We start from the raw sequence: 57,671 nt of genomic DNA, 5'->3' as shown, positions 1-57,671 counted from the left end.
CTTCCAAACGGTACTGTCGAACCTCGCGCAGGTCATGGCCAAATCGGATCTGGGGATCGCTGCTCGTTACTCCGAACTCGTCCCGGATACGGAACTGCGCACCAGGATCTTCGGAATGATCGAAGCAGAGCATGCGAAGACCATCGAGATGTACCTCTCCATCACCGGACACTCGAGGTTGCTCGAGGACAATCCGGCCCTGGAACGGTCGGTCCACAACCGGTTCCCGTACCTCGAGCCCCTCAATCAGATGCAGGTCGAGATGCTGCGCCGCTACCGCGCCGGTGACGAGGAAGAGCGCGTCAAACGCGGCATCCTGCTGACGATGAACGGTTTGGCGACTGCTCTGCGCAACAGCGGGTAGTCACCTGCGGTTCCGCCGTCGTCGACTCGGGAACCGTCGCCGTGCCGGCTGCGTCTGACTAGGTATGAGGCAGTGCACATCCGATGCCAAATCCTGGCGCGACGGCTCGGCGTACCGTTCTGCGCAGTCGAGGAGGCGGACACCGCCCGTGGAGAAGGACGCCGACGAGACGGCGACCACACGCGACACCGACGCCGACGGCGCCGGTACCCTGTGAGGAATCGGGTACCGGCGCCGCCGGACAGTCGGTCGTGGCTCGAATCTAGTTGCTGTTCTCCAGCTTCGACGCCGCGCCTGCATCGAGGAACCACACGGTCGATTCGGATCCGACGGCGCCCGCCGACGGGACGTCATCGGAGTCGGCGCCGCCCACTGCAGCGGCCACCGCGTCGGCCTTGGCGTCCCCGGACACCAGGAGCCAGACGTGCTTCGCACGTCGGACAGCGGGCAACGTGAGCGTGATTCTCACCGGCGGCGGTTTCGGTGAATCCTCGACGGCCACCACGTACCGGTGCTGTTCGCGAACGGCGTCGGTGTGCGGGAACAGCGAATTGATGTGTCCCTCACCGCCCATGCCGAGGAGATGCACGTCGAATTCCGGTGTGTGCTCACCGTTCGAGCGGGCACCGAGGATCTGCGCGTACGTTGCCGCAGCCACCTCGGGATCACTGCCGTGCGGCCCGTCCGACGCCGCCATGCGAAACACGCGGTCCGGGTGCACACCCACGTGCTCGAGCAGTGCCTCCGATGCCTGCACTTCGTTGCGTTCGGGATCGCCTGCGGGAAGGAACCGTTCGTCGCCGAAGTAGATGTCGACCTGTCCCCAGTCGATGGCCCCGGAATCCGCGCGGAGGGCCTCGAGAAGCGCGACGCCGGTGCCGCCGCCGGTCAGCACGACCGATGCGACGCCGCGTTCGGCCTGAGCGGCCACGACCACGTCGACGAAGCGGGATCGAGCTGCGTCGACCAATGACTGCGCGTCGAGAAACTGCAGGACGGATTTCTTACTCATAGCTCACCTTCGACAGACCTTTCAAGGCCAGTTCGTAGATTTCGTCGGTATCGAGGCGCCTGAGCTCCTCGGCCAAGCACTCGCGGGTTCCACGTCGAGCAAGCGCGACCTCCGCGTCGGGTTGGCCGGTTCTGCGCAGCGTGGCGGTTTTTCCGGTCTGCGGGCGGGTGATGGAGATGCTGGTGGTCTCGCGATCCAGCACGACCTTCAGCTCACCCGTTCGACGATGCACCGGAACCTCCAGCTTGGCCGCGAGCCAACCGGCGAGGATGTCCAGCGCCGGCTCCTCGGCCAGACCGGACACCACCGCGGAGACGACGGATTCGTGCGGTGCCTGATCCAGTGCCGTGGCAAGAAGCCCACGCCAGTAGGTGATTCGGCTCCACGACAGGTCGGTGTCGCCGTCGGTGTAACTGGACAACCTGCTCTTGATCGCAGCCGTCGTGTCCGGTGCGTTGGTCGCATCGGTGATACGGCGAATCGCGAGGCGCCCCAGGGGATCCTGAGCAGGAACGGCAGGTGCTTCGTTGGGCCACCAGGCGACGATCGGTGTGTCCGGCAGCAGGAACGGTATGACGACGCTGTGCTCGTGATCTGCCAGTTCGCCGTTCAGGCGAAGGACGACGACCTCGGACGCTCCTGCGTCACCTCCGACACGAATCTGTGCGTCGAGGCTCGACTCCGCGGACCGGTCACCGTGGATGAGCACGATGACGCGGCACGGATGCTCCCGGGATGCCTCGTTCGCCGCAGCTATCGCGGTCTCCGCTTTCGTGGCGTCCTTGCTGACGACGATCAGCGTCAACACACGCCCGATGGTCACGGCACCGCCGGACTCCCGGAGCGAGACCAGCTGCTTTCCCACCTCGGCTGTCGTCGTCGAGGGAATGTCGACAATCACGGCCTTCTCCATTCGCGTCCGGTACGTTGCATCATCTCGTCGGCGGTCGCCGGACCCCAGGTGCCTGCCTCGTACGGTTCAGCGGTGCCGCCCGACGCCCAGAAGTCGAGAATCGGGTCCAGGATCTTCCAGGACAACTCGACCTCGGCATTGACGGGGAACAGCGACGGTTCCCCGAGCAGAACGTCGAGGATGAGCCGTTCGTACGCCTCCGGCGAAGATTCGGTGAACGCCTGGCCATAGCTGAAGTCCATGCTGACGTCGCGAACCTGCATGCTCGACCCGGGCACCTTCGAACCGAATCGCATGGTCACGCCCTCGTCGGGCTGGACCCTGATCACGAGCGCATTCTGACCGAGCTCCTCGGTCATGGTGGCGTCGAACGGCAGGTGTGGCGCACGTTTGAACACCATGGCGATCTCGGTGACCCTGCGGCCCAGAGCCTTTCCGGTCCGCAGATAGAACGGAACTCCGCCCCAGCGTCTCGTGTCGACCTCGAGTGTGATGGCGGCGTAGGTTTCGGTGCTCGACTCGGGGTCGAATCCCTCTTCCTCCTTGAGTCCCTTGACCTTCTGGCTGCCCTGCCACCCGGCTGCGTACTGACCCCTGGCGGTGGTCTCGGCGAACGGTTCGGCGGGTTTGGTGGCGGAGAGAACCTTGATCTTCTCCGATTGCAGCTCGGACGGGCTGAAGCTGACCGGCTCTTCCATCGCCGTGATCGCCAGCAACTGCAGCAAATGGTTCTGGATGACGTCCCGGGCCGCGCCGATACCGTCGTAATACCCTGCGCGACCGCCCAATCCGATGTCCTCGGCCATCGTGATCTGCACGTGGTCGACGTAGTGGGCGTTCCAGATGGGATCGAACAACTGGTTCGCGAAGCGCAGAGCCAGAATGTTCTGGACGGTTTCCTTGCCCAGGTAGTGATCGATGCGGAAGACGGTGTCCTCGGGGAACACTCGGTTCACGACAGCGTTGAGTTCCTTGGCGCTGTCCAGATCGTGACCGAAAGGCTTCTCGATGACGACTCGGCGCCACTTGCCTTCCTCACGCTGGGCGAGTCCGGAGCGAGAGAGCTGTTCCAGAACGACAGGGAAGGCGCCGGGGGGAATCGACAGGTAGAAGGCGTGATTGCCACCCGTGCCACGAGTTTCGTCGAGTTCGGCGAGCGTGGTCGACAGGGTGTCGAACGCTGCGTCGTCGTCGAACGATCCCTGAACGAAGCGGAATCCCTCGGCGAGGGTGTTCCACACCTCCTCGCTGAACGGCGTACGGGCGTGATCGCGGACCGCGTCGTGCACGATCTGCGCGAAGTCCTCGTTCTCCCAATCACGCCGAGCGAAACCGACGAGGGCGAAACCGGGGGGCAGGAGCCCCCGGTTCGCCAGGTCGTACACCGCAGGCATGAGCTTCTTACGGGCGAGGTCGCCGGTGACACCGAAGATCACGAGGCTGCAGGGACCCGCGATCCGTGGAAGACGCTTGTCACGTGGATCGCGAAGTGGATTGTGCCACTCCGCGGAATCCTTCTGATCGGTTTCTGCGGTGGCCACGTCTCAGCTCTTCTGGCCTGCTTGACGCAGCTGCTCGCCGGTGGCCTCGAGCAGCTCGCTCCAGGACGCCTCGAACTTCTGCACGCCCTCGTTCTCGAGGGTGAGGAACACGTCCGTCACGTCGATTCCGATCGCGGACAGCCGGTCGAAGACTTCCTGCGATTCGGGACCCTTGCCGGAGATGGTGTCTCCCGATACCTCACCGTGGTCGGCGACGGCGTCCAGAGTCTTCTCCGGCATCGTGTTGACGGTGTTGGGGGAGACCAGGTCGGTCACGTACAGCGTGTCGGGGTAGGCGGTGTTCTTGACCCCGGTGGATGCCCACAGTGGCCGCTGCGGACGAGCTCCCGAGCCTGCGAGCTCGTGGAAGCGAGGACCGACCTCGAACGCTTGCTGGTAGGCGACGTACGCCAGGCGAGCATTGGCGAGCGCAGCCTTGCCCTTGAGCGCCTCGGCGTCGGGCGTGCCGATCTTGTCCAGCCGGGCGTCGATCTCCGTGTCGACGCGCGAGACGAAGAACGACGCCACGGAATGGATCTTCGACAGGTCGTGGCCGGCCGCACGTGCAGCTTCCAAGCCCTCCAGGTACGCGCCGATGACGGCCTCGTAGCGTTCGACCGAGAAGATCAGCGTGACGTTCACGCTGATGCCCTCGCCGATGACCTTGGCAATGGCCGGAATGCCTGCCTCGGTCGCGGGGATCTTGATCAGGACGTTGGGTCGGTCGACGATCTTCCACAGCTCGACGGCCTGCGCGATCGTCTTTTCGGTGTCGTGGGCCAGACGCGGATCGACCTCGATCGACACGCGTCCGTCGACGCCTGCCGAGGACTCGTAGATCGGAGCGAAGATGTCGCAGGCGTTGCGCACGTCGTCGGTGGTGACGGTGCGGATCGTCGCGTCGACGTCCGCTCCGCGCTCGGCGAGCTCGGTGACCTGGGCGTCGTAGGCGTCGCCCTTGCTCAGTGCCGCCTGGAAGATCGACGGATTGGTGGTGACGCCGACGACACTCTTGCTGTCGATGAGCTCCTGCAGGTTGCCGGAGGTGATGCGGTCTCGGGACAGATCGTCGAGCCAGACGGATACGCCTGCTGCGGACAGATCTGCGAGGTTCTTGTTCTGGGTCATGGGTTATCCCTTCACGTTGGTGATGGAGCGCTGCGCGGCGGCGACCACTGCGTCGGCCGTGAATCCGTACTCGCGGAAAAGGGTCTTGGCGTCGGCGGATTCTCCGTAGTGCTCGAGCGAGATGATCTCGCCGAAGCCGCCGACGATCGGGTACCACGGCATCGCGATGCCCGCTTCGATGGAGACGCGAGCCTTGACCGTGGGCGGAAGAACCTGGTCGCGGTAGTTCTGGTCCTGGCTGTTGAACCACTCGACACACGGCATTGACACGACCCGTGCGGCGATTCCCTGTGCTTCCAGCGTCTTCTGTGCCTCGACTGCGTACTGGAGCTCGGAACCCGTTCCGATCAGGATCACGTCCGGAGCAGCCTTCGACGACTCGACGAGGACGTAGCCGCCCTTCGAGACCCCCTCGTAGCTGGTGCCCTCGAGGACCGGGATGCCCTGACGGGTCAGTGCCAGGCCGACGGGTCCGCTGCTGCTGGAACGCGCGAGCGTCGACTGCCAGGCGTACGCCGTCTCGTTGGCATCGCCCGGACGGACGACGGACAGGTTGGGGATGGCGCGCAGTGCGGCGAGGTGCTCGACGGGCTGATGCGTCGGGCCGTCCTCGCCGAGGCCGATGGAATCGTGCGTCCAGACGTAGATCGGGTCGATGTCCATCAGCGACGCGAGCCGGACTGCGGGGCGCATGTAGTCACTGAACTGCATGAACGTTCCGCCGTACGCCCGGGTCGGCCCGTGCATGACGATGCCGGACAGGATCGAGCCCATCGCGTGCTCACGGATTCCGAAGTGCAGAGTCCGTCCGTAGGGCTCGGCATCCCAGTCGTCGGTGGAGATGGACGTGGGCCCGAAGGACTTCGCGCCCTTGATGGTGGTGTTGTTGCTGCCGGCGAGGTCGGCGGATCCGCCCCACAGTTCGGGAAGAACGGGTCCGACGGCACTCAGAACTTCGCCGGACGCGGCGCGGGTCGCGATCGCCTTGCTGCCGGGCTCCCACGTCGGCAGGACGTCGGTCCAGCCCTCGGGGAGATCGCCCGCGGTCAGTCGATCCAGCAACTTCTTGCGCTCGGGCTCACGCGCAGCCCACGCGTCGAATTCCGTGTTCCATTCCGCGTGCGCCTTGCGGCCGCGCTCCTGCAGTCCGCGCGTGTGGTCGATGACCTCGTCGGTGACCTCGAACTTCTTTTCCGGGTCGAAGTCGAGTGCCTTCTTGACCTTGGCGATTTCCTCGTCGCCGAGGGCTGCACCGTGAACTGCGCCGGTGTTCATCATCGTCGGCGCCGGGAACCCGATGATGGTCCGCAGCACGATGATCGACGGCTTGTCGGTCACGGCCTTCGCGGCCTCGATGGCTTCCTCGATGGCCGTGACGTTCTCGCCGCCCTCGACGACCTGCACGTGCCAGCCGTATGCCTCGTAGCGTGCGGCGGTGTTCTCCGACAAGGCGATGTCGGTGGCGTGCTCGATCGAGATCTTGTTGTCGTCGTAGAACAGGATGAGGTTGCCGAGCTGCTGCGTGCCGGCGAGCGAGGACGCCTCCGACGTCACACCTTCCTCGATGTCGCCGTCGGATGCGATGACGTAGATGAAGTGGTCGAACGGGCTCGTCCCGAGCGCGGGCTCGGGATCGAACAGACCGCGCTCGCGACGCGACGCCATGGCCATGCCGACCGCGGAGGCCAAGCCCTGGCCGAGAGGTCCGGTGGTGATCTCCACACCGTCGGTGTGGCGGAACTCCGGGTGGCCCGGAGTCTTGGACTTGAACGTGCGCAACGACTCGATGTCGACCAGTTCGAGACCGAAGCCACCCAAGTACAGCTGCAGGTACAGCGTCAGGCTCGAGTGCCCGCAGGAGAGAACGAATCGGTCGCGCCCGATCCAGTGCGTGTCGTTCGGGTCGTGACGCATGGTCCGCTGGAAGAGGGTGTAGGCCAGGGGCGCGAGACTCATCGCGGTGCCGGGGTGGCCGTTGCCGACCTTCTGCACTGCGTCGGCAGCGAGGACTCTGACAGTGTCGACCGCCCTGGTGTCCAGGTCCGTCCAGTCGCTGGGGTGGTGCGCTGTGGTGAGGACGTCAATATCGTCTGTGATCGACACGAGCAGAGATCTCCTGACATTGGTACGAGTGAGGCAGAACGCGCTCGATCTGGCGCAGATCGAACACGTCGACCACCAGCCTAGTTCCGTCCGGGTCGGCTGTCGTGTCTTCCCCCCGGTCGAGCCCGGGCTGTGTCGTCACAGGGCTCCGTCTCTTCACTTTGGGTGCCCTGAGAATTGGAGTGCAGGTGGTTCACGTCTACCATCGCTTGTAGTAGTGCGCTCGCCTCAGGTTTCTGTGCCGGTGTGCGTGCTGCTCGTTCATGAGTGTCGAGCCCGTGCAAGGAGACGTAGTGCGAATTGGGCAGCAGCCGGGCGGCCACGGATTCGCAGGCGGCCCCAGCCATCCCGAGCACGACGGATCCGCTGGTGGACCCGAGGACGGGCATCGGGCCGGTGCAGCCGAACCGCCGAAGTCGGCTCCTCGACGAGCGCTTGCGCTCGTCATGGCATACGTCGCGCTCACCAAGCCGCGTGTGATCGAACTTCTGCTCGTCACGACGATCCCGGCGATGCTTCTCGCAGATCGAGGCCAGGTGCAGCCCGGTCTGATCCTGACCACGTTGTTCGGTGGAATGCTCGCCGCCGCGTCGGCCAACTGCCTGAACATGGTCGCCGACGCCGATATCGACAAAGTGATGGCCCGCACGGCCAAACGCCCGCTCGCACGCGGCGCGATGCCGGTGTCGCACGCGTTCGTGTTCGGTGTCACCCTGGGAGTCGTCTCGTTCTTCTGGTTGTGGTTCACGACCAACCTGCTGAGCGGCATCCTCGCGGTCGTCACCATCTGCTTCTACATCTTCGTCTACACCCTCGTCCTCAAGCGCCGTACGTCACAGAACGTCGTCTGGGGCGGCGCTGCAGGCTGCATGCCCGTGATGATCGGCTGGTCCGCCGTCACCGGGACAATCGGCTGGCAAGCAGTCGTCATGTTCCTGGTCATCTTCCTGTGGACTCCGCCACACACCTGGGCCCTCATGCTCCGGTACAAGGAGGACTATCAGGCGGCCAACGTCCCGATGCTTCCTGCCGTGGCATCGGAAACCAAGGTGACCAAGCACATCGTCCTGTACGCGTGGGCCACAGTCGGCGCGACGTTCGCTCTGGCGCCCGGTTCGGGAGTCATCTACGCGGCGGTGGCCCTGGCGTCGGGCATCTGGTTCCTCGTCGTGGCGCACCGGCTGTATGCCGGAGTACGCGCAGGCACTCCGGTCAAGCCGTTGAAGTTGTTCATTCTGTCCAACGAGTACCTGGCGTTGGTGTTCTGCGGCCTGGCCGTGGACTCGGTCGTCGGGTGGGACACCCTGAGCCAGCTCCTGTCCTGATCCGGTCTCAGGGAACGAGTACCACCGAGCCCGTCGTGCGGCGCCCCTCCAGCTCGGTATGAGCCGTGGCTGCCTCCGACAGCGGGTGCACCGCACCCACTCGAATGTTCAGAATTCCGTCGGCGATCGCCTTGAACACCTCGCCCGCACGCCACTCGAGCTCACGTCGATCACGAATGTGATGAGCCAGCGTCGGCCGAGTGAGAAACAATGACCCCGCTCCGTTGAGCCGCTGCGGGTCGAACGGCGGTACCGGACCGCTGGCGGCGCCGAACAGTGCGAGCATCCCGCGGATCCGTAGCGAGGCGAGACTCTGCTCGAACGTCGCGGCGCCCACACCGTCGTACACCGCGTGTGCGCCCTCCCCGTCGGTCAGTTCCCGTACCCGCGCTGGGACGTCGTCGGTGTACTTCAGTACCTCCGAGGCACCCGCTTGCCGGGACAGCTCGGCCTTGGCGTCCGTCGATACGGTCGTGATCACACGAACACCCGCCGCGACGGCGAGTTGGGTGAGGATGAGCCCGACGCCACCCGCACCCGCGTGCACGAGCACGGTGTCGCCCGCAGCGGCCGGGTAGGTCGACTTCAGGAGATAGTGGGCCGTCATCCCCTGCAGAAGTGCGGATGCGGCCTGTTCGGCTGGAACACCGTCGGGTACCGCTACCGCGGCCGACGCCGGAACGATCACTTTCTCGGCGTAGCTACCCGGCGCGGTCGCCCAGGCAACGCGCTGACCGACGACGAACTCGCCGACCCCGTCGCCGACGGACTCCACCACCCCCGACCCCTCGTCTCCGGGCACGTACGGCAGTTCGCGTTTGTACAGGCCGGTGCGGAAGTAGGTGTCGATGTAGTTGACGCCTGCGGCTTCGAGCCGCACGAGCAACTGGCCGGGGCCGGGAGTCGGCTCGGCGATGTCGACGGGGACGAGGACCTCCGGTCCACCATGTTCACGGATCTCCAGTGCACGCATGGTGTCTTTGTACACCTGCCGATTCCCAGGGGTTCTGGCCACACGAAGTTACCGAGCGGTATCGTCTTCGAGTATGGCGACCGAAACAGAGACAACATCGCGTGAGACCGACGCGGCCGAGCCGAAGGTCGAGGTGCCTGCAGGTGCCCTCTCGGCAGTCAAGGCGTTCGTCGGAGAGCACGGCGGAACCGGCAATGTCGTGATCCAACCGATCGGACGTGCCGGAACGCGCGTCACCCTGGTCGGTGCCGACGGCGTGTTGGGCGATCAGGTCGTGGAGAACAACGACGTCGCACACGCCCTCGTCGCCGCCGTCGACGGTTTGACCGAATCGGAGTGGGATCGCGAACTCGTCAGTGCAGTCACCCCTGCGCCCGGGCATTACCGCAAGATGGCGGGATGGGTTGCTCGCCAGACTAAATTCCCGAAGGCGCGTAACGCGGCTCTGGAGAAATAGTTCGAAAGATTTTCGGTGGAGGTGGAACCGATCGGGGTTCGGGTCCGTCAAATCTAAGTGGGAGAGGTAGTCGGTCGTCTGAGGGGGAGACCGGCTACCTCTCCTCTCGTGTCTCTCCGGTCAGGAGGGGCTGACCTTCTCGGCGTGTTCGGCAGTGTCGTCGGATGCAGGTATCCGCTTTCGGCACGCTGCCCAGACAGCAGCGGTGGCCGCGGTCGTAGCGCCTGCTCCTGCCACGTGAATGGCCACGAGTGCAGCGGGTACGTCGGTCAGATACTGCACGACTCCGACGAGAGACTGCGCCACCACCACGGCGACCAGTACCTTCAACCTCGTCGTGACGTTCTGCGTCGCCTTGACCGCGTACAGGCCGAACCCGAGACCCACCAAGAGCGCGAGGTACGCCACGAGGAGCTGTGCGTGCAGATGCACGAGCGTGACGATCTCCACCTCGAAGCGAGGGACGGGCTCGTCGATGCTCTTGTCGCCGGCATGCGGACCGGCGCCGGTCAACATCGTTCCGGCTACCAACACACCTGCCATGACGACACCGGACAGTGCGGTCAACAGGCGGAGCGGTTCGGGGACCGTCTTGACGACGACGGAGTCCTCGTCGGATTCGGCCACCTTGAAGTACAGGAGAGTTGCGAGCCACACCATGGCCATCGAGGCCAGGAGGTGGATTGCCACTGTCCACCACAACAGTCCGGTCAGCACGGTGATGCCGCCCAGGATCGCCTGAACGACCGTTCCCAACGGCATGAACCACGCGAACAAAATCACGTTGTTGCGCCTGCGGGCGCGGGTGACAGCGAGGACGACGGCAGCTGCGGCGAGCACGACGACGAACGTCAGAAGGCGGTTGCCGAATTCGACGGCCTGGTGCAGGACCGGTACTTCCGAGACTCCGACGGGTGTGAAACTACCGGGAAAGCACTGCGGCCACGTCGGGCAGCCCAGGCCCGACGCGGTGACGCGGACGATGGCACCGGTCACGGCGATGCCGCCCTGAGTCAGAATGACGACGAACGCCAGGATCTTCTGCGCTCGGACCGAAGGCAACGGCAAGCGGTCGACAATGCGCAAATACGCTCGATACAGCACGTAGCGATGGTAGACGGCGATCAACTACACGCTGTCGTTGACCCCGGCGGTGTCGGTCAGGTGAAGCGGAACGAGCGGCTCGCGAGCACGCCGCACAGTCCTGCCCAGCCGAGAAGAACGGCAATTCCGAACCAGTCGACGGAACCGGTGACCGCCTGACCGAGTGCCTCTGCCAGCGCACCCGACGGCACCAGTCGAGCGATCGTGTGCAGGGTGGTCGGCAGATCGTCGGCCAGTACGACGAGAGACCCGATACCCAGCATCACGAACCAGAGGATGTTCGCGAGGGCCAGGACGATCTCGGCCTTGAGGGTGCCGCCGAGCAGCAGACCCATGGTGGCGAACGTCGTCGTACCCAGCGCGATCACGACTGCGCCGAGCAGCAGGCCGGTGACCTCCGGCCGCCAGCCGAGGGCCAGTCCGATTCCGCCGAGAACCACGGACTGCAGAATCACCACGAGCAGAACGGCGATGGACTTCCCGGCGATGATTCCCCACTTGGGCAGTGGGGTCGCGCCCAACCGTTTGAGTGCTCCGTAGCGGCGATCGAATCCGACGGCGATGGCCTGGCCGGTGAACGCCGTGGACATCACCGCGACCATCATCACCGCGGGCACGACCTGATTCACGGGGTCGTCGCCCATGGCGCCCAGTGGCAGCAGCGTGAGGCCGATCAACAGGGTGATCGGAATGAACATCGTCAGCAGCAGTTGTTCGCCGTTGCGCAGCAGCAACTTCAGCTCGAGCATCGACTGGGCGGACAACATCGTGACCGGAGAGCTGGGCTCGGGTTTCGGTGCGAACAGGCCGTCGGCGAACCTGTTGCTCGCGAGCCGCACGTCTTTGCGAGCCGTCATTTCCTGAGCTCCCTGCCGGTCAATTCGAGGAAGACGTCTTCCAGCCTTCGCTGGTCCACCTGCAGTTCCGTCGCCAGTACGTTCTGTTCGGCGCACCACGACGTCACCGTCACCAGTATGGACGGTTCGATCACGCCCTCGATCGCGTACGACCCGGCACTTTCCTCGACCGGGTGATAGCCGGCCGGAAGGGCCGCGTCGAGCAGCGACAACTCGAGTCCGGCGGGCGCACTGAATCGCAGTCGTCCCTCCGCCCCCTGCTTCGTCAGTTCCGATGCCGTCCCGGACGCGACGATCTTGCCGTTGTCGATGATGACGAGTTCGTCGGCGAGCTGCTCCGCCTCGTCCATCAGATGTGTGGTCAACAAGACGCTGACCCCGTCACGGCGTAATGCATCGACGAGCTCCCAGACGAGCAGCCGAGCCTGCGCGTCGAGCCCGGCCGTCGGCTCGTCGAGAAACACCAGTTCCGGCCGGCCGACGATGGCGCACGCCAACGCCAGACGTTGCTGCTGACCGCCGGACAGCCGCCGGTACGGGGTTCTCGTCGCCTGTGAGAGGCCAAGGCAGTCCAGCAGCCAGTCGGGGTCCAGCGGATCGTTGGAGTACGAGGCGACGAGCTTCAACATCTCGCCCGCTTTCGAACCCGGGTAGGCGCCGCCTCCCTGCAGCATCACGCCGATGCGGGGCCGCAGCTGCGCGGACTGGGTGATCGGATCGAGGCCGAGCACACGCACCGAGCCGGACTCGGGGGCGACGAAGCCCTCGCACATCTCCACCGTCGTCGTCTTGCCCGCACCGTTGGGTCCGAGGAGGGCGAGTACCTGGGCGCGCTCGACGGTGAAGCCGAGCCCGTCCACGGCAACGGTGCCGTCGTACGTCTTGGTCACGTCTGTCAGCTGCACTGCGGGCTGCGTCGAGTTCGACACCCCGCTTCTCGTCTGCGCACCGGCGATCACGAGGAACCAGCGTATTCCCCGACCGGCCGACCGGGTTCCGGTGGTCCGGTCTCGCCTCGCCACGGCAATCGTGATCGGGTGAGCAGGAACAGGATGCCGATGGTCAGGATGGTCATCAGCGCAGCCTGAACGATCTGGAACGGAAGGTACTCACTGCCGTTCGGCATCAGAATGACACTGACGATCGACGAGAAGACGATGGCGGGACCGCGGAACGCCCGCGTCGTCGCCCACGCGGCGAGGGGAGTGACCGCCCACAGCAGGTACCAGGGTTGAACGACTGGAAACAGCAGCACGAGCGCGCCGAGCGAGACACCGAGGGCGCCGACCGGATGCAGGCGTCCCTTCAACACGGCAACGAGCATTCGCAGTGCGATGAAGCCGGCGACGAGGGCGGCGATCGGTCTCGTGAGGCTGAGCACCGCGGTGGTGTGATCACCGAGCCCCAGAAGTACGCCGACGAACCCGGTGCCCAGGCCGAGGATGGTGGGAATGGACATCCAACTCCGCACGACCCCCGCGGTGCCGAGGGTGTGCACCCAGCCGAATCCGAGACCACTGACGGCGCTGACACCGACGATGATGACGATGCTCACCGCTCCGAGCAGAGCGGCAGCCGCCGCGACCGCCCGAAAACTGCCTCCCCATCTGCGGGCGAGGGCCATGCCCACGAATCCCAGCGCGATGAGAGAGGGAATCTTCACCGTCGAGGACAGTGCGATCAGAGCGGCGCCGGACAACAACAGGAGCAGAGATGTCTTCTTCAGTGGATCCGCGGATTCGATGGCGCGCAACGCGAGCTCGGTACCCGCCAGCATCAAACCGATCATCAGCGCTTCGTTGTGGATACCGGCCACCAGGTGGAAGAGCAGGAGAGGGTTCGCGGCGCCCAGCCACAGAGCGCTCACCGCAGCCACACCGCATCGTTTCGCGAGCCTGGGCAATGCCCACACGATCAGCGCGACACCGGCGATCGCCAGTAGGCGGTGCAGGAAGATCCCGGCCACGATGTTCTCACCGGTCAACCACGTGATCCCGCGGCCCATCCAGAGGAACAGCGGACCGTACGGCGCAGGCGTCTCGCGCCAGATGTTGGGGACCGTTCTGGTGAGAACGTTGTCCACGCCGAGGGCGCCGGCAGGGCCGATCTCGTAGGGGTCGAGGCCTCGAGCAGTGATCTCGCTCTGCGCGAGATACGAATAGACGTCGCGGCTGAACATCGGCGGAGCGACGCACAACGGAAGAATCCACAGCAGCAGAGTTCTGTCCAACTGCGACCGCGTCAGGCGCCGCGGAGCCGTGCCGCCTCGCAGGCGCCCCACGGCGAATCGGCCGAGCAACAACCACGCCAACACCACCATCACCGTGCCGGTCATCGTCACCGTCAGTGCAGTGGTGGCCATTCGCGACGGCAGGCTGAGAATCCGAACGCCGACAACCGGGTTCTGCAGTACCGGCTGAGCACCCGCGCCGAGAGCACCCACGGCCATCAGAATCGCGCCGGCAGCGCCGAACCTGCGAATACTCCGGAGCTGTCCGGTCTCGGTAGAATTCAGGCCAGGTGACTCGGCCTCGTCCCCGTGAAGGATCGACACACTCGACTCGCGCTGATCGGCGTCCAGTCCGACCAGGCGACGCAGTGGCCGCACGACGCGTCGCTCGACACCGGATACCGGACGCACGACGTCGACGGAAGAGACCGCGGACTTCGGTTCGATGTTCTGCTCGTCAGCGGGCGGTGGCACCAAAAGAGCGTAGCGGTGCCCCGCGGCCGAGATGAACACCACTGGCTCGAGGTCGGCCTCTCGGATGACCGCCCCCAACACGAGCGCCCCTCGCGATATTCCCTGGTGACGCCACCGGGTGAAGAAGGGCACCCTTGCTGGACCAGTGCAATCAATTCCGTCACACTGGTGTTGTGAAAACCACGACTACCGCGGCGCGCGCAGGCGAAAGCGCCGGTAACGGCACACTCGCCCCTGCTCAAACGCCCGCCGGTGGAGTCGGGGCTTCCGGCGTCGGCCACGACGGTCACACCCGAAGCGCTGTGGTGACCCTACTTCTCGAAGAGGGCCCGATCACCGCGTCGGACATCGGCACCAGGCTCGGTCTGAGCGCGGCCGGTGTTCGTCGTCACCTCGAAGCCCTGATCGACAACGGAGAAGCTCGGGTCGCACCCGCCGCTGCCCTCCGGCAACGAGGCCGAGGCCGCCCCGCCAAGCACTTCCAGTTGACGGCGGCCGGGCGGAACAAGCTGGGCCACACCTACGACGACTTGGCCGGTGCCGCGATGCGGCAACTGCGCAAGATCGGTGGCGACGCTGCGATCGAAACCTTCGCTCGCCAGCGAGTCGACGCGATCGTCGCGGACGTCGAACCGATCAGCGGCGACGAGCCGTCGGACATCGAGGAGGCCGCAGATCGCATCGCCGACGCGTTCACCGCTGCCGGATTCGCCGCATCGACGCGGGTCGTGGGCAACGGCGTGCAGATCTGCCAGCACCACTGCCCGGTGTCGCACGTGGCATCCGAATTTCCCGAGTTGTGCCACGCCGAGCGCGAGGCCTTCGCCGAGCTGCTCGGTACTCACGTGCAGCGTCTGGCCACCATCGCCAACGGTGACTGCGCCTGCACCACGCACGTACCCCTGACCAATCCAGTCGACCTGTCCACCCCCTCCACCCCGTCCGGTGCTCAGCCCAGCACCGGAAATCGCACAAGCCTCCGGAAGGAGCTCGCATGACCGTCACACCAGATCAGGTGACACCAGCAGTGCCGATGACTCAGGACGAGACCATTGCCTCGCTCGGCAACTACGGCTACGGCTGGTCGGACTCGGACGTCGCAGGCGCGAGCGCGCAGCGAGGCCTGTCCGAGGCCGTAGTGCGGGACATCTCCGCGAAGAAGAGCGAGCCGGAGTGGATGCTGGAGGCTCGGTTGAAGGCGCTCAAGACCTTCGACCGCAAGCCCATGCCCAACTGGGGTTCCGACCTCGACGGCATCGACTTCGACAACATCAAGTACTTCGTGCGTTCGTCCGAGAAGCAGGCAGCCACGTGGGACGACCTGCCCGAGGACATCAAGAACACGTACGACAAGCTCGGCATCCCCGAGGCAGAGAAGCAGCGCCTCGTGTCCGGTGTCGCAGCGCAGTACGAGTCCGAGGTCGTGTACCACTCGATTCGTGAAGATCTCGAGGCTCAGGGCGTGCTGTTCCTCGACACCGACACGGCATTGAAGGAGCAGCCCGAGCTGTTCCGTGAGTACTTCGGCACCGTGATTCCTGCCGGTGACAACAAGTTCTCCGCGTTGAACACCGCAGTGTGGTCCGGCGGATCGTTCATCTACGTGCCGCCCGGCGTGCACGTCGACATCCCGCTGCAGGCCTACTTCCGCATCAACACCGAGAACATGGGGCAGTTCGAGCGGACGCTGATCATCGTCGACGAGGGCGCGTACGTGCACTACGTCGAGGGATGCACGGCGCCGATCTACAAGTCGGACTCCCTGCACTCGGCGGTCGTGGAGATCATCGTGAAGAAGGGTGGCCGTTGCCGCTACACGACCATTCAGAACTGGTCCAACAACGTGTACAACCTGGTCACCAAGCGCGCCAAGGCAGAAGCAGGTGCGACGATGGAGTGGATCGACGGCAACATCGGCTCCAAGGTCACCATGAAGTACCCGGCCGTGTGGATGACCGGCGAGTACGCCAAGGGTGAGGTTCTGTCGGTCGCGTTCGCCGGACCGGACCAGCATCAGGACACCGGTTCCAAGATGCTGCACCTCGCGCCGCACACGTCGTCGAACATCGTCAGCAAGTCGGTGGCTCGCGGTGGCGGACGTACCTCCTACCGCGGTCTGATCCAGATCAACAAGGGTGCGCACGGCTCGCGTTCGACGGTGAAGTGCGACGCGCTGCTGGTCGATACGATCTCGCGCTCGGACACCTACCCGTACGTCGACATCCGTGAAGACGACGTGTCGATGGGCCACGAGGCGACGGTGTCGAAAGTCAGTGACGACCAGCTCTTCTACCTGATGAGTCGCGGTCTCACCGAAGACGAGGCCATGGCGATGGTGGTCCGCGGCTTCGTGGAGCCGATCGCCCGCGAACTACCCATGGAATACGCGCTCGAGCTCAACCGGCTCATCGAGCTTCAGATGGAAGGATCGGTCGGTTAAGTGAGCAACCCAGCGGTACCCGCGAACGGTGTGATCGACGCAGTGACGTCGGAGAACCCGGCTCGCGAAGACAAGTCCAAGCTGGTCGCCAACAAGGGCGCCCAGTTCACCTCCTACGACGTGAACGCGTTCGAGGTTCCGTCCGGTCGTGACGAGCTGTGGCGGTTCACGCCGCTGCGACGCCTCCGTGGGCTCCACGACGGCTCGGCGGTGTCCACGGCAGGCGCGAACATCGCGGTGTCCGACGCGGCCGGCGTGACCGTCGAGACCGTAGCCCGCGACGACGCTCGGATCGGTGTGGCCGGTGTGCCCGCCGATCGCATTGCAGCGCAGGCGTACTCGTCGTTCTCCGACGCGACGGTCGTGACCGTCGCCTCGGAGAACGAGGTCGCCGAGCCCATCGAGATCACCGTCACCGGCCCCGGTGCCGACGCGATCGCCTACGGGCATTTGCAGATCCGGCTCGAGAAGTTCGCCGTCGCGACCGTCGTCATCGATCAGGTCGGTAGTGGAACGTACGCCGAGAACATCGAATTCGTGGTCGACGACAGCGCGAAGCTCACGGTCGTGCTGATCCAGGACTGGGAATCCGACGCAGTGCACGTCGCGGCACACCACGCCCGCCTCGGTCGTGACGCAGTGCTGCGGCACTTCAACGTCAGCCTCGGCGGCGATCTCGTCCGAGTCAGCCCGACGGTGCACTACGACGCTCCGGGCGGCGACGCCGAGCTACTGGGTCTGTACTTCGCCGACGCCGGACAGCATCTCGAGCAGCGGCTGCTGGTGGACCACACCGCGCCGAAGTGCAAGTCCAACGTCCTCTACAAGGGCGCCCTGCAAGGTGAAGCAGGACCGGGGAAAGTCGACGCACACACCGTCTGGATCGGCGACGTCCTCATCCGCGCCGAAGCCGAGGACACCTCGACGTTCGAGTTCAACCGCAACCTCGTGCTCACCGACGGTGCACGCGCCGATTCGGTTCCCAACCTCGAAATCGAGACCGGCGAGATTCTCGGTGCCGGGCACGCAAGCGCCACTGGACGTTTCGACGACGAGCAGCTGTTCTACCTACGCGCTCGCGGAATCTCCGAGGATGCCGCACGACGCTTGATCGTGCGCGGGTTCTTCCACGAGATCATCAATCGCATTCCGGTTCCTGCGGTCCGCGAGCGTCTCGACGCCGCGATCGAGACCGAACTCGCCGTCACCGGCGCCTAGTCATTCAACGAACTTCGTAAGGAAATTTCATGTCCACGCTCGAAATCCGCGACCTCCACGTCAGCGTCGCGAACTCCGATGCCACCGCAGAGCCGATCGACATCCTCAATGGTGTCGACCTCACGGTGCGTTCCGGTGAGACGCACGCCATCATGGGTCCCAACGGATCCGGGAAGTCGACGCTGTCCTACGCCATCGCTGGACACCCCAAGTACACCGTCACGTCGGGAACGATCACTCTCGACGGCGAGGACGTTCTCGAGATGAGCGTCGACGAGCGTGCTCGCGCCGGGCTCTTTCTCGCGATGCAGTACCCCGTCGAGGTTCCCGGCGTCTCGATGTCCAACTTCCTGCGCACCGCGGCAACTGCCGTGCGCGGTGATGCACCCAAGCTCCGCCACTGGGTCAAAGAGGTCAAGACCGCGATGGGCGAACTCGAGATCAAAGAAGAGTTCGCCGAGCGCAGTGTCAACGAAGGATTCTCGGGCGGCGAGAAGAAGCGCCACGAGATCCTGCAGCTCGGCTTGCTCAAGCCCAAGATCGCGATCCTCGACGAGACCGACTCCGGTCTCGACGTCGATGCGCTCCGTGTCGTGTCCGAGGGCGTGAACACGTACAAGGAGCGTGAGGACGGTGGCGTGCTGCTGATCACTCACTACACCCGTATCCTGCGCTACATCAAGCCGGACTTCGTGCACGTGTTCGTCGGCGGCAAGATCGTTCAGTCCGGTGGGGCAGAGCTCGCCGACGAGCTCGAGGCCAACGGTTATGCAGGGTTCACTCAGGCTGCACCGACAGGAGCGTGAGAATGGTCGCGCCGGCTGCTCTGAAGGACAGCGCTTTCGACGTCACGTCGATCCGCGCGGATTTTCCGATCCTGGCGAGGACCGTTCGTGACGACAAACCGTTGGTGTACCTGGATTCCGGCGCTACGTCGCAGCGCCCGGTGCAGGTTCTCGACGCGGAGCGGGACTTCCTCGTCACATGCAACGCGGCCGTGCACCGCGGCGCACACCAACTCGCCGAAGAAGCCACCGATGCGTACGAGGGTGCTCGCGCTCTGATCGCATCCTTCGTGGGTTCCGACGTGGACGAGGTCGTGTTCACGAAGAACGCGACCGAGTCGTTGAATCTGGTGACGCACGTGCTCGGTGACGACCGCTTCGACCGCCGAGTCGGTCCTGGCGACGAGATCGTGATCACCGAGCTCGAGCACCACGCCAACCTCGTTCCGTGGCAGGAACTCGCACGACGAACCGGTGCGACACTGCGGTGGTACGGCGTGACCGACGACGGTCGTATCGACCTGGATTCGCTGGAACTGACCGAGCGCGTGAAGGTCGTCGCGTTCACCCACCAGTCCAACGTCACCGGCGCGGTAGCGCCGGTCGAGGAGTTGGTGAGGCGAGCGCGAGCCGTGGGTGCGCTCGTCGTACTCGACGCGTGCCAGTCGGTTCCGCACATGAGCGTCGACTTCCACGCGCTCGACGTGGATTACGCGGCGTTCTCCGGGCACAAGATGCTCGGTCCGTCCGGGGTCGGTGTGTTGTACGGCAAGCGTGAGCTCCTCGATGCCATGCCGCCGTTCATCACCGGCGGCTCGATGATCGAGACCGTGACGATGGAGAAGACGACCTACGCGCCTCCGCCACAGCGGTTCGAGGCGGGCGTGCCGATGACATCGCAGGTCGTCGGACTCGGCGCGGCAGTGCAGTACCTCGAGCGCATCGGAATCGAGGCCATTGCTGCACACGAGAAAGCGCTGGTGGCAGCCACATTGGCCGAGTTCGCCGCGATCGACGGTGTGCGCGTGATCGGGCCGACCGAGAACGTGAACCGGGGCTCTGCAGTGTCGTTCGTCGTCGACGGGATCCACGCCCACGACCTGGGGCAGATCCTCGACGACGAGGGCGTTGCCATCAGAGTCGGTCATCACTGCGCTTGGCCACTGCACCGTAGGTTCGGTGTCGCCGCAACCGCACGAGCATCCTTTGCTCTGTACAACACCGTCGACGAGGTCGCTGTGCTGGCCAACGCAATCCGCCGGGCGCAGACGTTCTTCGGGGTGGGAGCGGAGCCTGCAGGAGTGACTCGAGAGGCTGGGGGTGCTTGATGCGTATGGAGCAGATGTATCAAGAGGTGATCCTCGATCACTACAAGCATCCGCACGGCCGCGGCCTACGTGAACCGTTCGGTGCCGAGGTGCATCACGTCAATCCGACGTGTGGCGACGAGGTGACACTTCGCGTGCACATCTCCGACGACGGCACCGTTGCCGATGTGTCCTACGACGGGCAGGGATGTTCTATCAGTCAGGCGTCGACGTCCGTGCTGACCGATCAGGTCGTCGGGCAGTCGGTGGGTGACGCGCTGAAGATCGTCGAATCGTTCAACGAGATGGTCGGCAGCCGGGGTACCGTCGAAGGTGACGAAGACGTCATCGGTGACGGAATCGCTTTCGCTGGTGTGTCGAGGTATCCCGCGCGTGTGAAGTGCGCGTTGTTGGGATGGATGGCTTTCAAGGACGCGGTTGTTCGAATAGTGGACGAGAGCCCGACAGTGAACGAGAAGACAGCGGGACCTGCTGAACCCGCACGATCGTAGGGACGACAAGAATGACCGAAACTGACACCACCGTGACAGAGACGACGGAGAGCGCCCAGGCGCCTGCGCCGTTGACCCCCGAGGAGATCAAGGTCCTCGAGGATCTCGAAGAAGCGATGCGTGACGTCGTGGACCCCGAACTGGGCATCAACGTCGTCGACCTGGGTCTCGTGTACGACATCAAGATCGACGACGAGGAAATCGTCACGATCGACATGACGCTGACGTCGGCGGCCTGCCCGCTGACCGATGTCATCGAGGATCAGGCGCGGGGTGCGCTCGTTCGCAGCGGCCTGTGCTCGGACCTGAAGATCAACTGGGTCTGGATGCCGCCGTGGGGCCCGGACAAAATCACCGACGACGGTCGTGAGCAGCTCAGGGCACTCGGCTTCACCGTGTAGCGACAGATCTCGCACAGACGGAGCTCCCTAGAACAGAGCTCACGGAGCAGGAAGTACTCAGGCGCCCTTGCGTGCCTGAGTACTTTTGGCGGCAGTCTTCTTGGCTGCCGCCTTTTTTGCGGGTGCCTTCTTGGCTGCGGCTTTCTTGGCCGGCGCTTTCTTTTCGGCCGTCTTCTTCGCGGGTTCCGAGGAACCGCCGGAACTCTTCGCGTTCTTGCCCGCGGCTTCGACACTCCGCTGTAGCGCGGCGACCAGGTCCACCACCTCGGCGTCCTCACCGTCGTCGGACGACGATTCGTCGGTCTGAATCACCTTCTCGCCACCGTTGGCGATCGTGTCGTCGATGAGTTTGCGGAGTTCGATCTGGTAGTCGTCGGTGAACTCGGTCGGATCGAAATCCGACGACATGCTTTCCACCAGCGACGTCGCCATCTTCACTTCCTGTGGGCGCGCGCCGGGGGCGTCTTCGAGCGACGGGAACTCGGCGGCGCGAACCTCGTCGGGCCAGAGCAGGGTCTGAATCACCAGTACGTCGTCGCGTACGCGCAGAGCAGCCAAACGCGTCTTCTGCCGGAGAGTGAAGTGCACGAGCGCTGTTCGCTCGGTTTCCAGCAAAGTCTGGCGCAGCAACACGTAGGCCTTGGGGGACGACGAATCGGGTTCGAGAAAATAACTCTTGTCGAAGAGAATCGGATCGATCTGGTCCGTCGGAACGAACTCGAGCACGGGTATCTCGTGTTTCTCCGCGGCAGGCAATTTGTCGAAGTCCTGGTCGGTGAGAATGACGCGTTCCCCGTCGGGAGAGTCGTAGGCCTTGTCGATGTCCGCGAACTGCACCGAGTTACCGCACTCCGAACACACCCTGTCGTACTTGATGCGGCCGCCGTCCTTCGCGTGCACCTGGTGGAACCTGATGTCGTGTGTCTCGGTCGCCGAGTAGACCTTCACCGGGACGTTGACGAGCCCGAAGGCGATCGATCCCTTCCAAATGGAACGCATGGGGTTCATGATTCACGAGATACGTGCGTCAGTCGACCCCAATGGGCAGAAAACTATCGGCCTGCAACTGTTCGCGCAATGGCAATCCTGGCCGCGGTGGGCAGCGTCGGAAACATGCGGGTCATCGCCAGTGCGGTGCCCTTCGGATCTGCCCGACCGGACAGGTAGGCGCGCTGCAGCGGAACCGGCAGATCGAAGAAGCTCGCGAAGAAGTGTGGAACGAGCTCCGGTTCGAGTCCGAGGGCGGTTCGAAGTCCGAGGTTGCGCAGCTTCTGTACCGCCCAGATCGACAGCGAGCCCATTCGCTCACCTCGCCCGATGAAGTCGACCACCTCGTCTGCGGCGCTGAGCGAAGCCGCGACGCTGTAGCCGGTGGCAGGATGCATCATCGACGACCTGGCTCCGAAACGAACCACTCCACGTTCAGCGCCGTTCCTCGGTGGCGGCTGGACGGGAAATCGGACCCGCTCGACCGGCTCGGCGCCCGAGACGATCACCCCTCTGTTCCGCAGCCGAGTCCTCAGGCGCTCCTCGAGGACAGCGAAGCTCAGTGCCGGCCTTCCCACCAGGCAGGTCTCCTCGAGCAATACGGTCTCGGCGTCGAGTGACACCGCGTAGAGAAAGCTGGGGACATCGGTCGGTGCCGCACCGTTGTCGCGGCGCCAGTCCATGAACCATGCGTCGACGCCGTCGAGCGCGGGCGATGCGACATCTCTCGGCACCATGATGCCGAACGCTGTCTGTTCGGCGAGGCCCACCTCGCCGATCGTTCCACGAGCGTCGACGACCGTTCCGGCGCGTAATACCGTGCCGTCGGCGAGGGTCGCCGCATTCGCGCTGACGGACTCGGCGTGTGCCTGCACCTCCTGCACGCCGTCGGACCGGAGACTGCGCTGCAGCGCAGGCGTGTCGAGTACGCAATACGGCCGCTCGATCGACAGGCGAGCCGTGGTGAACACGGTGGGGCTCGACGTTCTGGTGGCCACGACGTCGGGGGACAGCCACCCTGGAAGCTCGTCCGACCACGCGGAGTAGGTCGGCGTCCACGCCCTCTCGGGATGGGGGTCCACAGCGATCACCGTCATGCCCGCCGCAGATGCTCGCGTACTCAGCGCACGACCGGCCGGCCCGAGTCCGATCACCACGACATCGGCGGAACGAGAGGCGTTCACAGCCCTCCGGTGGCCAGGAGACCTCCGTCGATCCGCACGGTCTCGCCGGTGATCCACGACGATTCGTCCGATACGAGAAACGCGACCAACGACGCCACGTCCTCGGGGACTCCCAAACGCCTCAGCGGGTACGCGGCCGACGCGGTGTCCTCGCCGCCGGCGACCAGTGCTTCGGCGAATTTCGTCTTCACCACGCCGGGGGCGACCGCATTGACGCGAATTGTCGGTCCCAGCTGCCAGGCAAGTTCCTCGGTCAACCTGATCAGTGCGGCCTTCGACGCCCCGTACGCCGCGATGACACCGGTCGACCGGATACCGGCGACACTGGCGAGGTTGACGACGGCGCCGCCGTGCTCCTTCATCCAGGCTCGGTACGCCTCCTGCACGAACCCGAGAGTCGCGACGACGTTGGTGTCGAAGATCTTCTTGACGCCTGCGAGGTCCGCTTCCATCAACGACCCGTACACCGGATTGATGCCGGTGTTGTTGACCAGAATGTCCAAGGACCCGAGTTCGGCGACGGTCCGATCGACTGCGTCTCGACGGGAATCCGCGTCACCTGCGTTACCGGCGATGGTCAGCACCTTCGCGCCATCGGGTGCCGCGGCCTGCAGTTCGCCGGCGGCGTCGGCGAGCGGTTCCGGTTTGCGGGCGGTGATCGCAACGTTCGCACCGCGCCCGAGCAACTCGGCGGCGATTGCCTTGCCGATTCCCCGGCTGGCGCCGGTCACCAGAGCGGTTCTTCCGGTCAGATCCTTGCGTGGTGCAGTGTTCGCGGCTGTCATGGGCGAGACGTTACCGGTGTCACTGTCGCGGGTGGTCGGAGCACGCCGTTCGACGGTCTAAAATGAGTGGTTGCTCTGTCTTCGAGTCCTCGCCGTGCACATGGTGCGGGGGAACAACCGATCGACTTGCATGCCCTGTTGTCTTCCCAGTCCAAGGAGCCCACGCGTGATCACCGCCACCGACCTCGAAGTTCGTGCCGGTGTCCGCACGTTGCTCTCGGCGCCAGGACCAGCCCTTCGCGTGCAGGCCGGCGACAGGATCGGGCTCGTCGGTCGTAACGGTGCAGGCAAGACCACGACCTTGCGCATCCTGGCCGGCGAGGGCGAGCCGTACGCGGGCTCCGTCGTACGTACCGGTGAGCTGGGCTATCTACCGCAGGACCCGAAAGAGGGAGACCTCGACGTTCTCGCGAAGGATCGAGTGCTGTCCGCGCGCGGACTCGACACGCTGCTGCACAAGATGGAGAAGCAGCAGGCGTTGATGGCCGAGACGGCCGACGAGGATCGCCTGGACCGCGCGGTACGCAAGTACGGCGAGCTCGAGGAACGATTCGCGTCGCTCGGCGGCTACGAGGCCGAGAGCGAAGCTGCCCGAATCTCCAACAGCCTGGGGTTGCCGGATCGCATCCTCGGCCAACCGCTCCGCACGCTGTCCGGAGGACAGCGCCGTCGCGTGGAGCTCGCCCGCATTCTGTTCGCCGCGTCGGACGGTAGCGGCGGCCGCTCCACCACCACACTTCTGCTCGACGAGCCCACCAACCACCTCGACGCCGATTCGATCACGTGGCTCCGCGGTTTTCTGCAGAACCACGAGGGCGGGCTGATCGTGATCAGTCACGACGTGGAACTGCTCGGCGACGTGGTCAACCGTGTGTGGTTCCTCGACGCGGTGCGCGGCGAAGCGGACATCTACAACATGAACTGGAAGAAGTACCTCGACGCGAGGGCAACGGACGAACAGCGTCGTCGTCGCGAACGTGCCAATGCGGAGAAGAAGGCGGGTGCCCTACGCGTACAGGCCGCCAAGATGGGCGCGAAAGCCACCAAAGCCGTTGCAGCGCAGAACATGGCGAAGCGCGCTGACAAACTGTTGGCCAATCTGGACGCCGAGCGGGTATCGGACAAGGTTGCGCACATTCGCTTCCCGGAGCCCGCGCCCTGCGGAAAGACTCCGCTGATGGCCAAGAACCTCACGAAGATGTACGGATCCCTCGAAATCTTCGCCGGCGTCGATCTCGCCATCGACCGAGGAAGCCGTGTGGTGGTACTCGGGCTGAACGGCGCAGGCAAGACAACTCTTCTCCGTATCCTCGCCGGCACGGAGAAAGCCGACACGGGCGACATCGAACCGGGCCACGGCATGCGCGTCGGATATTTCGCTCAGGAACACGACACCCTCGACGACAACGCGTCGGTGTGGGAGAACATTCGGCACGCGGCTCCGGACACGGGCGAGCAGGAACTTCGTTCGCTGCTCGGTGCGTTCATGTTCACCGGCCCTCAACTCGAGCAGCCCGCGGGGACTCTGTCCGGCGGTGAGAAGACCCGTCTGGCACTGGCTGGTCTGGTCTCGTCGGCGGCGAACGTACTTCTGTTGGACGAGCCCACCAACAATCTCGATCCGATCTCGCGCGAGCAGGTGCTCGACGCCTTGCGGAGTTACAAGGGTGCCGTCGTGCTCGTCACGCACGATCCGGGTGCTGCCGAAGCGCTGTCACCGGAACGCGTCATTCTTCTTCCCGACGGCACCGAGGATCACTGGTCACAGGAGTACCTGGAGCTGATTCAGCTCGCGTGATCGAGTTCGACGCGTTCGGCCATGCCGCGCGTCCTCTGTCCTCTACCCTGAATCCGCGGGGGAATTTCGGTGAGCGAGCACATTCGTGGCTGACTGGAGGATCCCATGGCCAAGGAACGAGCCCGAAAGTCCACGTACGTGAAAGGTGCTCGTATAACCGGGGATTCGCGTGATCGATTGCAGTCCTCGCTGAAGGAGCAATACGAGGCCGGGGCGAGTATTCGATCTCTGGCCGTGCGAACGGGCAGATCGTACGGGTTCGTGCACAAGGTGCTGGGGGAGTCCGGCACCGTCCTCAGATCACGCGGCGGGCCCAACCGAAAACCCGCAGTGCGTCGTCTCCCGGGGTGAGTCGGGTAGCACTCGATCAGCCGGCGGTGTCGGGCTTGCGAACCGATTCCTCGACGAGGTCGAGCACCGCAGCAAGATTGTGACCGTCCTGACCGGATGCGATTCGCGCGACCAGGCCGTCGAGCACCAGATCGAGGTACTCGACCATGACGTCCGGCGCGACGTCGTCCCGTAGGCGGCCGGCTGTCTTCTGCCGCTCCAAGCGGGCGAGCGTGGCGTCCGTCAGTTCGGCGGACTGTTGAGACCAGCTGTTCCTGAACTCGGGATCGGTGCGCAGGCGTCGGGCGATCTCGAGCCTCGTTCCCAGCCATTCGAACCGATCCGGCTCCTCCAGAATGTCGCGCATGACCTGGACCAGACCTTGGCCGGCGGCGACCTCGGCCATACGGCGAGCGTCTTCCCGCGCGAGAGCCAGGAACAGACCGTCCTTGTCCTTGAAGTGATGGAAGATCGCGCCGCGGGAGAGGCCGGTGGCCTCTTCGAGACGTCGAACGGTGGCACCTTCGTAGCCGAACTCACCGAAGCACCTGCGTGCGCCGTCGAGAATCTCGCTGCGCCGCGCGGCCAACTGGTCTTCACTGACCTTGGGCACGTGCACGCCTCCTTCGTCGGACTGCCGGTGCGCACGGACGGTGCGCACGGGGGACCTGCTGGCAAGCGCAGAACGCGCACGAGCACCGCAGTCGCCGGGCATGAGCCCGACGCGTGGTGGTCGTGCGCGTTCTGCTGTCCTGGTCGGTGATGGAACCTCCAGGGATCGAAATCCAGTGGCGTCTAGCCGCGGATCATGTTGCGCAGCACGTACTGCAGGATGCCACCGTTGCGGTAGTAGTCCGCCTCGCCGGGGGTATCGATGCGCACCACTGCGTCGAACTCGACCTTGGTTCCGTCGGTCTTGGTGGCTGTGACGGCCATGGTCTTCGGCGTCACGCCCTCGTTCAGCTTCTCGACGCCGACGATGTCGAACGTCTCGGTACCGTCGAGCTTCAGCGACTTCGCGCTTTCGCCTGCCGGGAACTGCAGCGGAACGACGCCCATACCGATGAGGTTGGAACGGTGGATTCGCTCGAACGACTCGGTGATCACGGCCTTGACACCGAGAAGCGAGGTGCCCTTGGCAGCCCAGTCACGCGACGAGCCCGAACCGTACTCCTTGCCGCCGAGGACGACGAGAGGAATGCCTGCAGCCTGGTAGTTCTGCGACGCGTCGTAGATGAACGCCTGCGGACCGTCTTCCTGCGTGAAGTCGCGGGTGTATCCGCCCGAGACGTCGTCGAGGAGCTGGTTCTTCAGGCGGATGTTCGCGAAGGTTCCGCGAATCATGACCTCGTGGTTACCGCGGCGCGATCCGAGCGAGTTGTAGTCCTTGCGCTCGACGCCGTGGGAGTCGAGGTACTGGGCTGCAGGTGTACCGGCCTTGATGGGACCTGCCGGGCTGATGTGGTCGGTGGTGACCGAGTCGCCGAGCAGTGCGAGGACGCGGGCGCCCTTGATGTCCTTGACCGGAGCCGGCTCCATCTCCATGCCGTCGAAGTACGGCGCCTTGCGAACGTAGGTGGAGTTCGGGTCCCACTCGAAGGTGTCGCCCTCGGGGGTCGACAGGTTCTGCCAGCGGCTGTCCCCGGCAAAGATCGTTTCGTAGGACTTGCTGAACATGTCCCGGCTGATCGCGGACTGGATGGTCTCCTCGATCTCCTGCGAGGACGGCCAGATGTCCTTCAGGTAGACGGGATTGCCCTCGTGGTCGGTGCCGAGCGAATCGGACTCGAAGTCGAAGTCCATGGTGCCCGCGAGGCCGTAGGCGATGACGAGAGGAGGCGACGCGAGGTAGTTCATCTTCACGTCGGGGGAGATGCGACCCTCGAAGTTGCGGTTGCCCGACAGCACAGCAGTGACCGAGAGGTCGTTGTCGTTGATGGCCTTGGAGATCGGCTCGAGCAGCGGGCCGGTGTTACCGATGCACGTGGTGCATCCGTATCCGCCGAGGTAGTACCCGAGCTTCTCGAGGTAGGGCCACAGCCCTGCCTTCTCGTAGTAGTCGGTGACGACCTGCGAACCGGGTGCCATGTTGGTCTTGACCCACGGCTTCGTGGACAGGCCCTTCTCGACGGCGTTGCGCGCGAGCAGTGCGGCGCCGAGCATGACGGACGGGTTCGAGGTGTTGGTGCAGGACGTGATGCCTGCGACGACGACCGCACCGTGATCGAGCACGAATTCGCCTGCTTCGTCGGTGACGACGCGCACGGGCTTGCTCGGGCGTCCCTCGGAGCCGTACGCGGCCGACTGGACGTCGACTGCTCCGTCGTCGGCGAAGGACAGCGTCGCCGGGTCGGACGCGGGGAACGACTCCTCGATGGCCTCGTCGAGCTGGGTGTGGTCCGTCGGGTAGTTCTCCTCCACGTAGTTGTGGATGTCCTTGCGGAAGGCCACCTTCGAGTCCGACAGGAGGATGCGGTCCTGCGGGCGCTTCGGTCCGGCGATCGACGGAACGACGTCGCTCAGGTTCAGCTCGATGTACTCGGAGTACACCGGCTCCTTGTCCGGATCGTGCCACATGCCCTGTTCCTTGGCGTACGCCTCGACGAGTGCCAACTGCTCGTCGCTGCGGCCGGTGAGGCGCAGGTAGTTGATGGTTTCCTCGTCGATGGGGAAGATCGCCGCGGTGGAACCGAACTCGGGGCTCATGTTGCCCAGGGTCGCGCGGTTCGCCAGCGGAACCTCGGAGACGCCCTTGCCGTAGAACTCGACGAACTTGCCGACCACACCGTGCTTACGGAGCATCTCGGTTGCAGTGAGCACGACGTCGGTAGCGGTCACGCCTGGCTGGATCTCGCCGGAGAGCTTGAAGCCGACGACGCGGGGAATGAGCATGGAGACGGGCTGGCCCAGCATGGCCGCCTCGGCCTCGATGCCGCCGACGCCCCAACCGAGCACGCCGAGGCCGTTGACCATCGTGGTGTGCGAGTCCGTGCCGACACAGGTGTCGGGGTAGGCCTGGCCCTTGCGGGTCATGACGGTGGGGGCGAGGTACTCGATGTTGACCTGGTGGACGATGCCCATGCCGGGGGGGACGACCTTGAAGTCGTCGAACGCGCCCTGGCCCCAGCGAAGGAACTGGTAGCGCTCGCCGTTCCGCTCGTACTCGAGGTCGACGTTGCGCTCGAGCGCGTCGGCGCGACCGAAGACATCGAGGATGACCGAGTGGTCGATGACCATGTCGGCAGGCGAGAGCGGGTTGACCTTGTTCGGGTCGCCGCCGAGAGTGGTCACTGCTTCACGCATGGTTGCGAGGTCGACGACGCAAGGAACGCCGGTGAAGTCCTGCATGATGACGCGGGCGGGGGTGAACTGGATTTCGATGCTCGGGTCGGCCGAGGGGTCCCACGACGCGATCGAACGGATGTGGTCGGCGGTGATGTTGGCACCGTCTTCGGTGCGGAGGAGGTTCTCCGCGAGAACCTTCAGTGCGTAGGGCAACTTCTCGGCGCCAGGGAGGGCTGACAGGCGGAAGATCTCGTAGGAGTTGTCTCCGACTTCGAGGGTGCCCTTTGCACCGAACGAATCATTACTGGCGGTCACTTCAGCTCCACTCGTCTTGAGGCACACCGCCGACGGGGCTGTGTCGACGGTTGAAGCGAGACGCACCTCGCAGGCATGTGCCGCTGGCTTGTTCGTCTCGCGGTCGAGTCTAACAGTACGCTTGTCCTGTTGAAAACGAAGGGCAGCCTACATTGCTGGTCGACGGCCCTCGACAGTCGATCTTCGTCCAGCGAACCTGGCTACGCAATGCAGGGGAACCTCACTCGCAGGCGAGTCTCCCGGTAAGTCGCGAACCCGTCGGCCGGGGCGTCACGTAGTGTTCGTTCGTCGAGCGCGCTCCGATCACCCACAACGTCGGAAACGCTCGTGACCCCGAGTGTGACGGGGCGCTCGACCGTCCCGACGCAGCTAGTGAACTGGAACCTTTCTGATGCCTGTACCCGGTCTTGCCTTCACGCCGATGTCGGCCGACGTACCTCCCGGCGTCGACGTCGACACGATCGTCGCGGAAGTCGCGGCGACCGGCGTCAGTGCACCGGCTTCGATCGAGAGCCGACTCGAGTCCGCGGTGGACCGCGCCGAGGAACACGGCATCGATCTGTCCATCGTCGTGGTGGAGGACAACCCGCGGCACGACTCGCAATTGCGCGATCTCGCCACTGCCGTCGGCGCCGAGGACGGCGGGACAGTCTTGGTGCTGAGTCCGAATCAGGTGGGCTCGTTCAGTGACAGTGTCAGCCGAGTCGTTCTCGAAGCCGGTCAAGACCGCACGTACACCGGTGATCCTGTGGTCGCCGCGGACAACTTCGTCGACACCCTGATCGAGCCGAGTGCACCCTGGACCGCAATCACTGCCGTCATTCTCGTCGTGGTTGCCGGTGCGTCCGCGGCCACCGCCTGGGTCAAGATCAAGCGGCGGCGATCGGCGGCCGACACGCCCTCGTCGACGGCCCCTCGGGCCTGACGGTCACCCTCTCCGAGGGTTGCTCGCGCAGCGCGCGAAAAAGTCGAAAAAAATGTTTCGGGCGAACGCCCGAGTTCAGCGCGTTTTCACAGCTGAAATCACAAATGTGTCATTTGTGACTGGAGTTTCCTTAGTGCTCAAAGTGTCGTACGGTGCCTTTGGCACTGCTGGGGAAGGAGTGTCGCAGAGGGCAGAGGTGTATCCGAGTTGCCTCGGGTGTCCGATGCTTCGGGTGTGACCGGCGTGGTCTGCATCTGACGTGGTGCTGCGTGCTCTCTCCCTGCCCGGCGGAACGACGAGGACATCTGGGGAAGGCTGTCCAGCCGGTCCGTCCGGCGTCGGCTGCTTCCTTGTGAAGCGGTCGCGAGCGCCGGGACCGAGGGAGACTTTTTGTGAGGCGTCGAGCTGATCGCGGCATTCGCCGTCAAGCGTTCTCTGCCACTGCACGACTACTGGTCGGGTCCGGACTGGTGATAGCGCTGCTCGGTGCCGTGTCCGGCACTGCCGCGGCGGTGCCACCACCTCCGCCGAATCCGTCCGACTCGGACATCGCCGCTGCCGGCACACGGGTGGAGCAGCAGCTCGGTGCGGTCGGTGAACTGATCAACCAGGTAGCCGCAGCCAATCAGCAACTTGCTCAGCTCGACGCCGATGTCGCGATCAAACGCGAGGACGTGAACCGGGCGCTCGTCGACCTGCAGAATGCCCGTGATGCTGCCGACGTCGCCGCGCAACTGGTCGGCGTCGCACAGCAGGCACTCGCCGACGCAGGTACACAGATTCAAGCTGCTCAAACCAAGTTCAACGATTTCGCGGTGTCGAGCTACACGCAGGGCACGGGCGTGGCATCGATCTCGTCGTTCCTCGGGTCGACCGGGCCGGACGATGTACTCGACCGAGCGCAGGTTCTCAAGGTGTTGTCGTCAAGCCAGAATGCGGTTCTCGACGGCTTGCAACGTGCGCGCACCGAGCAGGCGAACAAGGATTCCGCCGCCCGTGAGTCCAAGCAGCAGGCCGACGCCGCTGCCAGCGACGCGGAGAACAAGAAGGCCGCGGCGGAAGACGCCATTGCCACCGCGCGTGCAGCCCTCGCCGCCCAGGCCGAGCAGAAGACGGCGATCGAGGCTCAACGCGATTCCGCGCAGTCACAACTGGACTCCGCGCGATCCGAGGTCGCAGGATTGGAGGGCCAGCGCGACGCGTACTCCGCATGGGAGCAGCAGAAGGCGGCCGAGGACGCCGCAATCGCGGCAGCTGCAGCCGCCGCGCGCGACGCAGCCGTACAGGCCGCTGCACGCGTCGCCGCGAACCAGGCGGCTGCGGCAGCAGCGGCGGCCGCAGCCGCCGGCCAACGCTCGCACACCGACATCGACGATTCGGACTCAACCCCGTCGCCGTCCACGTCCACGACACCGAAGAAGCCGCGTAGCGGTGGGCAGAGCAATCCATCTCTGACCGGCAGTGCCGCAGTGGAACTGGTCATCGATCGCGGAATGTCGCAGTTGGGTGTGCCCTACTCGTGGGGAGGTGGAGACGAGAACGGGCCGACCAAGGGAATCCGTGACGGAGGTGTCGCCGACAGTTACGGCGACTACAACAAGGTCGGCTTCGACTGCTCCGGGTTGATGATCTACGCGTTCGCCGGTCTGGGGATCTCACTCCCGCACTACACCGGTTACCAGTACACCGCGGGCAAACAGGTTCCGTCCTCGGACATGAAGCGCGGAGACATGCTGTTCTACGGTCCGAACGCGAGCCAGCACGTCGCGCTGTATCTCGGTGACGGAAAGATGCTCGAGGCCCCTCAGTCCGGCAGCGTCGTGAAGGTCTCGCCGGTCCGGTACGACGGTATGACCCCGTACGCAGTGCGCATGGTGTCCTGAATCGGTGTGCATGGTCTCCTGACCGCAGTACCGATAGGCTCGCCCGTGCGCGCCGGTAGCCTGGGGCGGGACCGTCGGCGCATTCCGTCGTCACCTGCAATAGTTGGTGGCGGACATGGAGGAACGTGCCCGCGAAATGTCGAGTGGAAGCGGTGGATTGTTGGTGGCATCACGTGACGGCGTGTCGAACGGTGACGCATCGAAGGCCGACCTGTCGAAGGGCGACGGATCGAACGGGGGAGTGTCGAACGTAAGTGCTTCGCAAGGTCCGGAGCCGAAGACCACGGACCGGAACGCTTCGGTGGATGCCGTGAACGATCTGCAGCAGGACGTACGCATTCTCGAAAAGGCCGTGTACGAGGTCAAGCGCGTCATCGTCGGCCAGGATCGGCTTGTCGAGCGTATTCTCGTCGGGTTGCTCGCCCGCGGACACGTTCTGCTCGAGGGCGTTCCCGGAGTGGCCAAGACGCTCGCCGTGGAGACGTTCGCCAAGGTGGTCGGCGGTTCGTTCTCTCGTGTGCAGTTCACCCCGGACCTGGTGCCGACGGACTTGATCGGTACCCGCATCTACCGACAGGGACGCGAAGAGTTCGACACCGAACTGGGCCCTGTCGTCGCCAATTTCGTACTGGCGGACGAGATCAACCGTGCCCCGGCCAAGGTCCAGTCCGCGCTTCTCGAGGTGATGGCCGAACGGCACGTCTCCATCGGCGGCAAGACGTTCCCGATGCCTGATCCGTTCTTGGTGATGGCCACACAGAACCCGATCGAGAACGAAGGCGTGTACCCGCTTCCGGAAGCCCAGCGGGACCGATTCCTGTTCAAGATCGTGGTGGATTACCCGTCGGTCGAGGAGGAGCGGGAGATCGTCTACCGGATGGGAACCGCGGTCCCCACGCCGAAGCAGATACTCGACCCGGCTGAGCTCGTCCGCTTGCAGAAAGTCGCGAGCAACGTCTTCGTGCATCACGCTCTCGTCGATTACGTCGTCCGAGTCATCGCGGCAACTCGAACACCGGAGCAGCTCGGTCTCGACGACGTCGCCAGTTGGATCGCTTACGGTGCATCCCCTCGTGCGACGCTCGGCATCATCTCGGCGTCTCGTGCACTTGCACTGCTCCGCGGACGTGACTACGTCGTTCCGCAGGATGTCCTCGAGGTCATTCCCGACGTGCTCCGGCACCGGCTCGTCCTGTCCTACGACGCTCTCGCCGACGAGGTCACGCCGGAGGACGTCATCACTCGCGTCCTGCAGACCGTCGGGCTTCCGCAGGTCGCGCCGCAAGCCGTCGGAGGAGGGCCGCAGCCGACACCGCCGCCGGTTCCGAACCCGCAGCACAGCCCCAACTCTCAGCAGCCACCTTTCGCGCAGCAGCCGTCGTTCGCGCAGGCGCCGCAACCGCACCAGCCGCAACCGCATCCGCACGCAGGTCAGTTCCCGGCGCCGGGCGGGCAGGGACCAGGACCAGGACCAGGTAACGGTGCACCCCAGGGTCAGCAGGTGCATCAGGGCCAGCAGGGGCAACAGCCGGCCGGCAACGAGTCGACCGCGGGTAACCAGAAGCAGTGAGTGGACCGGCCGAAGGTGCGGTACGGCGGCACGAGGCTCGCCCTCCGTCCTTCCGCAGCGGGGAGCTGCGGGACCCGTCGCTCGCCGCGGCGCTCCGGACGCTCGAACTGACGGTTCGGCGTCGGCTCGACGGTGTGCTGCACGGTGATCACCTCGGGCTGATCCCCGGTCCCGGGTCCGAGCCTGGGGATGCTCGCGAGTATCAGCCGGGCGACGACGTCCGTCAGATGGACTGGTCGGTGACGGCACGCACGACGCATCCGCACGTACGCCAGTCGGTGGCGGACCGGGAGCTGGAAACGTGGATGGTTCTCGACCTGTCGGCAAGCCTCGATTTCGGAACCACCGGATGCGAGAAGCGCGACCTCGCCGTTGCTGCCGCCGCTGCGATCACACATCTGACCGGCGGAGGCGGTAACCGGATCGGCGCGGTCGTTGCCACCGGCTCCACACTGACGCGAATTCCCGCGCGCGGTGGGCAGATTCACACACAGTCGATGCTACGGACGATCGCGACCACTCCCAGTGCAGCGGACGGTGTCCGAGGCGATCTGGTGGGCGCGATCGAGTCGCTCCGGCGGCCGCAGCGCAGGCGCGGAATGGCGGTGATCATCAGCGATTTCCTCGGGCCGATCGACTGGGAACGGTCGCTGCGAGCCATCGCGGCGCGGCACGATGTCCTCGCCGTCGAAGTACTGGATCCGCGCGACCTCGAACTTCCCGACATAGGAGATGTGGTGCTGCACGACCCCGAATCAGGGCGCACCCGAGAGTTCAGCACCACCCCGCGATTGCGGGCGGATTTCGCGGAGGCCGCGGCAGCGCACCGGAGCGATGTCGAACGCGTGTTGCGCCGTTGTGGGGCGCCCCGCCTGACATTGCGGACCGACGGTGACTGGATCGCCGACGTGGTTCGCTTCGTGTCCTCGCGAAGGCACACGCTCGGGGCAAGTGCCGCCAACACTGCACGGGCGGGTCGCCGGTGAGCTTGTCCGACTTCACCTCTCCGTGGTGGCTCCTGTTTCTGTTGGTCGTCGGCGCTCTCGTCGCCGGATACGTCGTCGTGCAGCGTCGCCGTCAGAAGAACACGCTGCTGTTCTCCAACATGGAGTTGCTCGAGAAGGTAGCGCCGAACCGGCCCGGATACTGGCGGCACGTTCCGACGGCTCTGGTGCTGGTGGGCCTGCTTCTGCTCACCGTCGCGCTGGCCGGCCCGACGTCGGATCAACGGGTTCCGCGCAATCGCGCAACCGTCATGCTCGTGATCGACGTGTCGCTGTCCATGGAAGCGACCGACGTCGAACCGTCGCGTCTGGCGGCAGCGCAGGAAGCCGGTAAATCGTTCGCCGACGGTTTGACTCCCGGCATCAATCTGGGATTGGTGGCGTTCGCCGGCACTGCTTCGGTTCTGGTGTCGCCCACCGCGAATCGCGAAGCGACCAAAGCGGCGATCGACAAACTGCAGCTCAGCGAGCGCACGGCCACCGGCGAAGCGATCTTCACATCGCTGCAATCGATCGACACTCTGGGCGCGGTACTCGGCGGCGGGGACGCTGCCCCACCTGCCCGCATCGTGCTTCTGTCGGACGGCAAGCAGACGGTGCCGGAAAACCCGGACGATCCGAGAGGCGGTTACACCGCGGCGCGTGCTGCTGCCGAGAAGGACGTACCGATATCGACCATCTCGTTCGGAACGAGTTACGGGACCGTCGACATCGAGAGCGAATCGGGTTCGGAGAGAGTGCCGGTGCCGGTCGACGACCCGTCGCTCAAGGAAATCGCCACTCTGTCCGGCGGCAGTTTCTTCACGGCCTCGTCGTTGGAGGAACTACGGGCCGTCTACGACACTCTCGAAGAGCAGATCGGCTTCGAGATGACTCGGGGCGACGCGAGTAGACCGTGGCTGATTCTCGGCGTCCTGTTCACAGCGGCGGGGCTCGGTACGGCTTTGGTACTTCGACAGCGTTTGCCCTGATTTACCGAATTCGTACCTATTCACTGTTATTACTCATGAGTAACACTGCTTTGTCATTCCAGCACGAACAGATAGGTTGCAGGCATGTCCACACCCGACTTCATCGCTCGTTCCGTACTTGTCACCGGAGGTAACAGAGGCATCGGCCTTGCCATCGCTCAGCGGCTCGCCGCGGACGGCCACAAGGTCGCCGTCACGCACCGCGGCTCGGGCGCGCCGGAAGGTCTGCTCGGCGTCGTGTGCGATGTCACCGATTCTGCATCCGTCGACGCTGCGTTCAAAGAGGTCGAGGAGAAGCAAGGGCCCGTCGAGGTACTGGTGGCCAACGCAGGGATCACCGACGACACACTGTTGATGCGCATGACGGAGGAGCAGTTCGAGAGAGTTCTCGACGCCAACCTCACCGGTGCATTCCGCGTTGCCAAGCGTGCCAACCGCGCAATGTTGCGCGCCCGGTGGGGCCGAATGGTGTTCCTCAGTTCCGTCGTCGCACTGGGTGGTGGACCCGGCCAGATCAACTACGCCGCGTCCAAGGCGGGCGTCATCGGTATGGCGCGGTCCATCACGCGTGAACTCGGGTCGCGGTCCATCACCGCCAACGTCGTCTCGCCCGGTTTCATCGAAACGGACATGACGGCCGAGCTCCCCGACGACCTTCGCAGCAAGGCGAAGGAGTTCATTCCGCTGCAGCGACTCGGTCAACCGGAGGATGTGGCGGCCGTCGTGAGCTTCCTGGCCGGCCCCGACTCCGCATACGTGTCGGGTGCGGTCATCCCGGTCGACGGTGGCATGGGCATGGGTCACTGATTTTCTTCGTTTTCTCTTTTCGATTCGATCTGTAAGGAATACACATGGGCGGACTGCTCGAAGGCAAGACAATTCTCGTGACCGGCATCATCACCGATGCCTCGATCGCGTTCCACGCTGCCGCAATGGCGCAGAACCAGGGCGCGAAGGTCATCATCACCGGATTCGACAGGCTCCGCCTGATCGACCGCATCGCGCAGCGGCTCCCGCAGCCGGTGCCCCCGGCGATCGAACTCGACGCAACCAACGAGGAGCACCTGGCCGCTCTGGCCGACCGCGTTCGTGAACTCGCACCCGAGGGTGTCGACGGCGTACTGCACTCCATCGCTTTCGCGCCGCGCACTCTGATGGGACCGGACGCCAAGCCGTTCCTGGACGGGCCGGGCCCCGACGCCTCGCGTGCGTTCGAGATCTCCGCATGGAGTTACGCCTCGCTGGCCCGCGCTGTGCTCCCCGTCATGAACGAGGGAGGATCGATCGTCGGAATGGACTTCGATCCGCGCACCGCCATGCCGTACTACAACTGGATGGGCGTGGCCAAGGCCGCGCTCGAGTCGGTCAACCGGTACGTCGCTCGCGAGGTCGGTCAGGCCAAGCGTGTTCGCTCCAACCTCGTTGCCGCAGGCCCTATCCGGACTTTGGCCGCCAAGGCCATCGCCGGAACGGCTACGGGTGACGCCGCGAAGATGCAGCAGCTCAACGAGTACTGGGACGGTGCATCGCCCATCGGCTGGAACTACGACGACCCGACGGCAGTTGCCAAGTCGATCGTTGCGCTTCTGTCCGATTGGCTGCCGGGCACCACCGGCTCGATCATCTACGTGGACGGTGGCGCGAGCCACAACACGTACCTGCCGGACAACGTCTGATTTTTCTGTTCGTACGCCCGGGGAGGGGCGTGTTCGGTCACATCCTCCCCGGGCGCACAATGGACCGATGACCGACTCTCGTGGTGTCGATGGTTTCGACGCGCTGCTGTTCCTGTCCTTCGGTGGCCCAGAGGACCCGTCACATGTCCGGCCGTTCCTCGAGAACGTCACCCGTGGGCGCGGGGTACCACCCGAGCGCCTCGACGCGGTGGTCGAGCACTACATGCATTTCGGTGGGGTCTCTCCCATCAATTCACTCAACCGCGACATCATCGCGGCGGTCGAATCCGAATTGGCATCGGCCTCTATCCCCTTACCGGTGTATTTCGGCAACCGGAACTGGCATCCGATGGTCGAGGACACGGTCGGCCGGATGACCGCGGACGGGGTCCGCCGCGCGCTGGTGTTTCCGACGTCCGCATGGGGCGGATATTCCGGGTGCAGGCAGTACCACGAGGACATCGCGCGTGCGCGTCGGTCGGTAGGGGACAGCGCACCCGAGTTGGTCAAGATCCGGCAGTTCTACGATCATCCTCTGATGATCGACTCCTTCGCCGACGCGATCACCGTCGCGCTGGAACAGTTGCCGGCCGACAAACGTGCAGGCGCGAGACTCGTGTTCACCGCACATTCCATTCCCAGCGCCGCCGACGCGAACGCGGGGCCGCCCGAGGACGGCGGGCACCTGTACAGCAGGCAAGTTGCCGACGCCTCCCGACTGGCCGCCGAACGAGCAGGTTTCCAGGACTACGACCTGGTGTGGCAGTCGCGTTCCGGACCACCTCAGGTGCCGTGGCTCGAGCCGGACATCTGCGACCACCTTCAGACTCTGTCGGACAAGGGCGTCGACGCGGTACTCGTGTGCCCGGTCGGCTTCGTCTCCGATCACCTCGAGGTGGTGTGGGATCTCGACACCGAGGCACGCGACAAGGCAGCCGAACTGTCGATGGCTTTCGCGCGCGTGGCCACGCCGGGCACGGATCCGCGGTTCGCGAAGATGGTCGTCGAGTTGGTGGGGGAGTACGTCGGCGATACCTCTCCCCGTGGGATCGGTAACGTCCCCCGTTACGGCTCGACGGCGAACGGTGATCGATGCGCGCTCAACTGCTGCGAGCAACCCGCACGTCGTCCGGTCGGCGCGCCTCGCTGACGCATCTCTTGTTCAGGCGGCCCCGACTCCGCCCCGACTCAGCTCCGTTCAGGCCCGCGGCGCTCCTTCCTCGATGCTGCGCGCCACAGCGCTGAGTCGCGCAGCCCGCACTGCCGACCACAGCGGCCGTATCAGGTTCTCCCGTGCAGCCTCTGCGGCAGCGGTCGGTGCCTCGGTGGGTGAATCGTGCTGAGCGACGGACAGTATCGCGGACACTCGGTCGGCCGATTCCAGAACACGAAGCACTCGTTCAGGAGTGTCGATCGGGTAGCGATGGCGTGCAAGCGATTCCAATTCGGCGGCAATCCGGGTACGGGGGTCACCGTTCGGAGTGCGAGTCGGCAGTGCCGACATCGTTCCGAGAGCCTCGGCTGCGTCCCGCACGGCGTCGCGCATCGCGTATTCAGCTTCGCCCAGCGAGAAGTCGCGTACGAAGTGATCGGGAATCCGGACGGTGTGCACCGTCCAGCGCATCACGTCCGGTCCCTCGACCGCAGGTACCAGGCCGATTCCGTCGGCTCCGGGAGAGCCGACGAGAACAGCCTGACCGGTGACCAGAGCCGCACGGGAGAATGCGGTACCGGGTGTGAGATTCTGCGCCGATCCAGGCGAGGGGAGAAGCAGTTCGATTCCTGGGTTCCCGGGCTGTCCGGCCCCGGCTGCGCCCGGCGTGCGGCCCGACGTCGCGCGCACGAGCGTCAGCAACGCCGCGATGCCGTCGGCACGCGGGCTCGGCCACGCCAGCGACGTGGAGGCCGCGGTTGCCTCGTCCGCAGCCACGATCAGATGCATCGGCGCCCATTCGGCCATGGCGTCGATCACGTCGTCCGGTGCGCTCATGCCGGCCAACCACGAACTCGCCCATACGGCGAGGCTTGCACTGGGAGAACTCACGGCTCACCAGTTTAGGCCGGGAGTGGAGCCTGCAGAAATGACCAGGGAGGAGGCGGGAGTGGAGCCTGCAGAAATGACCAGGGAGGAGCCGGGAGTGGAGCCTGCAGACATGAGCCGTAGGTGAGGGCTTTCGAACGGCGTGGCGTGCGGCTCGAGTGATGTGGGTTGGGCTAGCGTGTTCGGCCGTGGCGGATATGTACGGGTCGGACATTCTTGCGGGGCACAGTCGGATGCGGAAGGTGCCTGCGCCGCAGGTTCCGGCCGAGCGTGGGCTCGTGGTCGAGGACGCGGCGACCGGGTACTGCGGTGCCGTCGTGGGGTTCGAGCGAACGTACGACGGTGATTTCGTGCGTTTGGAGGACGCTGCGCGAACGACACGTCTGTTCGCGTTGCGGGAGGCTGCGTTCCTGATCGACGGCAAGCGGGTGACGTTGGTACGCGCCGCCGCGGCTCCGAAGGCGGGCCCGTCTCGTTCGGCGTCGGGTTCCACCCGTGTCGAGGGGCTGCGTGCTCGTACGGCCCGTGCGAGCCGGATCTGGGTCGAGGGTGTCCACGATGCCGCTCTGGTCGAGCGGGTGTGGGGTCACGATCTGCGCGTCGAAGGTGTTGTGGTCGAGCACCTCGAGGGGCTCGACAACCTCGGTGAGCGTCTCGCGGAGTTCGGGCCAGGGCCTGGGCGCCGTGTCGGTGTGCTCGTCGACCATCTCGTGACGGGTTCCAAGGAGTCGAAGCTGACGACATCCTTGGGGCCGCATGTGCTCGTGACGGGCCATCCGTACATCGACGTGTGGGAAGCGGTGCGCCCGAAGGCAGTCGGTATTGCTGCGTGGCCGCGGATTCCGCGAGGCGAGGATTGGAAGACCGGTATCTGCCGGGAGCTGGGGTGGGGATCTCCGCGCGACGGTTGGCGACGTGTGTACGAATCGGTGTCCAGTTTCCGCGATCTCGAGGCGCCGTTGATCGGCGCGGTCGAGCAGCTCGTCGATTTCGTCACCGAACCCCAGTAACCGAGCCCCGGTCACCGAGTCTCGGTGATCGAGCACCGGTTACCCGGACTCCGGTTACCGCGGTGAGTTGTCGTCTCGTCTCACCGGCAGATGTCCGATTTGTGGTTCACTGGGGGTGTGGCAGCGATTATCTGGCTCATCGCGGGCGTGCTCCTTGCGGCAGCCGAGGCATTGACGGGTGATTTCTTCCTGCTGATGATCGCCGGAGGGGCTCTGGCAACGGCCGGAGTGTCGTCTGTCACGGATTTTCCGGTGTGGGTCGATGCCGTGGTGTTCGCCGTCGTGTCGTTGGCCCTCGTTCTCGGGGTGCGTCCGATTCTGCTGCGCAAGTTCGCGAAACCGCCTGTCCTGCCGACCGGAATCGAGGCGTTGTCGGGCAAGAGCGCGCTGGTTCTCGAACAGGTGTCGGCCACCGAAGGTCAGGTGAAGATCGGCGGAGAGGTGTGGACGGCGCGTCCTCTCGATTCCACCGAGGTGTATGCGCCGGGGACCACAGTGACCGTGATGGAAATAGACGGCGCAACTGCGCTCGTGTGGAGAGGACCGTAGTCGACCATGACAGCACTCATCGTTCTGGGCGTGATCGTCCTTCTTGTCGTCGTTCTGGTGGCCAAATCGGTTGCGCTGGTGCCGCAGGCCGAGGCCGCGGTGATCGAACGGCTCGGTAGGTATTCGAAGACGGTGTCGGGGCAGTTGACGTTCCTCGTTCCGTTCGTCGATCGGGTTCGCGCGAAAGTCGATCTGCGAGAACGGGTTGTGTCCTTCCCGCCGCAGCCGGTAATCACGAAGGACAACTTGACGGTGTCGATCGACACGGTCGTGTACTTCCAGGTCACCAATCCTCAGGCCGCCGTCTACGAGATCAACAACTACATCGTGGGCGTGGAGCAGTTGACGACGACCACGCTGCGCAACGTCGTCGGTGGCATGACCTTGGAGGAGACGCTCACGTCTCGCGACTCCATCAACGGCCAGCTGCGGGGGGTTCTCGACGAGGCGACCGGGCGATGGGGCCTGCGCGTGGCACGTGTGGAACTGAAGAGCATCGATCCGCCGCCGTCGATCCAGGAGTCGATGGAGAAGCAGATGAAGGCCGACCGTGAGAAGCGAGCGACGATTCTGACGGCGGAGGGACACCGCGAGTCCGCGATCAAGACGGCCGAGGGTGACAAGCAGAGTCGGATCCTCGCAGCGGAAGGCGCCAAGCAGGCGTCGATTCTCACGGCCGAGGGTGAGCGTCAGTCCAGAATCCTTCGGGCCCAGGGCGATCGGGCTGCGAAGTACCTTCAGGCGCAGGGTCAGGCCAAAGCGATCGAGAAAGTGTTCGCGGCCATCAAGGCAGGCAAGCCGACGCCCGAGCTCCTTGCGTACCAGTACATGCAGACGTTGCCCCAGATGGCGCAGGGTGACGCCAACAAGGTCTGGATGATCCCCAGCGACTTCGGGGATGCGTTGAAGGGATTCGCCAAGACTCTCGGCGCGCCAGGGGAAGATGGTGTGTTCAGGTTCCAGCCGAGTGACACCTCGGGTGCGGACACCAAACCCGAGGACGACTCGGAAGAAGTTGCGGATTGGTTCGAGACGAAGAGCGATCCAGCTGTCGCGGAAGCCGTGGCGGCTGCGGAAGCCGTCGCGCGCACGCCCGTCGACACCTCCCTTGCTCCCGACCCCAGTCTGACGAAAGGGCTCGACGTAGGCGAGCTGTCGGCGGGGCCGGCGCATCAGCAGTGGACTGCGCCTCAGGCTGAACCAGAGCGGTAAGAAGCGAGGCGGGTCGTCGCAGTTCGCGATGCCGGTCGGACGGTCAGGTGGTCAGGGCGAGGCCGACTCCGCAGACGGCGACGGCCCACATGACGCTCGCGAAGGTGCCGATGATGAACTGCTCGGAGGCCGACGTCGCGGCAGGCGACTGGGCGGACGGCTCGCTGGCACGCAGTTCCGGATAGCGGGCAAGCCCTTTGACGGCCAGGACGATCGCGATGCCCTCGGGCCAACCGGACAGGATGGATGCCGCGACCGCCGTGCGCTCGAGGATTCCGATGGTGCGTCCGCCGTGCAGTGGTCCCGGCGAATCGTCGGGTCCGGGCGTGCCGCTCCGCCGGGCAAGTGCGAAGACCGCCGGAACGATGCCGGAACCGCCTACGGCGGCTACGGCGACCGTGACCACGTACGTGGTGGCCAACATGAATCCGTGCACCGGGTCGGTCAGAGACGCGCAGACGGCAGCGACCGCGAGCAGACCCACGGACGTGGCTGCAGGCACCCACGTCGGCAGCCGGGTGGGCAGTCGGCCTGTCGACGGGGCGATCGACGCCGTGGCCGAGGCGACCAGAAGTACCGGCGTCATGACGGTCGTCAGTGCCGAAACGGACATCAGTTTCCCCCTCGATCGTGCCTGCCGTGCCGAGTCGTCACAGTCGGTCCTCGTGACCGGACAGGTCGCTCAGTAGATGTTCGGCCAATGTTCGCCCGCCCGATTCGATACTCCACCTCGCCACCGACAATCTCTGCGACATCGCTTGCTTGCTGATGCCGAGTATCTCGGCGGCGCTGGTCTGCGTGTGGCCGGCAGTCATGAGGTCCACTGCGGCGTGGCCTTGCTCGGTTCGGTCGGTGACGAGCAGTGCGACCAGTATCAGTGCTGTCTCGGCGTCCGCTGCGGCGGCGGCGGGCGCGTCGCGCGCGCTGGCGACTGCGACGCCACCCGGTGCGTTCTTGGCTCGGGTCACGGCGTCACGTGCTGCTTCGAACGCGTGTCCTCGTCCGGCCCGGGTGGTGGTGGGGAGCGGGAGTTCGACGGCGCCGACTCCGATGCCGATACTCCAGTGCTGCTCGCGGACGAGGCGTAGTGCGACGTCGACGACGGTGCGCGCTCCGGTGGGCGAGTTCTCCACGACGGCCTGAACCTCGTCGCCCGCGGTTCGATCGAACGGACGGAGAAGCGGCACGCCGTGCATGGACTCCAGTAGGTCTTCGACGCGATCGCGTTCGCGTCGGCTTCCACGCTGATCGATCGTCATGACGAACATTCGTCAAGGCTAATGCCTTGAAATATGCAAGTCAACGTTTTTGACTTGACTCCTGAATATCAAGTTCCACGGCTTGACGTGCCCGGGTTCGACCGCGCGTCGTCAGGCGCCAGTCCACGATCAGGCCCAGCACGCCCAGTGCAATGCACGACGCCGACAACGCGAGCATCACCGGATCGGCGTTGCCGCCCAGCGCATCGCCCAGCACCACGATGCCCACTGTTCCGGGCACGACCCCGACGGCAGTGGCCAACGCGAACGGGGCGATGCGAATCGACGACACCCCGCAGCAGTAGTTGACCACCGAGAACGGAACGGGCGCGATCAACCGCAGCGAGCCCACCGCGAGCCAGCCTCGGCGAGCCAGGCTGTCGTCGATGGCCTTGACCGCCGGGTGGGTCATTCTGGTTGCGAACCACTCCCGACCTACGGCCCGGACCATGAGCAGGGCGATCACCGCGCTGACCGTGGACGCGCCGACCGTGACGACGATGCCGGTCAGCGACCCGAACAGGACGCCCGCGGCGAGAGTGAACAGGGTACGAGGAATTGGTGCAACCGTGACCACCGCGTGTACGGCGAAGAACACGAGTGGGAACGCGGGACCGATCGAATGCGACCACTCGCGGATCTGAGCGACGGACGGATGTGGCGTGAACGCTGCGGCGAGAGCGAGGACCAGGAGAAGGAGAACGAGGCCGATGAGCCGGGGGTCTCGAAAGCGCCTCTTCACATTCGCCGACAGTACCGGCACCCGCTCGGCAGCGACGCTCGCCGAACCGATGCCCACGCAGACATGAGGTGATCCTCACGATAGTGTTCCAACAATCGCGGTTAACATCACAGAAGTCGCAATTTGTCGATCTGCGTGCCGATCGAGTCGAGGGAGCAGTCACTGTGTCCGTTGCTTCACCAGAAAGCGCTTCGCAAGAAGACGCTTCCACCAGTGCGTATGCCGCGTGGCAGAAGGCCGTCGCGGGCGTCCTCGCGAAGTCGAGACGAGTGGACGTCGCGGACCTTCCGGTCGACGCGGAGCACCTGCTCGACGCAGTGACCTACGACGGAGTGACGGTCGCGCCGCTCTACGGTGTGCTCGACGAACAACCGGAACATCCGCTGCCGGGAGTTCACCCGTTCGTTCGCGGTCGTGACCGTACTCGCGATGTGAACGCCGGCTGGACCGTCAGTGCGAAGTTCGGTGCAGGGACCTCCGATCCGGAGTCAATCAACGAGTCCATCCTGGACGGGTTGAACAACGGAATCAGCGGAGTGTGGCTCTCGATCGGTGGATCCGGACTTCCGGTGACCGGGGTAGCGCGTGCGCTGGACGGTGTGTTGTTGGATCTTGCGCCGGTGGTCGTCGACGCCGGGTCGGACGTCGCCGCGGCAGCCGATGCGATCTTCGCAGTGGCGGATTCCTCGTCGGTCGAGGACCGTGCCGCTGTCGACATTCGCCTGGGCGCTGCACCGCTGACGGCCCGATTCGCCGGTGTCGGTTCCGTGAACGTGGACGAGACCGTCGCACTCGCCGTTCTCGCCGAGGCTCGGCCCGAGACCGTGCGCGCGATCACGGTGGACGGCACCGTCTTTCACAATGCCGGAGCGAGCGATACCCAGGAGGTCGGCGCATCCGTCGCGGCCGGGTTGGAGTATCTGCGGGTACTGACCGCCGCAGGTCTGACGGCCGAGCAGGCTCTGTCGCAGATCGAGTTCCGTTTCGCCGCCACGGACGACCAGTTCCAGACCATCGCGAAGTTCCGAGCAGCCCGCATGGTCTGGGCACGGGTGGCTCAGGTCGTCGGTGCGCCAGGTGCGGGCGGTGCCCCGCAACACGCCGTCACGTCCGAGGCGATGATGAGTCAGCGTGATCCGTGGGTGAACATGCTGCGTACCACGTTGGCTGCGTTCGGTGCAGGCATCGGCGGGGCAGATGCAGTGACCGTGCTGCCCTTCGACGTTGCGCTCGACGGTGGCGCTGCCGGAGTGTCGAAGACGTTCGCGGCAAGGATCGCTCGCAACACTCAGCTGCTGTTGCTCGAGGAATCGCATCTGGGGAGGGTGCTGGATCCGGGTGCCGGGTCCTGGTACATCGAGAAGCTCACCGACGATCTCGCGGAGAAGGCGTGGGAATTCACCCGAACCATCGAGTCCGACGGAGGCTACTTCGCCGCGCTCGAGTCGGGTTCCACGGCAGCCGCGATCGCGAACACGAAGGCGCAGCGAGATTCCGACGTTGCGCACCGGCGTACCCCGCTGACCGGAGTGAACGAGTTCCCGAACCTGGCCGAGGCGCCAATTCCGCCACAACCCGACGCCACCGTGGCCCGGTACGGCGCTGCGTTCGAGGCGTTGCGTGACCGGTCGGATGCCTACCTGCTCGAGCAGGATGCGCGTCCGCTCGCGCTTCTGGCCCCGATCGGATCGGTGGCCGAGCACAACGTGCGAACGACCTTCGCGGCCAACCTCCTCGCGTCCGGTGGTATTCACACCGAGAACCCGGGGCCGCTGACCACCGAGTCGATCGCGGAGGCGGTGCGCAGTTCCGGGGCCCGGGTGGCTGTGCTGTGCGGCACCGACAAACGGTACGTCGACGACGCGAGGCCGGCGGTACTGGCGTTGCGGCAGGCGGGAATCGAGCGGGTTCTCCTCGCCGGTCCGGAGAAGATCTTCGGCCGCCTCGACGCTGATTCCGGTGTCGACGACGGCAGCCGACCCGACGACTTCCTCACTGCCAAGGTCGACGCAGTTGCGGTCCTGACCGATCTTCTCGATTACCTGGGAGCCTGACGATGACCACTCACGACTCTCGTACGTCGCACGTCATCGGCAGTTTCGCCGATGTGCCGCTGAAGGATCCATCTGCCCCCGCCTCCACCGCGCCGACGGCCGAGGACGCGGCAGCGCACATCGAGGCCGGTGCGGCAGCGAACAACTACACCGCCGAGCAGGTCGTGTGGTCCACACCCGAGGGCATCGACGTCAAACCGGTGTACACCAAGGCCGATCGCGACGAGGTGGAAGCGCAGGGATACCCGCTGGGCAGCTACCCGGGGACCCCGCCGTTCGTGCGCGGGCCGTACCCGACGATGTACGTCAACCAGCCGTGGACCATCCGGCAATACGCCGGTTTCTCGACGGCAGCGGAATCGAATGCGTTCTATCGCCGTAATCTCGCGGCCGGACAGAAGGGCCTGTCCGTCGCGTTCGACCTCGCCACGCACCGCGGATACGACTCGGATCATCCACGCGTGCAGGGCGACGTCGGAATGGCCGGTGTCGCCATCGATTCCATCTACGACATGCGTCAGCTGTTCGACGGCATCGATCTCGGCAGCGTGTCGGTGTCGATGACGATGAACGGCGCGGTCCTGCCGATTCTGGCGTTGTACGTCGCCGCTGCCGAGGAACAGGGTGTGCCGCCGGAGAAGTTGGCCGGCACCATCCAGAACGACATCCTCAAAGAGTTCATGGTCCGCAACACCTACATCTATCCGCCGAAGCCGTCGATGCGAATCATCTCGGACATCTTCGCGTACACGAGCGCGAAGATGCCCAAGTACAACTCCATCTCCATCTCCGGCTACCACATCCAAGAGGCAGGCGCGACAGCAGATCTGGAGCTCGCCTACACCCTGGCCGACGGCGTCGAATACATCCGCGCCGGGCTCGACGCGGGCATGGACATCGACACGTTCGCGCCTCGTCTGTCGTTCTTCTGGGCCATCGGGATGAACTTCTTCATGGAGGTCGCCAAGCTCCGCGCGGGTCGTCTCCTGTGGTCGGAACTGGTGCAGAAGTTCGAACCGAAGAGTGCGAAATCGCGTTCCTTGCGCACACATTCGCAGACCTCGGGGTGGTCGCTCACCGCTCAGGACGTGTTCAACAACGTCGCGCGCACCTGTGTGGAGGCGATGGCGGCGACGCAGGGCCACACACAGTCGTTGCACACCAACGCACTCGACGAGGCGTTGGCGCTGCCCACGGACTTCTCCGCTCGCATCGCCCGCAACACGCAGTTGCTGATTCAGCAGGAATCCAACACCGTGCGTCCCATCGATCCGTGGGGTGGCTCGCACTACGTCGAATGGCTCACTCACCAGCTGGCCGATCGTGCGCGCGCACACATCGCGGAGGTCGAGGCCGCGGGCGGTATGGCTCGAGCCATCGGCGAGGGTATTCCGAAACTCCGCATCGAAGAGGCCGCGGCGCGGACGCAGGCTCGGATCGACTCCGGTCGGCAGCCGCTGGTGGGCGTCAACAAGTACGTCCCGGACGAGCTCGACACCATCGAGGTTCTCAAGGTCGAGAACTCGAAGGTCCGCAAGGAGCAGATCGAGAAGCTGACGCGTCTGCGCGCCGAGCGAGACAACGCGGCCGTCGAAGAGGCGCTGGCCAACCTGACCAGGGCGGCAGCGTCGTCGGAGAGTGGGCTCGAGAACAACCTGCTGCACCTGGCCATCGACGCAGCGCGCAAGATGGCCACCGTCGGGGAGATCTCCGACGCGCTCGAGAAGGTCTACGGGCGCCATCAGGCGGAAATCCGGACAATCAGTGGTGTGTATCGCGACGAAGCCGGCAAAGCGAAGAATTTGACCAAGGCCACCGAGCTGGCCCGGCAGTTCGCCGAGGACGAGGGGCGCCGCCCGCGTGTCCTGGTCTGCAAGATGGGCCAGGACGGTCACGACCGCGGTCAGAAGGTCATCGCGACGGCGTTCGCGGACATCGGATTCGACGTCGACGTCGGCCCGCTGTTCCAGACTCCGGAGGAGGTCGCACGTCAGGCGGCCGACAACGACGTCCACGTCGTCGGAGTGTCCTCGTTGGCTGCAGGCCACCTGACGTTGGTTCCCGCGCTGCGGGAAGCGCTCGCGGCGGTGGACCGCCCCGACATCATGATCGTCGTCGGCGGTGTCATCCCTCCGGGTGACTTCGACGAGCTCTACGCGGCAGGCGCCGCGGCGATCTTCCCGCCGGGGACGGTCATCGCGGACGCCGCGATCGGGCTCGTGGAGAAACTGTCGGTGCAGCTGGGTCACACTCCGCCCGATGCGCCGCGCGAGGCATCTGCCTGAACATGAGTTCTCCCAACAGAGCTGGTCGCACGATCGACATCGATGCGGTCGCGAAGTCGGTACTGTCCGGCGAACGGTCGGGGTTGGCTCGTGCGATCACGCTGGTGGAGTCGACGCGAGACGACCACCGAGACCTGGCGCAGCAGCTGCTCCTGCAGTTGCTGCCCAAGGCCGGTGGCTCGCATCGCGTCGGGATCACCGGCGTTCCCGGGGTGGGCAAATCGACGTTCATCGACGCACTCGGGATGTACCTGATCGACAAGGGGCATCGAGTGGCGGTGTTGGCGGTGGATCCGTCGTCGACGAGGACCGGTGGGTCGATTCTCGGTGACAAGACTCGGATGGCGAACCTGGCGGTTCAGAAGGACGCGTACATCCGGCCGTCCCCGACGTCGGGGACGCTCGGAGGAGTGGCACGGGCGACACGCGAGACGATCGTGCTCCTCGAGGCGGCAGGTTTCGACGTCATCCTCGTCGAGACCGTCGGTGTCGGGCAGTCCGAGGTCACGGTGGCCAACATGGTGGACTGCTTCGCATTCTTGACTCTCGCGCGGACCGGCGATCAGCTGCAGGGGATCAAGAAGGGCGTTCTCGAACTCGCCGACCTCGTGGCGGTCAACAAGGCCGACGGTAAACACGCGATCGAGGCGAAGAGTGCGGCGCGCGAGCTGTCGGGGGCGCTGCGGATGATCTACCCGCACGACGCGATCTGGCATCCGCCGGTCCTGACGATGAGTGCCCTCGAGCAGATCGGCCTCGACGACTTCTGGAACACGGTGCTGAAACACCAGCAGGTGTTGTCGGACGCGGGCCAGTTCGCGGAGAAGCGCCGTACCCAGCAGGTCGACTGGACCTGGACCATGGTCAACGATCAGCTGCTGCGACGACTGGCATCCAATCCGGCAGTCCGGGCGATACGAGGCGATGTCGAACGGCAGGTTCGCGACGGTTCGCTCACGGCCGCCCTGGCGGCGAAGGAGATCGTCGACGCGTTCGACGGCGTCTGACCTGTCGGTCAGCGCGGGTACAGGCGTTCCGCAAGTGCGCCGACACGGTCGATCAACTGATCGAAGAAGGCCTTCGGGTCGGTGGACGTCGCGATCAGCGCATTGTTCGGTCTGCCCCACATCCCGCGTCGATCGGCGACGGTGGTTCCGCGAGTCAGCGTTCCGTCCAGTTCCACGTCCACGACGGCGGGAACGACGTCGACGATCGAGGGTTTCAGTGCCACGGCGGCTGCGAACGGATCGTGCATGTGGGCCAGGAATCCTTGATCGTGCTCTCGGTGGAATTCCATGTAGAAGCGGACGGCATCGGCGAAGTGACGCACGACGGGGTTCGACGCGGCCGATCTCGTGAAGGGCGCGTCCGATTCCGAGATGATCTCCTGCGGTGTGCTTCCGGCGCGTGCTGCGAGTCGCTCGACGTGCGAGGGATACATCTCGATGGTCTCGGTCACGTCGAGCGGGCAGACGATCGGGAGGCGATCTGCGGGTAGACCGGAGAACGCAGCGAACACCTCCGCCGCGGCTTCCGGGTCGACGGCGACGTTCCACTCACTTGTCGGTGTCGTGTTTCCCGGATGCCAGAAGGTCCCGCCCATCACGACCAGACGCTTCAAAAGCCGCGGCAGGTCGGGCTCGACACGAATGGCAGTCGCCAGGTTGGTCAGCGGTCCGGTGACCAGTCCGGTGATCTCACCCGGTCGTTCGCGCACGAGTTCTACCCAGGCCGTCGTGGCGTCTCTGTCGGAGAGAGACCGCGTCGACACGGGAAGCTCGGCGTATCCGATGCCCTGAGGTCCGTGCGTGTCCTCGGTGGTCATCAGCGGTGCGACGAGAGGCGCCTGCGCGCCCAGCGTCACCTCGATGTCCGTCGCGCGGCACAGGTCGAGCCATGCGAGGTTGTTCGCGGCAACCTGATCGACCGGGACGTTCCCTGCTGTGGACGCGATGGACAGAATGTCCGCTTCCGGGCTTGCCAGTAGATAGAGCAGCGCGAGCGAATCGTCGATACCGGTGTCGACGTCGACGATCAGGGGAACGGTCGGGCGGATGTCGGGTAGGGATTCAGGCACGGTGTCATCGTGCCTTCCGCGCGTGCGAACCGGTCGAGCCGGGGTCGTCGACACGAGATCGGGCGATGTCCGATCTGCCCGATAGATCTCAATTGTCCCGGGCGGCAACAAAATTGGCGGAATCGGTCGTTGACCTGGTGATACGTGCGGAAATCGAGCCGAGTGCACGGTTCGCGGTTTGAAGACTGGTTGTTGCTCTGGCTAACGTTGTGTAAATGACAGTCGAGCATCCGCGGTGGGGACACGACCACATCCAACATCTCAGGCGCGGTGTGTTCGCCAAACTTATGCACCGTAAACCGAGACTGACCGAGGACGGGATCACCGTCGTCGACCAGCCGATGCTCAAGCGTGCGGTCTCCGCGGCGGCGCTCGGCAACACGATGGAATGGTTCGACTTCGGTGTCTACGGCTACCTCGCCGCCACGCTGGGCAAGGTGTTCTACCCGGACGCGTCGCCTGGGGTCCAGCTGATCAGCACGTTCGCGACCTTCGCCGCAGCGTTCGTGGTCCGTCCGCTCGGTGGCCTGTTCTTCGGGCCGTTGGGCGACAGGATCGGTCGCCAGAAGGTCCTCGCGGCGACCATGATCATGATGGCGATCGGCACACTCGCCGTCGGACTCATCCCGAGTTACGCGTCCATCGGCATCTGGGCTCCGATCCTGTTGCTCGTTGCTCGACTCGTTCAGGGTTTCTCGACGGGAGGCGAGTACGGGGGAGCGACGACGTTCATCGCCGAGTACTCGCCGGACAAGAGACGCGGATTCCTGGGCAGCTGGCTCGATTTCGGAACCTTCGTGGGATACGCGATGGGGTCGGGTCTGGTGACGATCCTCAACGCCGTCCTCGGCGACGCCACGATGGTCGAATGGGGTTGGCGCATACCGTTCTTCATCGCAGGTCCCATGGGAATCATCGGGCTGTACCTACGGCTGAAGCTGGAGGACACCCCGGCTTTTCGCAAGCAACTCGACGATCACGACAACAAGGTCAAGCAGCAGGAGAGTGGAGCGCGCGAAATCGGCAAGATCTTCACCAGGCACTGGCGTGCACTGCTGATCTGCATGGGAATCGTGTTGCTGTACAACGTCACCAACTACATGGTGACGAGCTACCTGCCGACCTACTTCACCGAGGTCGTCGGTCGCAGCCAACTCAGCGCCGACCTGCTCGTGCTGTCGGCGATGGTGATCGTGGTGTCGATCATCGTCGGCGTCGGTCGGCTGACGGACTGGATCGGCCGCAAACCGGTGTTCGTGTTCGGAGCGGTGGCCCAGATCGTCCTGGCCATACCGTGTTTCCTGCTCGTTCAGCAGACCGGGTGGTTCGGCCCGCTCGTGGGATGTCTCGTTCTCGGCGTCGTGCTTGCGTGCTTCGCCGCGCCGAGTGCGTCGACGCTTCCTGCGCTCTTCCCGACGCGCGTCCGCTATGCGGCACTGTCCATCGGCTTCAATCTGTCGGTGTCGCTCTTCGGTGGCACCACACCGCTGGTGACCTCCGCGTTGGTGACCGCGACGGGAAACACGATGATCCCGGCGTTCTATCTGATCCTGACCGGCGTGATCGGTCTGGTCGCGGTCGGGTTCCTGAAGGAGTCCGCCACTCAACCTCTGGAAGGATCCCCGCCCCAGGTCGATTCGCCGAACGAGGCCAAGGAGCTGTACTCCGAGGCTTCCGCGCTGCCGGCGCCCGCCGCCTGAGGCGAACTCCGGCCACGCGGTCCCTCTAGACCTTCTTGGCCCAGATCTCGAATCCGGCCGCACGTAGCCGGTTCACCAGTGCGTCACCGAGGCCGGTCGCCGGGGTGAGAACGCCCCCGCCGCCGGGCAGGTCGGCCCTGTCGTGGACGAGCGCGAGAGCGGATTCGCCCAGCATCACCGAGGTTGCCTTGTATCCGGGGTCGCCCGACGCCTTGACCCGCGACCGGTAGTGCGCACCGGTGGTCGTGGTGGTGTAGACATCGATCGTGAAGTGACCGTTCTCCTGCGCGGAGGGGCTCGGCCCGTCACCCGGCTTGGGCAGAATGCGGTCGAGGACGGGCTTGGGTAGGAAGGTCATACCGAGCACCATCGCGCCGAGCCCGGCGGATACCGCGCCGGCGATGACGGGCGACGCGACGGAGGAGCCGACCGACATGACCTCGCGGTATCGAAACGCGGTGCCGTAGGCCCAGTCCCGCAGTGCGTTGCTTCGTCGTACGACTCGTGTGTTGTACGACGCCATGACGAACGGCGCCTTCCACCCGCGTAGGCCCGGCGCGATGTCCTTGCCCTTGACCAGCACCACGTCGGACTGGCGGCCGAGGTCCGGTTCCGTCGATCGGTCGGGGCTCAGCGAGTACGGCCGTGCTGCGAGGCGCCGGAGTGAGCCGTCCTTCTTGACTTCCTCGATCTGTGTTCGCAGCGAATCCACGGTGCCGCCGCTGACTCCACCGCGCATCGACGTGACGACCAGCGTGGTGTCGGTCAGGTCGCCTGCGTCATCCGCTGCGACGGCAGCGTGGAGCACGTGCACGCCGAGATCCGAAGGGACCGAATCGAACCCACAGGAGTGGACGATGCGTGCACCGGTGCGCCGCGCGATCTCGTGATTGGCATCGATGCTCTTGCGTGCGAACAACACCTCGCCGGTGAGGTCCACGTAGTCGGTCCCGGCCTCGGCGCACACCGTCGTCAGCGGTAGGCCGTACTTGGCGTACGGGCCGACCGTGGTGATCACGACACGGGTGCTCTCGGCGAGTGAGCGCAGCGCGTCGGTGTCGGTCGAGTCGGCTTCGACGAGCGGCCATTCGGTGGCGACACCCGGCAGTGACCGCCGTGTCGCTTCCAGCTTCTGCCGCGAACGTCCAGCGAGGGCAATTCTGGTGCCGCTCGGTGCGTGCTCGGCGAGGTACTTGGCGGTGAGGCGGCCGACGAATCCGGTGGCTCCGTAGACCACGATGTCGTAGGTGCGGTCGGTGGATGGTTGATCGGTCGACTCGGTCGAGGTCATGTACAGGACAGTAACGCGTATCACTGACCGAGTCGAAGAACCGTCCGTGAGCGGGTGCGTAGCACCACGAACCCTGCCCAGGACGCCACCACGGTGACCGCGACCGCAACTCGGACCGCGGCGAGTGCGCTGTCCGGATAGATCACTCCGGTGAGGTACTGGTCGATGAAACCGGTCGACACCAGCGCTGCGCCCCCGGAATTCACGCGCGCCCAGTTCTCCAGCGCGGTCAGCGGGCAGTCGATCCCGACGGCGACGGACGCCAGCCCCCAAGCCGCCGCGCAGGCGTGCAGCCATATCGTCCGCGGCCACTTCCAGGCGACGAATCCACCCACCACGACATAGGCGATGAAGGCAAGGTGGACCACCACGGTGACGTCGGCGATCGCCCGATACAACATGAGGGAATGGTATGCCTCAGAGCGGCCAGGTGTGGACGGGATCGCCCTCGCTCATCAGGGTCACGTAATCGGACAACATGCCCGCGAGTGCTGCCTCGCGCGTCTGTCCCGCCTTCTCGCGCGCGACGACGGCGTCGCGCTGCCAGACGGAGCCGGACCGTCGGCTCAGGCAGCGGGCTTCGACCACACCCAGATAGCGATCGCGTACGTCGGCCCCGACGCCGTATGCCGCGAGCCCGGCGTCGGCCATGGGGAGCAGCCGCCGCAGGATCAACTCCTGCGGGCTGACCCAGCCGACCTCGGGCCAGTACAGCCGAGAATCGAAGCCGCCACGCGCGGCCGAATGCAGGTTCTCGGCGGCGGCGTCGTACGACATCTGGCTCCACAGGGGGCGATCGGCGTCCGCGAGGGCGCGCACCGTGCCGTAGTAGAACGCAGCGTCGGCGAGGGTGTCGACTACGGACGGGCCGGCGGGCAGTACGCGGTTTTCGAGGCGAATGTGATGACCTCCACCGGATCGGTCGTAGATCGGCCGATTCCACCGGTACACGGTGCCGTTGTGCATGCGCAGCTCCGACAGCGACGGCGTGCCACCGTCGGCGAGAACGGCTGTGGGGTCCTCGTCGCTGCAGACGGGGAGGAGAGCCGGAAAGTACCGCGAGTTCTCCTCGAACAGGTCGAAGATCGAGGTGATCCACCGTTCTCCGAACCAGACCCGGGGGCGTACGCCCTGATTCTTGAGCTCTTGCGGCCTGGTGTCGGTCGCCTGCTCGAACAGCGGAATCCGCGTTTCGTGCCACAATGCGCGTCCAGCCAGGAACGGTGAGTTGGCGGCGAGCGCTACCTGGACACCGGCCAGTGCCTGAGCGGCATTCCAGTAGGCGGCGAAGTTCTCGGGTGCAACCTGAAGATGGAGTTGGACGGACGTGCAGGCGGCTTCCGGCAGGATGGTGTCCGTGATCGCTCTGAGTTCCTCCGGCTCGTCCGCGCCCGGCAAGCGGACTCCACCGATGTGCAATTCGATGTCCTCGCCGCGGGCGGCGAAGATCTGCTGGTTCAGCAGGTCGTAGCGGGGGTTCGCGGACAGCCATCGATGCTCGAAGTGCTTCTCTGCCAACGTCGGCAGCATCCCGATCATGACCAGGCGGCTTCCCGATTCACGGGCACGTCGGTCCGCCTCGTTCAGTGAGCGGCGAAGATCTGCCTCGAGATCCGCGATGCTGCTGCCGGACAACGGCCTGGGAGCCACGTTGATCTCGATGTTGAACTGCCCGAGCTCGGTCTGATAATCGGGATCGGCGATGGCGTCGAGCACCTGGGCATTGGCCATCGACGGCGCCATGTTCTCGTCGACGAGGTTGAGTTCGACTTCCATGCCGATCTGTGGCTCGCCGACGTCGAACGTCTCGTCCGCGAGCATGATCGCGAGTGCGTCGAGGCAGTCCTGCACCTTCTGTCGGAATCGATGCCGGTCCTGCCGGGTGAACTTGCGCTGCTCGACATCGTCACCCATCGAAGACCACCGTCCCGTCGTGTCGTACCCCGAGGATCTCGTATATCCGTGAGTACGGCCGGGCAAACGTCGGCGAACGGGACTACCAGGGCGACGGCTGGTAGTCCTTGAGGAACTTGCCGTAGAGGTCCACGCCGAGCTCGCCCTGCACGATCGGGTCGTAGACGCGAGCTGCGCCGTCGACGAGATCCAACGGTGCGTGGAAGCCTTCGTCGGCCAGACGCATCTTCGTCGGGTGGGGTCGTTCGTCGGTGATCCAGCCGGTGTCCACAGCACTCATCAGAATTCCGTGTTCGAGCATCTCCTTGGCGCTGGTGCGCGTCAGCATGTTCAGCGCAGCCTTCGCCATGTTGGTGTGCGGATGGCCGGGGCCCTTGTAGGCGCGGCTGAACTGGCCTTCCATCGCGGAGACGTTGACGATGTACTTGCGCCGGGCGGTCGATGCTTGCATCGACGCACGCAACCTCGACACCAGAATGAACGGCGCCACCGAATTGCACAGCTGCACTTCGAGCAACTCGACAGGGTCGACCTGTTCGACCGTGTGAATCCAGCTGTTGGTTCCCGCCAGATCCGGCACCAGGCCACCGGCATCGATCGCGATACCCTTCTCGATGCGCTCGGCGGTGGCCGAACCTGCAATCAGCGCAAGGGAACTGACCGCCTCGGCCGACAGTGCCTCGCCGGACACGGCGCCCTCGTCGCTGTGTGGCAATGATTTGGCGAGTGATGCCGGATGCGCTTCGCTGGTCTTACCGAACGAAATGGGGGCGACGTCGGAACCCGCGGGTAGGGCTTCGGATTCCGCGTCGATCAGTGCGCTGTAGGAACCGGGGGAGCGCTTCACCGTCTGCGCGGCGTTGTTGACGAGAATGTCCAACGGGCCCTCCGCGGCCACCGAATCCGCCAGTGCCACCACTTGGGCCGGATCGCGGAGATCGATGCCCACGACCCGAAGACGATGCAGCCAGTCTGCGCTGTCCTCCATCGCCGAGAATCGTCGAACCGCGTCGTTCGGGAAGCGGGTCGTGATGGTGGTGTGCGCGCCGTCGCGCAACAGTCGCAGAGCGATGTACATGCCGATTTTCGCGCGCCCGCCGGTGAGCAGTGCCCGTCGCCCCGTCAAATCGGTACGCGCATCACGCTTTCCGCGATTGAACGCCGCGCACTCCGGGCACAACTGATGATAGAACGCGTCGACGAGGGTGTAGCGCTGCTTGCAGATGTAGCACGGCCGCGCGCGAATCAGCGTGCCCGCGTACTCGCCCGACGCGCGTGCCGTCAGCGACAGTCCGGCCGTCTCGTCGTCGATACGATCCGGCGAACCGGTCGCAGTCGAAGCGACGACGGCTCGGTCGGCCTCCGACTTCGCGTTGCGCGCGGCGATACGCCGCGAGCGCTTCAAGTCCTTGAAAAGCTGACCCGAGGCTCTTTGCACGACAATGGAATCAGGATGATTTTTATCCAACGATCCGGCCTGCCTCAACACCCGTAGACACGCCTCGAGATCAGCGGGATCGATTCCCTCCGCGGTGGTCGACACGGCGTCGGACTCGGTGTCGGACGGGGTGTCGAACTCGGGGTCGTTCATCGATCTGTCCTTTCGCGCTGCGCCCACACCGTCGTCAACGCAGGCCCACAACGACATAGACCCCGATTCCGCTGGAATCGGGGTCTATG

Annotated in this window: 52 protein-coding genes (1 of these 52 cut by a window edge); 28 read left to right on the top strand and 24 right to left on the bottom strand. The window is 65.0% G+C overall.

The genetic code is table 11. From position 1 onward, the window contains the following. Together ppc and CH292_RS28990 are read left to right on the top strand one after the other, a co-directional pair. A protein-coding gene (gene ppc, locus CH292_RS22940; RefSeq protein ID WP_179278056.1) for a phosphoenolpyruvate carboxylase crosses the window boundary here: on the top strand, positions 1–364 show its end. The gene continues 2,414 nt to the left of window position 1, outside the view; only the last 364 of its 2,778 coding nucleotides appear in the window; the start codon falls outside the window, past its left edge; it ends in the stop codon at positions 362–364. Positions 365–428: 64 nt separating this feature from the next. Beyond that, positions 429–581, top strand: coding sequence for a hypothetical protein (locus CH292_RS28990; RefSeq protein WP_020110115.1), 153 nt, complete (start codon positions 429–431; stop codon positions 579–581). Between the two features lie 45 nt (positions 582–626). Here the strand turns inward: CH292_RS28990 and pgl are convergent, their stop codons facing one another. Genes pgl through tkt form a run of 5 tightly spaced genes read right to left on the bottom strand, consistent with a single transcriptional unit; the run spans position 627 to position 7,061 of the window. Continuing rightward, positions 627–1,376: a 6-phosphogluconolactonase gene (pgl, locus tag CH292_RS22935; protein ID WP_019666354.1), complete on the bottom strand. Its 750-nt coding sequence runs from the start codon at positions 1,374–1,376 to the stop codon at positions 627–629. Further along, positions 1,369–2,277: a glucose-6-phosphate dehydrogenase assembly protein OpcA gene (gene opcA / locus CH292_RS22930; protein ID WP_026348006.1), complete on the bottom strand. Its 909-nt coding sequence runs from the start codon at positions 2,275–2,277 to the stop codon at positions 1,369–1,371. The genes pgl and opcA overlap by 8 nt, the downstream gene beginning before the upstream one ends. After that, the gene (zwf, locus tag CH292_RS22925; RefSeq protein WP_019666352.1) at positions 2,274–3,830 is read right to left on the bottom strand and encodes a glucose-6-phosphate dehydrogenase; all 1,557 of its coding nucleotides are present in this window, start codon (positions 3,828–3,830) and stop codon (positions 2,274–2,276) included. Before zwf ends, opcA begins: the two co-directional genes overlap by 4 nt. Positions 3,831–3,833: 3 nt before the next feature. Beyond that, positions 3,834–4,958, bottom strand: a complete 1,125-nt coding sequence (tal, locus tag CH292_RS22920) for a transaldolase (protein ID WP_019666351.1) — start codon at positions 4,956–4,958, stop codon at positions 3,834–3,836. Positions 4,959–4,961: 3 nt separating this feature from the next. Further along, entirely contained in the window at positions 4,962–7,061 is a 2,100-nt protein-coding gene (tkt, locus tag CH292_RS22915; protein ID WP_094655817.1) for a transketolase, read from the bottom strand. A 293-nt stretch (positions 7,062–7,354) separates the two neighbouring features. Between tkt and CH292_RS22910 the strand changes: the two genes are divergently transcribed. After that, the gene (locus tag CH292_RS22910; protein WP_020110113.1) at positions 7,355–8,386 is read left to right on the top strand and encodes a heme o synthase; all 1,032 of its coding nucleotides are present in this window, start codon (positions 7,355–7,357) and stop codon (positions 8,384–8,386) included. Positions 8,387–8,393: 7 nt separating this feature from the next. Here CH292_RS22910 and CH292_RS22905 read toward each other — a convergent pair whose 3' ends face one another. After that, complete coding sequence (locus CH292_RS22905) at positions 8,394–9,359, bottom strand: quinone oxidoreductase (protein WP_179278046.1); 966 nt, start codon at positions 9,357–9,359, stop codon at positions 8,394–8,396. A 73-nt stretch (positions 9,360–9,432) separates the two neighbouring features. Here CH292_RS22905 and CH292_RS22900 point away from each other — a divergent pair, with 73 nt between their 5' ends. After that, on the top strand, positions 9,433–9,816 hold the full coding sequence (locus CH292_RS22900) for a hypothetical protein (protein ID WP_019666347.1): 384 nt from the start codon (positions 9,433–9,435) through the stop codon (positions 9,814–9,816). A 120-nt stretch (positions 9,817–9,936) separates the two neighbouring features. Here the strand turns inward: CH292_RS22900 and CH292_RS22895 are convergent, their stop codons facing one another. The 4 genes from CH292_RS22895 to mptB are packed head-to-tail and all read right to left on the bottom strand — an operon-like array spanning position 9,937 to position 14,385. Further along, positions 9,937–10,920, bottom strand: a complete 984-nt coding sequence (locus CH292_RS22895; protein WP_033189746.1) for a heme A synthase — start codon at positions 10,918–10,920, stop codon at positions 9,937–9,939. A 56-nt stretch (positions 10,921–10,976) separates the two neighbouring features. Beyond that, positions 10,977–11,777 (bottom strand): ABC transporter permease, encoded by an 801-nt coding sequence (locus tag CH292_RS22890; protein ID WP_019666345.1) that lies wholly within the window; start codon positions 11,775–11,777, stop codon positions 10,977–10,979. Next, positions 11,774–12,706, bottom strand: coding sequence for an ABC transporter ATP-binding protein (locus CH292_RS22885; protein ID WP_179275339.1), 933 nt, complete (start codon positions 12,704–12,706; stop codon positions 11,774–11,776). Before CH292_RS22885 ends, CH292_RS22890 begins: the two co-directional genes overlap by 4 nt. A gap of 26 nt (positions 12,707–12,732) precedes the next feature. Beyond that, on the bottom strand, positions 12,733–14,385 hold the full coding sequence (mptB, locus tag CH292_RS22880; RefSeq protein WP_230594255.1) for a polyprenol phosphomannose-dependent alpha 1,6 mannosyltransferase MptB: 1,653 nt from the start codon (positions 14,383–14,385) through the stop codon (positions 12,733–12,735). Between the two features lie 269 nt (positions 14,386–14,654). On the opposite strand from mptB, the gene CH292_RS22875 reads away from it, so the two are divergent. From CH292_RS22875 to CH292_RS22845, 7 genes are read left to right on the top strand one after another with little or no spacing between them, the layout of a single operon-like run. Next, positions 14,655–15,479, top strand: a complete 825-nt coding sequence (locus CH292_RS22875) for a metalloregulator ArsR/SmtB family transcription factor (protein WP_179282851.1) — start codon at positions 14,655–14,657, stop codon at positions 15,477–15,479. Next, positions 15,476–16,921 carry a Fe-S cluster assembly protein SufB gene (sufB, locus tag CH292_RS22870; protein ID WP_019666341.1) on the top strand — a complete coding sequence of 482 codons (1,446 nt, stop codon included), beginning with the start codon at positions 15,476–15,478 and terminating at the stop codon, positions 16,919–16,921. Before CH292_RS22875 ends, sufB begins: the two co-directional genes overlap by 4 nt. Further along, on the top strand, positions 16,922–18,139 hold the full coding sequence (gene sufD, locus CH292_RS22865) for a Fe-S cluster assembly protein SufD (protein WP_020110108.1): 1,218 nt from the start codon (positions 16,922–16,924) through the stop codon (positions 18,137–18,139). Positions 18,140–18,168: 29 nt separating this feature from the next. Further along, a complete protein-coding gene (gene sufC, locus CH292_RS22860; RefSeq protein WP_020110107.1) occupies positions 18,169–18,945 on the top strand; it encodes a Fe-S cluster assembly ATPase SufC in 777 nt (258 codons plus the stop codon). Between the two features lie 2 nt (positions 18,946–18,947). Then, positions 18,948–20,252, top strand: a complete 1,305-nt coding sequence (locus CH292_RS22855; RefSeq protein WP_094655815.1) for a cysteine desulfurase — start codon at positions 18,948–18,950, stop codon at positions 20,250–20,252. After that, positions 20,252–20,743 (top strand): Fe-S cluster assembly sulfur transfer protein SufU, encoded by a 492-nt coding sequence (gene sufU, locus CH292_RS22850; RefSeq protein WP_094628158.1) that lies wholly within the window; start codon positions 20,252–20,254, stop codon positions 20,741–20,743. The genes CH292_RS22855 and sufU overlap by 1 nt, the downstream gene beginning before the upstream one ends. Before the next feature lie 11 nt (positions 20,744–20,754). Continuing rightward, entirely contained in the window at positions 20,755–21,144 is a 390-nt protein-coding gene (locus tag CH292_RS22845) for a metal-sulfur cluster assembly factor (RefSeq protein WP_019666336.1), read from the top strand. Positions 21,145–21,201: 57 nt separating this feature from the next. Here CH292_RS22845 and CH292_RS22840 read toward each other — a convergent pair whose 3' ends face one another. Genes CH292_RS22840 through CH292_RS22830 form a run of 3 tightly spaced genes read right to left on the bottom strand, consistent with a single transcriptional unit; the run spans position 21,202 to position 24,100 of the window. Next, positions 21,202–22,143, bottom strand: coding sequence for a Ku protein (locus CH292_RS22840; RefSeq protein WP_094655814.1), 942 nt, complete (start codon positions 22,141–22,143; stop codon positions 21,202–21,204). A 53-nt stretch (positions 22,144–22,196) separates the two neighbouring features. Beyond that, a complete protein-coding gene (locus tag CH292_RS22835) occupies positions 22,197–23,315 on the bottom strand; it encodes a lycopene cyclase family protein (RefSeq protein ID WP_037163109.1) in 1,119 nt (372 codons plus the stop codon). Next, complete coding sequence (locus CH292_RS22830; RefSeq protein WP_019666333.1) at positions 23,312–24,100, bottom strand: SDR family oxidoreductase; 789 nt, start codon at positions 24,098–24,100, stop codon at positions 23,312–23,314. The genes CH292_RS22835 and CH292_RS22830 overlap by 4 nt, the downstream gene beginning before the upstream one ends. Positions 24,101–24,266: 166 nt before the next feature. Between CH292_RS22830 and CH292_RS22825 the strand changes: the two genes are divergently transcribed. Together CH292_RS22825 and CH292_RS29445 are read left to right on the top strand one after the other, a co-directional pair. Next, the gene (locus CH292_RS22825) at positions 24,267–25,898 is read left to right on the top strand and encodes an ABC-F family ATP-binding cassette domain-containing protein (RefSeq protein WP_019666332.1); all 1,632 of its coding nucleotides are present in this window, start codon (positions 24,267–24,269) and stop codon (positions 25,896–25,898) included. Between the two features lie 105 nt (positions 25,899–26,003). Continuing rightward, positions 26,004–26,249: a helix-turn-helix domain-containing protein gene (locus tag CH292_RS29445; protein ID WP_020110102.1), complete on the top strand. Its 246-nt coding sequence runs from the start codon at positions 26,004–26,006 to the stop codon at positions 26,247–26,249. Between the two features lie 16 nt (positions 26,250–26,265). Here the strand turns inward: CH292_RS29445 and CH292_RS22815 are convergent, their stop codons facing one another. After that, positions 26,266–26,841 (bottom strand): TetR/AcrR family transcriptional regulator, encoded by a 576-nt coding sequence (locus tag CH292_RS22815; RefSeq protein WP_026348001.1) that lies wholly within the window; start codon positions 26,839–26,841, stop codon positions 26,266–26,268. Positions 26,842–27,023: 182 nt separating this feature from the next. Continuing rightward, positions 27,024–29,828, bottom strand: a complete 2,805-nt coding sequence (gene acnA / locus CH292_RS22810) for an aconitate hydratase AcnA (RefSeq protein WP_026348000.1) — start codon at positions 29,826–29,828, stop codon at positions 27,024–27,026. A gap of 391 nt (positions 29,829–30,219) precedes the next feature. Between acnA and CH292_RS22805 the strand changes: the two genes are divergently transcribed. The 8 genes from CH292_RS22805 (at position 30,220) to CH292_RS22770 (ending at position 39,007) form a co-directional block, all read left to right on the top strand. After that, complete coding sequence (locus CH292_RS22805; protein WP_019666329.1) at positions 30,220–30,753, top strand: DUF6676 family protein; 534 nt, start codon at positions 30,220–30,222, stop codon at positions 30,751–30,753. A gap of 392 nt (positions 30,754–31,145) precedes the next feature. Beyond that, positions 31,146–32,636 carry an NlpC/P60 family protein gene (locus CH292_RS22800; protein WP_094655813.1) on the top strand — a complete coding sequence of 497 codons (1,491 nt, stop codon included), beginning with the start codon at positions 31,146–31,148 and terminating at the stop codon, positions 32,634–32,636. Positions 32,637–32,847: 211 nt separating this feature from the next. Further along, positions 32,848–34,206, top strand: a complete 1,359-nt coding sequence (locus CH292_RS22795) for an AAA family ATPase (RefSeq protein ID WP_373454698.1) — start codon at positions 32,848–32,850, stop codon at positions 34,204–34,206. Continuing rightward, positions 34,203–35,192 carry a DUF58 domain-containing protein gene (locus CH292_RS22790; RefSeq protein WP_094628162.1) on the top strand — a complete coding sequence of 330 codons (990 nt, stop codon included), beginning with the start codon at positions 34,203–34,205 and terminating at the stop codon, positions 35,190–35,192. Before CH292_RS22795 ends, CH292_RS22790 begins: the two co-directional genes overlap by 4 nt. Continuing rightward, positions 35,189–36,181, top strand: a complete 993-nt coding sequence (locus CH292_RS22785) for a VWA domain-containing protein (RefSeq protein ID WP_019666325.1) — start codon at positions 35,189–35,191, stop codon at positions 36,179–36,181. Before CH292_RS22790 ends, CH292_RS22785 begins: the two co-directional genes overlap by 4 nt. An 84-nt stretch (positions 36,182–36,265) precedes the next feature. Further along, positions 36,266–36,988, top strand: a complete 723-nt coding sequence (gene fabG1, locus CH292_RS22780; protein ID WP_019666324.1) for a 3-oxoacyl-ACP reductase FabG1 — start codon at positions 36,266–36,268, stop codon at positions 36,986–36,988. 44 nt (positions 36,989–37,032) lie between these two features. After that, the gene (inhA, locus tag CH292_RS22775) at positions 37,033–37,857 is read left to right on the top strand and encodes an NADH-dependent enoyl-ACP reductase InhA (protein WP_020110096.1); all 825 of its coding nucleotides are present in this window, start codon (positions 37,033–37,035) and stop codon (positions 37,855–37,857) included. A 67-nt stretch (positions 37,858–37,924) separates the two neighbouring features. Next, positions 37,925–39,007 carry a ferrochelatase gene (locus CH292_RS22770; protein ID WP_037163122.1) on the top strand — a complete coding sequence of 361 codons (1,083 nt, stop codon included), beginning with the start codon at positions 37,925–37,927 and terminating at the stop codon, positions 39,005–39,007. Between the two features lie 48 nt (positions 39,008–39,055). Here the strand turns inward: CH292_RS22770 and CH292_RS22765 are convergent, their stop codons facing one another. Next, positions 39,056–39,901: a hypothetical protein gene (locus CH292_RS22765; protein WP_179275328.1), complete on the bottom strand. Its 846-nt coding sequence runs from the start codon at positions 39,899–39,901 to the stop codon at positions 39,056–39,058. Positions 39,902–40,095: 194 nt separating this feature from the next. On the opposite strand from CH292_RS22765, the gene CH292_RS22755 reads away from it, so the two are divergent. From CH292_RS22755 to CH292_RS22745, 3 genes are all read left to right on the top strand, one after another. After that, positions 40,096–40,908, top strand: a complete 813-nt coding sequence (locus CH292_RS22755; protein WP_019666319.1) for a DUF3097 domain-containing protein — start codon at positions 40,096–40,098, stop codon at positions 40,906–40,908. 117 nt (positions 40,909–41,025) lie between these two features. Further along, positions 41,026–41,457: an NfeD family protein gene (locus tag CH292_RS22750; protein ID WP_026347998.1), complete on the top strand. Its 432-nt coding sequence runs from the start codon at positions 41,026–41,028 to the stop codon at positions 41,455–41,457. A 6-nt stretch (positions 41,458–41,463) separates the two neighbouring features. Beyond that, a complete protein-coding gene (locus CH292_RS22745; protein WP_019666317.1) occupies positions 41,464–42,669 on the top strand; it encodes an SPFH domain-containing protein in 1,206 nt (401 codons plus the stop codon). Positions 42,670–42,712: 43 nt separating this feature from the next. Here the strand turns inward: CH292_RS22745 and CH292_RS22740 are convergent, their stop codons facing one another. From CH292_RS22740 to CH292_RS22730, 3 genes are read right to left on the bottom strand one after another with little or no spacing between them, the layout of a single operon-like run. Continuing rightward, positions 42,713–43,282 carry a hypothetical protein gene (locus tag CH292_RS22740; RefSeq protein WP_020110093.1) on the bottom strand — a complete coding sequence of 190 codons (570 nt, stop codon included), beginning with the start codon at positions 43,280–43,282 and terminating at the stop codon, positions 42,713–42,715. A gap of 37 nt (positions 43,283–43,319) precedes the next feature. Further along, positions 43,320–43,937 carry a hypothetical protein gene (locus tag CH292_RS22735; protein WP_094655811.1) on the bottom strand — a complete coding sequence of 206 codons (618 nt, stop codon included), beginning with the start codon at positions 43,935–43,937 and terminating at the stop codon, positions 43,320–43,322. A 31-nt stretch (positions 43,938–43,968) separates the two neighbouring features. Continuing rightward, positions 43,969–44,670 carry a TVP38/TMEM64 family protein gene (locus tag CH292_RS22730; RefSeq protein ID WP_037142869.1) on the bottom strand — a complete coding sequence of 234 codons (702 nt, stop codon included), beginning with the start codon at positions 44,668–44,670 and terminating at the stop codon, positions 43,969–43,971. A gap of 164 nt (positions 44,671–44,834) precedes the next feature. On the opposite strand from CH292_RS22730, the gene CH292_RS22725 reads away from it, so the two are divergent. Genes CH292_RS22725 through meaB form a run of 3 tightly spaced genes read left to right on the top strand, consistent with a single transcriptional unit; the run spans position 44,835 to position 50,016 of the window. Beyond that, entirely contained in the window at positions 44,835–46,724 is a 1,890-nt protein-coding gene (locus tag CH292_RS22725) for a methylmalonyl-CoA mutase family protein (protein WP_094655810.1), read from the top strand. 2 nt (positions 46,725–46,726) lie between these two features. Next, positions 46,727–49,009 carry a methylmalonyl-CoA mutase gene (gene scpA / locus CH292_RS22720; protein WP_094655809.1) on the top strand — a complete coding sequence of 761 codons (2,283 nt, stop codon included), beginning with the start codon at positions 46,727–46,729 and terminating at the stop codon, positions 49,007–49,009. A gap of 2 nt (positions 49,010–49,011) precedes the next feature. Continuing rightward, complete coding sequence (meaB, locus tag CH292_RS22715; RefSeq protein ID WP_019666311.1) at positions 49,012–50,016, top strand: methylmalonyl Co-A mutase-associated GTPase MeaB; 1,005 nt, start codon at positions 49,012–49,014, stop codon at positions 50,014–50,016. 8 nt (positions 50,017–50,024) lie between these two features. On the opposite strand, the gene CH292_RS22710 is transcribed toward meaB, so the two are convergent. Next, entirely contained in the window at positions 50,025–51,086 is a 1,062-nt protein-coding gene (locus CH292_RS22710) for a nucleoside hydrolase (RefSeq protein ID WP_179278045.1), read from the bottom strand. 215 nt (positions 51,087–51,301) lie between these two features. Between CH292_RS22710 and proP the strand changes: the two genes are divergently transcribed. Then, positions 51,302–52,786 carry a glycine betaine/L-proline transporter ProP gene (gene proP, locus CH292_RS22705; RefSeq protein ID WP_019666309.1) on the top strand — a complete coding sequence of 495 codons (1,485 nt, stop codon included), beginning with the start codon at positions 51,302–51,304 and terminating at the stop codon, positions 52,784–52,786. Between the two features lie 25 nt (positions 52,787–52,811). Here the strand turns inward: proP and CH292_RS22700 are convergent, their stop codons facing one another. The 4 genes from CH292_RS22700 to CH292_RS22685 form a co-directional block, all read right to left on the bottom strand. Then, positions 52,812–54,077, bottom strand: coding sequence for a trans-acting enoyl reductase family protein (locus tag CH292_RS22700; protein ID WP_094655807.1), 1,266 nt, complete (start codon positions 54,075–54,077; stop codon positions 52,812–52,814). 20 nt (positions 54,078–54,097) lie between these two features. Beyond that, positions 54,098–54,478 (bottom strand): DUF2784 domain-containing protein, encoded by a 381-nt coding sequence (locus tag CH292_RS22695; protein ID WP_037181305.1) that lies wholly within the window; start codon positions 54,476–54,478, stop codon positions 54,098–54,100. A gap of 16 nt (positions 54,479–54,494) precedes the next feature. Further along, complete coding sequence (locus tag CH292_RS22690; RefSeq protein ID WP_094655806.1) at positions 54,495–55,991, bottom strand: glutamate-cysteine ligase family protein; 1,497 nt, start codon at positions 55,989–55,991, stop codon at positions 54,495–54,497. An 82-nt stretch (positions 55,992–56,073) separates the two neighbouring features. Then, the gene (locus CH292_RS22685; RefSeq protein WP_256978461.1) at positions 56,074–57,582 is read right to left on the bottom strand and encodes an SDR family NAD(P)-dependent oxidoreductase; all 1,509 of its coding nucleotides are present in this window, start codon (positions 57,580–57,582) and stop codon (positions 56,074–56,076) included. Positions 57,583–57,671: the final 89 nt, after the last annotated feature.

The organism is Rhodococcus sp. 14-2470-1a (assembly GCF_002259425.1).
In the GTDB taxonomy this organism is placed as follows: domain Bacteria; phylum Actinomycetota; class Actinomycetes; order Mycobacteriales; family Mycobacteriaceae; genus Rhodococcoides; species Rhodococcoides fascians_E.
The sequence above is the reverse complement of the archived record's forward strand: the minus strand, read 5'-3'. Positions and strand labels throughout refer to the sequence as shown.

What these genes read in the sequence shown, in the direction of transcription:
- CH292_RS22745 (WP_019666317.1), top strand. Translation starts at nt 41,464, where the DNA reads ATGACAGCACTCATCGTTCTGGGCGTGATCGTCCTTCTTGTCGTCGTT.
- CH292_RS22890 (WP_019666345.1), bottom strand. Translation starts at nt 11,777, where the DNA reads ATGACGGCTCGCAAAGACGTGCGGCTCGCGAGCAACAGGTTCGCCGAC.
- CH292_RS22830 (WP_019666333.1), bottom strand. Translation starts at nt 24,100, where the DNA reads ATGACAGCCGCGAACACTGCACCACGCAAGGATCTGACCGGAAGAACC.
- scpA (WP_094655809.1), top strand. Translation starts at nt 46,727, where the DNA reads ATGACCACTCACGACTCTCGTACGTCGCACGTCATCGGCAGTTTCGCC.
- CH292_RS22840 (WP_094655814.1), bottom strand. Translation starts at nt 22,143, where the DNA reads ATGCGTTCCATTTGGAAGGGATCGATCGCCTTCGGGCTCGTCAACGTC.
- CH292_RS22855 (WP_094655815.1), top strand. Translation starts at nt 18,948, where the DNA reads ATGGTCGCGCCGGCTGCTCTGAAGGACAGCGCTTTCGACGTCACGTCG.
- sufB (WP_019666341.1), top strand. Translation starts at nt 15,476, where the DNA reads ATGACCGTCACACCAGATCAGGTGACACCAGCAGTGCCGATGACTCAG.
- fabG1 (WP_019666324.1), top strand. Translation starts at nt 36,266, where the DNA reads ATGTCCACACCCGACTTCATCGCTCGTTCCGTACTTGTCACCGGAGGT.
- pgl (WP_019666354.1), bottom strand. Translation starts at nt 1,376, where the DNA reads ATGAGTAAGAAATCCGTCCTGCAGTTTCTCGACGCGCAGTCATTGGTC.
- CH292_RS22740 (WP_020110093.1), bottom strand. Translation starts at nt 43,282, where the DNA reads ATGTCCGTTTCGGCACTGACGACCGTCATGACGCCGGTACTTCTGGTC.
- CH292_RS22755 (WP_019666319.1), top strand. Translation starts at nt 40,096, where the DNA reads ATGTACGGGTCGGACATTCTTGCGGGGCACAGTCGGATGCGGAAGGTG.
- CH292_RS22770 (WP_037163122.1), top strand. Translation starts at nt 37,925, where the DNA reads ATGACCGACTCTCGTGGTGTCGATGGTTTCGACGCGCTGCTGTTCCTG.
- CH292_RS29445 (WP_020110102.1), top strand. Translation starts at nt 26,004, where the DNA reads ATGGCCAAGGAACGAGCCCGAAAGTCCACGTACGTGAAAGGTGCTCGT.
- CH292_RS22900 (WP_019666347.1), top strand. Translation starts at nt 9,433, where the DNA reads ATGGCGACCGAAACAGAGACAACATCGCGTGAGACCGACGCGGCCGAG.
- sufU (WP_094628158.1), top strand. Translation starts at nt 20,252, where the DNA reads ATGCGTATGGAGCAGATGTATCAAGAGGTGATCCTCGATCACTACAAG.
- CH292_RS22700 (WP_094655807.1), bottom strand. Translation starts at nt 54,077, where the DNA reads ATGACCTCGACCGAGTCGACCGATCAACCATCCACCGACCGCACCTAC.
- sufC (WP_020110107.1), top strand. Translation starts at nt 18,169, where the DNA reads ATGTCCACGCTCGAAATCCGCGACCTCCACGTCAGCGTCGCGAACTCC.
- meaB (WP_019666311.1), top strand. Translation starts at nt 49,012, where the DNA reads ATGAGTTCTCCCAACAGAGCTGGTCGCACGATCGACATCGATGCGGTC.
- CH292_RS22685 (WP_256978461.1), bottom strand. Translation starts at nt 57,582, where the DNA reads ATGAACGACCCCGAGTTCGACACCCCGTCCGACACCGAGTCCGACGCC.
- CH292_RS22805 (WP_019666329.1), top strand. Translation starts at nt 30,220, where the DNA reads ATGCCTGTACCCGGTCTTGCCTTCACGCCGATGTCGGCCGACGTACCT.
- CH292_RS22905 (WP_179278046.1), bottom strand. Translation starts at nt 9,359, where the DNA reads ATGCGTGCACTGGAGATCCGTGAACATGGTGGACCGGAGGTCCTCGTC.
- CH292_RS22690 (WP_094655806.1), bottom strand. Translation starts at nt 55,991, where the DNA reads ATGGGTGACGATGTCGAGCAGCGCAAGTTCACCCGGCAGGACCGGCAT.
- CH292_RS22695 (WP_037181305.1), bottom strand. Translation starts at nt 54,478, where the DNA reads ATGTTGTATCGGGCGATCGCCGACGTCACCGTGGTGGTCCACCTTGCC.
- inhA (WP_020110096.1), top strand. Translation starts at nt 37,033, where the DNA reads ATGGGCGGACTGCTCGAAGGCAAGACAATTCTCGTGACCGGCATCATC.
- CH292_RS28990 (WP_020110115.1), top strand. Translation starts at nt 429, where the DNA reads ATGAGGCAGTGCACATCCGATGCCAAATCCTGGCGCGACGGCTCGGCG.
- CH292_RS22735 (WP_094655811.1), bottom strand. Translation starts at nt 43,937, where the DNA reads ATGTTCGTCATGACGATCGATCAGCGTGGAAGCCGACGCGAACGCGAT.
- proP (WP_019666309.1), top strand. Translation starts at nt 51,302, where the DNA reads ATGACAGTCGAGCATCCGCGGTGGGGACACGACCACATCCAACATCTC.
- tal (WP_019666351.1), bottom strand. Translation starts at nt 4,958, where the DNA reads ATGACCCAGAACAAGAACCTCGCAGATCTGTCCGCAGCAGGCGTATCC.
- CH292_RS22845 (WP_019666336.1), top strand. Translation starts at nt 20,755, where the DNA reads ATGACCGAAACTGACACCACCGTGACAGAGACGACGGAGAGCGCCCAG.